Origin of the sequence: Rhodococcus jostii NBRC 16295, from assembly GCF_001894825.1 — a bacterium.
Taxonomy (GTDB): Bacteria; Actinomycetota; Actinomycetes; order Mycobacteriales; family Mycobacteriaceae; genus Rhodococcus_F; species Rhodococcus_F jostii.
The window spans coordinates 1-44,577 of the sequence record NZ_BCWY01000077.1; the positions used below are offsets into that span (position 1 = coordinate 1).

Consider the following 44,577-nt stretch of genomic DNA (forward strand, 5'->3'; position numbering starts at 1 on the left):
GGGCGGTGTGGACGGGGTGCGGGTCGGCAGCCCGTTGCGGGTCGCCGGCTGCTGTCCGTTGTCCTTCCGCGGTGCGGGGGCCGCGGGCGCCGGGATGGCGGTCCGGACCGGGGCCGCGGGGATCCTCCGCTGCGGTCCCGTGTCCTGACGGGCGGCCTGCGAGACGATCAGCGCATTCGGGATGTGGATGCTGACGGTCACACCCGGGTTCCGTGCGGTGTCGAACGTCGACCGGAGGCGCACGGTCAGACCGTGCCGCTTCGCGAGCCGGCTCACGACGAACAGACCCATGTGGCGCGCGGTCTCGGGACCGACCTCACCACCCGAAGCCAGGCGCTCGTTGACGGCGCGCATGTCGTCGGCCGGGATGCCGATGCCACGGTCCGCGATCTCGAGCAGCACTCCTCCGTCCACTGCGCGGGCGAAGCTGAACGTCACCACCGTGTCGGGCGGCGAGGCGCGCAGCGAGTTGTCGACGAGTTCAGCGAGCAGGTGTACGACGTCGGTGACGACGGTGCCGCTGAGCGCACCCTCGGGGGTCGCGCCCATCTGCACGCGCTGGTAGTCCTCGACCTCGGAGATCGCCGCACGCAGCACGTCGCCGAGCGGAATCGGCGCGGCCTGCGACCGGCGCACGCGGGTGCCGGCCAGAATCAGCAGGTTCTCACCGTTCCGCCGCATACGCGCAGCCAGGTGGTCGAGGCGGAACAGGCTCTCGAGACGCTTCGGGTCCTTCTCCTCGAACTCGAGGTTCTCGATCAGGCCGAGCTGCTGGTCGACGAGCGACTTGCTTCGCCGCGCGAGCGTTTCGAACATGTCGTTGATCTGCAGGCGGAGTTGCGCCTGCTCACCGGCGAGCTTGAGCGCCTGCCCGTGGATGTCGTCCACGGCGCGGGCGAGCTGGCCGATCTCCTCGGAGGAGTGCACGGCCACCGGCTCGAACGACAGTGCCCGCGGATCGTCACTGGCCTTGATCTGCTCGATGGCGTCCGGCAGGTCGCGGCGGGCGGCCTTCAGCGCGCCGTACCGCAGGCGACGGATCGGACCGATCAGCGAACGGGACACGAGGAGCGCGAGAACGAGCGCGGCGAGCAGCGTTCCGAGGACGATCGCCGTGTCACGCAACGCGGCGGACCGGGTCTCGGCCGCGCGGACCTGCACGGTGGACGCGATGTCGTTCGCCGCCTCGCTGGTCAGTTCCTGGTAGACGTCACGGCTCGCGATGAGCGAGGAACGCAGCTGCAGAATCGGCAGCACCCCGCCGCGCGACGCGTCCGCGAGGCCCCGGTCGATGAGCGCGTTGCGGTCGGCGATGTTGTTTCTCAGCGTCTCGAGACGCGAATCGCCCTTCGGGTAGTACCGGTCGAGGACGTCGAGGAGGCTCGACTCGGCGCCGGCGGCCGCGACGACGGCCGACGTGGGAATGTCGCCCGTGCGGGCCTTCTCCCTGCCGTCGGGCCCGGCGTAGACGTCCTTCACGATCACGAGGCCCATGGCCTGTTCGAACAGACGACGCTGCGCCTGCCACGCATTGGTCAGCTGGTAGCCCTTGTCGACGACCTCGCTGTCCTCGATGGGCCGCACGATGTCGTCCACTTCGCGGATGAAGTCCGCGGCGAACGCGCGCTGACGTTCCGCGAGCAGGTCGGTGGCGACGCCCGGGGAATCCATCAGGTTCAGGAGGGCGCGGCCGTCCGAGACGGTCTGGTTGATGGAACTCGCGACGGCGGGATCCAGCTCGGGGTTCCGGGCCTGTTCGGACACGTCGTTCATCAGGGATTCCGCGTCCTCGCGGTCCTGCTTGGTGAGGGTTCCCGAGGCGTAACCACTGGTCACGGTACCCATCGAGGCCTCGAGGGCCACGATGTCCGGGACGACGACGATCTGATCGGCCGCCTCGGTGAAGTGGACGGCGTTGCTCAGCTCGCCCTGCACACGGAGCCCGCCGAGCACCATGGCGACGGTGACGGGAACTGCGAGAACCGCGGTGACCTTCCACCGCAGGCCCCAACCCTCGATATCCCAGAACTTTGCCCGGGGCGGCGAATCGTCGCTCATCCCACGCTTCCTTTCCAACCAGTCATAGCTCGCCGATCTGTGCTCGTGACCACGCCCACGGCACGGCAGACGTACTGGCCGGGACGACACGCGTCGACAGAGGAAAGTGATCGATCAGTTGCGCTGCGAGCAGCGCTGCCCGACGCACCGTTTTCCGAATGTAACGAGTTCATCACATCCCCATGGGGAACGTTCTTACCACAGAAATTCCCCGATCCTTACTTTCGAGTAACATGCGCACCACTGATCCCATACGTCGCCGCCGGGGGGTCGATCAGCGGACCAGGCTACACAGAATCGCCGTTCACAGTCGAGGACGGATTCGTGCGCTCCCGGACCCGGACATCCGCCGAGGACGGCTGCAGCCACCGGAGTCTTCCGACCACCGGTGGCTGCACGAATCCGTAATCTCTTGTGCCCGATACCTAGACGTCCAGGAAGCGGACGTCCTTGGCGTTGCGGGTGATGAAGCTTCGCCGAGCCTCCACGTCCTCACCCATGAGGACGCTGAACAGCTCGTCGGCCGCGGCGGCGTCGTCGAGCGTCACCAGACGCAGGACGCGCACCGACGGATCCATCGTGGTCTCCCACAGTTCCTTGGCGTTCATCTCGCCGAGACCTTTGTAACGCTGGATGCCATCGTCCTTGTTGATCTTCTTGCCCGACTCGAGGCCGGCCTTGACCAGGGCGTCGCGCTCGCGATCGGAGTACGCGAAGTCCGGGTCGCTGCGCTGCCACTTCAGCTTGTACAGCGGCGGCTGCGCGAGGTAGACGTGCCCGTGCTCGACGAGCGGCCGCATGAACCGGAACAGCAGCGTGAGCAGCAGCGTTGCGATGTGCTGGCCGTCGACGTCGGCGTCGGCCATCAGCACGATCTTGTGGTACCGCAGCTTCGCGATGTCGAATTCGTCGTGGATGCCCGTGCCGAACGCCGTGATGATCGACTGCACTTCCGTGTTCTTGAGCACACGGTCGATGCGTGCCTTCTCGACGTTGATGATCTTTCCGCGCAGCGGCAGGATCGCCTGGTACATCGAGTCGCGGCCGGACTTGGCGGAGCCGCCTGCGGAGTCGCCCTCCACGATGTAGATCTCGGACTTGCTCGGGTCGTTGGACCGGCAGTCGGCGAGCTTGCCCGGCAGACCGCCGAGGTCCGTGGCGCTCTTGCGGCGCACCAGTTCGCGGGCCTTGCGGGCGGCGACGCGGGCCTGCGCCGACGACACCGCCTTGTTCACGATGGTCTTCGCGTCGGCCGGGTTCGCCTCGAACCAGTGCGACAGATGCTCATTGCTCGCCTTCTGGACGAACGACCGGACCTCGGTGTTGCCGAGCTTCGTCTTCGTCTGACCCTCGAACTGCGGTTCACCAACCTTCACCGAGAGGATCGCGGCGAGACCCTCACGGATGTCGTCACCGGTGAGCTTCGGGTCCTTCTCCTTGAGTAGTTTCTTGTCCAGCGCGTACTTGTTTACCGTCGCCGTCAGAGCGGAACGGAAGCCCTCTTCGTGGGTGCCGCCCTCGTGGGTGTTGATGGTGTTCGCGAACGTGTGGACCGACTCCGAGTAGCCGGAGTTCCACTGCATCGCGATCTCGAGTTCGTGGCCGGTTCCCTTCGCGGTGAAACCGACGACCGAGTTGTGGATCGGCTGCTTCGTGCGGTTGATGTGCCGCACGTAGTCCTCGAGGCCGCCCGGGTAGTGGTAGACGCGGGTCTTCACCTTGTGCACGGCCGGCGCCTCCGCCTCGGCGGACTCGTCCTCGGCGGTTTTCGGAGCGTCCGCGACCTGGCTGACGACCTCTTCGGTGACCTCGGCGTCGCTGACGCGTTCGTCGGTGAGGGTGATCGTGAGGCCCTTGTTGAGGAAGGCCATCTCCTGGAGGCGGCGCGCGACCGTCTCGAAGCTGTAGACCGTCGTCTCGAAGATGTTCGGATCGGCCCAGAAAGTGACCGTCGTTCCCGTTTCCTTGGTGGGCTCACCCTTGACGAGTTCACCCGGCTTGGAGTCGGTGTAGGTCTGGGTCCAGCGGAAGCCGTCGCGCTTGATGTCGACGTCCAGCCTTGTGGACAGCGCATTGACGACGGAAATGCCGACGCCGTGCAGACCGCCGGAGACTGCGTAGGAGTCGGAGTCGAACTTGCCGCCGGCGTGCAGCTGGGTGAGGACGACCTCGACGGTGGGGACACCGGAGGCGTGCATGCCGACGGGGATGCCTCGACCGTCGTCGACGACCCGGACGCCACCGTCTTCGAGAAGCGTGATCTCGACCTTACTGGCGTAGCCGGCCATGGCCTCGTCGACGGAGTTGTCGACGACTTCCCAGATCAGGTGGTGGAGGCCGCGTTCACCGGTGGAACCGATGTACATACCCGGTCGCTTACGAACGGCTTCGAGTCCCTCGAGGACGGTGATGGAAGAAGCGCCGTAGTCCTTGCTGGAGGTGCTTTTGTCTGACTTCTGGGCAGCCACGGGTGGGTAGCTCTCCTTCTCCGTCCAATGCCCGACGCAGGCGCCCACCGCCCTGGTCGGGCACGCGGGAGACGAGAATCGGGAATCTTGCCGCTAGTTACCTCGGCCATCTTACTGGTACGTCAGCGCCAGGAGCGGGCTATGACACCCCTGAGCGCCCCGTAGACGAATTTTCAGGGCGTCTCGGGAGTGAAAACCTAGGCTGAGGCGCTCTCGGACGGGCCGTCGGAGAGATCTGCCACCCGCCGGTCCTCGATGTCCAGCACGAACTCCGCCGCGAGTTGCGCGATGTCCTCGGCATGGGAAATCGGCGACCAGTGCCCGGCGTCGACCTCGCGACGCCGCAGGTCGGGCGCCCACTTCTCGGTGTCCTCGTACCCGACGGACCGCACCGCTTTGTCCTTCTTGTTCAGGATCAGCTGCACGGGGACGTCGGTGTAGCGCTCGCGTGGCCTCCGCAGACTCGTCCGGATGTTGGCACGGTACAGCTTGAGACCGTTGACCATGTCGTCCGCCAGCGTCGGCGCCGGGCGCACCAGCGACGGGTCGAGGCGGTCGAAGAACTTCAGGAACGCCGGCCAGTGCCGGGAGAACCACAGCCGGAGCGGCAGCGTCGCGAGGCCGGGGATCTGGAAGAGAACGGTGTACCCCGACGCCACGGCCTGGACGAGGGGCCCACCGAAGCTGCGGTCCGCGAAACGACGGCGCATCCACTTGCCGAGATGATCGAGGTTGGGCCCGGAGACCGAGGTGAACGACGCGATGCGTGTGCGGGCCCCCGGCTCGCAGACCGCCTCCCACGCCTCCACCGACCCCCAGTCGTGGGCGAGCACGTGCACCGGTTCACCCGGGCTCACGGCGTCGATCACCGCGAACAGGTCGCTCGCCAGCTCGGACAGTCGGTAATCCTCCACCCGCACCGGGACCGTGCTCCGGCCCGCGCCGCGACTGTCGTAGCTGACCACCCGGAACCGCTCCGTCAGGAACGGCACCACCCGGCTCCACAGGTCGTGGGTGTCGGGCCAGCCGTGCACCAGCACGATCGTCTCCCCGGCAGGGTTGCCTTCCTCGAATACGGCGAGATCGACGGAACCGTTGGTGATCCGCCGGGCGGTACCGGATGTGGATGGAGTCATGGGTGTCCTCTGGTCGTCGGTCGGGTTCGGGAATCGAGGGGAACTACAGGTCGAGCACGAGACGGCCGCTGTCGGCGCGGGACACGCAGATCAGCATCTCGTTCTCCTGCTCGGCGTCGGTGAGCCGCGTCTCGCGGTGATCCGGGGTGCCGGACAGCACCTTCACCCGGCAGGTACCGCAGAAACCCTGTTGGCACGAATACCCCACTCCGGGCATCGTCTTCCGGATCGCCGTCAGGGCGGATTCGTCAGCGGGCACGGTGAGCACCTCCCCCGTGCTCACGAGCTGCACCTCGAACTCGGTGCCGCCGAGAACCGGCGGCGCCCCGAATCGTTCGAAATGCAATGCGGTGGCTGGGCTTCCGGGGAATCCGCTGCGTACCGACTCGAGCATCGGCGTCGGACCGCAGCAGTAGACGGCGCCGCCCGCCACGGCACGCTCCAGCAACTCGTCGGCGGTCGGGAGTCCGAACTCGTCGTCGGGCCGGATGAAAACCCGTGACGCATCGAATGTTTCGATCTCGTCGAGGAACGGCATCAACTCCCGGGACCGGCCGGAGTACACGAACTGCCAGTCCATCCCGAGTTCGCGGGCTGCCCGGACCATCGCCAGAATCGGGGTGATGCCGATGCCGCCGGCGACGAAGAGGGCACTCCCCTCGCCCACGAACGGAAATCCGTTGCGGGGGCCGCGAACCGTCACCGGCGTTCCCGGCTCGAGGGCGTGCATCTCGAGGGATCCGCCGCCGCCGTCCGGGATGCGCCGCACGGCGACGCTGTAGCCCGTGCGATCGGACGGGTCGCCGCAGAGGGAGTACTGCCGTCGCAGCCCCGACGGCAGGTGGAAGTCGAGGTGCGAACCCGGCTGCCACGCAGGCAGTTCCGCTCCGTCCTCCGCCTCGAATCGCAGCTGCACGACGTTCTCGTCCAATGCGACGACGTCGCGTTGGGAGACAACCATTCTCATCGCTATGTCGGGGTTGTGCCCGGCGACGACGGGGTCGTAGTCGTACGCGGTGAGAACCCGGAGATACTTGGCGGCGACGGCCTCGGTGATGCGCATCGCACGATCCGGGCGCGGCCGCCCCTTGATGTCCGGGGGAGCGTCGTAGCGGGGCAGTCCCTGCCCGGTGAGCACCTCCCGCACCTGCGACAGATTCACCGCTCCGCCGCCTGGGCCGCCGGCGAGGACGCCAGGTACTTCACGGCCTGCGCCGTCGAGCCCTCGTTGCTCGGGTGGTATGAGCGCGTGAAATACGTGGACATCCGCTTCGCGAGCTCGCGGGCGGTCGGCAGGGTGCCGCGTTTTCCGGCCGCGAAGAAGTCGGTCAGATGCGGCTTGCGCCGATGCGCCGACCATTGGGCGAGCTCGGGATCGTTCCGCATGAGGAACCGGGTGCCGCGCACCCACAGCCACACGATGACCGGGGTCACGATCACCTGGGTGCGGATCCGCCGGGACTCGCGCTTGTCGAAGTACCGCATGACGTCGTAGGCGACGGACCGGTGTTCCACCTCCTCGGCGCCGTGCCAGCGCAGCAGGTCGAGCATCGTCGGATGCATCCCGGCCCGGTCGAGGCCGTCGGCGTTGAGTACCCAGTCGCCGAGGAACGCGGTGATGTGCTCGATCGCGGCGATGACCGCAAGCCGCTCGATCAGGTAGTTCTTCTCCCGCAGGCCGGTCAGCGGTCGCGGTCCGAGGATCTTGGAGAACGTCCATCCCATCTGCTCGGTGAAGGGCGTCGGGTCGAGACCCTTCTCCTTCAGATGCACCAGCACACCGGTATGGGCGTTGGAGTGCATCGCCTCCTGGCCGATGAAGCCGACGACGTCGTCGCGGAGCTGCTCGTCCTCGATCAGCGGCAGGGCCTCCTTGAACGTCTCGACGAACCACTCCTCGCCCGCGGGCAGGAGAAGGTGCAGGACGTTGAGGACGTGCGTGCTGAACGGGTCGCCCGGGATCCAGTGCATCGGCAGGTTCGACCAGTCGAACTCGACGTTCCTGGCCTGCAACAGGATGTGATCGGGCTCGGGGATCGCATTCCGGTTCCGGGGTGCAGTGGGGGCGGACATCTCATTACTCCTTCGTGCCGGCCGCTGCGCCACGACGAAGGCCTGTGGCACAGTTCACTCGAACAACTTGGAGTAACTGTAACACCGAGTAATAGACAAAACTAGGAACCGAACGACCGCTCCGGCTTACCCGTAGGTGTCCCGGGGGCCGCGCCCACGGATGTGCCGTTCCCCTTTTCGCCAGCTCGGAGCGGTCGGACCGGTGATCCGCAACGACTTCACCACGCCGTTACCGACCGCCGCGGCGATCTTCGCGAGAATCTGCGACTGCATCATCCGAAGCTGCGTCGCCCAGGCCGTCGACTCCGCTGAGACGCTCAGAATCCCGTCCCGCAGCCCGGTCGGTTCGGCGTGCGCGGCGATGTCCTCGCCGACCACCTGCACCCACCGACCCAGGACCGTGCCCTCCGACACCTTGGGAGACCAGCCCCGCTGTTTCGCGAGCGCGCTCGTCAGCGCGCCGAACGGCTGGGGATCACGGTCGTCGGGGCCGGGACCGGACCATCCCCGACGACGCCGGGCACGCAGCGCCCGGACGCCGGTGCCGGACCGGCGGCCCTGCCCGACGGACTTTCCGCTCGCCTTCGCGGCGGCGCGCGCCTCCTCGAGGGCACGACGGGCGAGGTCGATCCCCTTCACTTCGGGTTCGGGTGTGCCCGCGGGTGCGGTGGGTTCTGAATCATCCGTCACGGCGGTCCTCCGTCTCTTCCACGATGCGTGAGATCCGTCCTCGATCGGTGTCGTGGGCCTCCACACCGAATCGGACGGCGTCGAGTTCCTCCGGAACATCTTCCGGCACGGCCGCCGTGATCAGCACCTGTTCGGCGTCCAACGCGACCTTCGCGAGCGCCCGGCGGCGGCGACGGTCGAGTTCGGCGAACACGTCGTCCAGCATGAGAACCGGATCGCTGCCGTCCGAACGCAGCAGCGCGAATCCCGCCAACCGCAACGACAGCGCGAACGACCACGACTCCCCGTGACTCGCGAACCCCTTCGCCGGGGTGTCGCCGAGTTGCAGTTCGAGGTCGTCGCGATGCGGTCCGACGAGGCACACGCCCCGCTCGATCTCCTTGGACCGCATCACGGACAACTCGTGGAGGAACCGCTCCTCGAGGAACGCGATGTCGCCCGCCTCCGGAACCCGCGCCGGTTCGGTGAATTCCGGGGGCAGCGAGGAACCGAGACTCGAGCGGTAGCGGATGCTCGCCGGCCGCGACTCGGGTGCCAGCGACTGGTACGACTCCGCCAGGTGCGGGGCCAGATCGTGAACGAGGTCCAATCGTCCGGCGAGCAGCTGCGCCCCGTGCGCGGCGAGGTGACCGTCCCAGACTTCCAGTGTGGCAAGGGCACTCGCGCCGTCCTCGCTCGGTCGACCGCCGCCGCGCGAGGTCCGGCGCAACGCACCGCCCGCAGTCTTGAGCAGCGCCGACCGCTGCCGCAGCACCCGGTCGTAATCGGCGCGGACCGCCGCCATCCGCGGGATACGGGAGGTGAGGAGTTCGTCGAGGTAACGCCGGCGGTCACCGGGATCACCGCGGACGAGCGACAGATCCTCCGGCGCGAACAGCACCGTCTGCAGAATCCCCAGGATCTCCCGCGGCCGCCGGGTGGGCGACTGGTTGATCCGCGCACGGTTCGACTTGCCCTCGTTCAACTCGAGATCGACGGTCAGTTCCCGGCCGGTGTTGACGACGGTGGCCCCTGCGAACGCCTGACCGGTGCCCGACCTGATCAGCGGGGCGTCCGAACTCACCCGATGCGACGACAGGGTGGACAGGTAGCCGAGTGCCTCGAGCACGTTCGTCTTGCCGTGGCCGTTGGGTCCGACGAAGACGGTGCATCCCGGGCGCAGCTCGAGACCGAGCGCGTCCCAGGAACGAAAATCTCTGAGCGAGAGTGCGCGAACGAACACCTACGTTCCAGAACCGGCTTCTACCTCGCCGGCTGCCTTCTTCACGGCGTGACCACCGAACTGGTTGCGCAGCGCCGAGACGGCCTTCATCGCGGGGGAGTCGTCCTGCCGGGACGCGAACCGCGCGAACAGCGCGGCGGAGATCACCGGTGCGGGCACGGCGTGGTCGATCGCTTCCAGCACCGTCCAGCGGCCCTCACCGGAATCGTCTGTGTACCCGGAGATCTCGGCGAAATCGGGGTCTTCACCCAACGCCTTGACGAGCAGATCCAGCAGCCACGACCGGACCACCGTGCCCTTGGACCACGCGCGCAGCACGGCGTGCACGTCGGTGACGAGGTCCTCGGCCTCGAGCAGCTCGTAGCCCTCGGCGTACGCCTGCATCAGCCCGTACTCGATGCCGTTGTGGATCATCTTGGCGTAGTGGCCGGCGCCGATCGGGCCTGCGTGGGCGAATCCGTCCGCACGTTCACCCTCGGGCCGCAGAGCGTCGAAGATCGGCAGCGCCCGTTCGACGTCCGCGTCCGACCCACCGACCATCAGCCCGTAGCCGTTCTCGAGTCCCCAGACACCGCCGGACACACCGCAGTCGAGGTAGCCGATGCCGCGCGAACCCAGCAGTTCGCCGTGAATCTTGTCGTCGGTGTATCTCGAGTTGCCGCCGTCGATCACCAGGTCGCCGGTCTCGAGCACCGTGGACAGCTCGGTCACCGTGTCATGGGTGATCTTTCCCGCCGGAACCATCACCCACACGACCCGAGGGGACTCGAGTCGCTGCGCGAGTTCCGTCAGGGACGCCACATCCGTGACCTCCGGCCGAGGGTCGTAGCCGACCACCTCGTGCCCGTGCGCGCGCAACCGCTCGCGCATGTTGAATCCCATTTTTCCGAGCCCGACCAACCCGATCTGCATCGTGATCTCCGTCCACTCGTGAGATTTCTTTCGGCAGTACTGGTTTCGCTTCCGCGAATACTCAGCCCGGCAGGCGCACCGGCATCAGCAGGTACGTGTACGCGCTCTCCGGTGCCGCGAAGTTGCCGGAATCGTCGGGTTCGATCTCGTCCTCGGTGGCGGGACGCAGCACCGCGGGGCGGCTGGGAGTCGTGAAACCGAACAGCACCTGCTCGCTGTGCAGCGAAGACAGTCCGTCGATCAGGTAGCCGGGGTTGAAGGCGATGGTGAGCGGCTCACCCTGGAAGACCGCGTTCAAGCCTTCCTCAGCGCGGCCCGCGTCGTCGCCGCCGGCGGAGAGGAGAAGCCCCTCGGTGGAGAACTGCAGTCGGACCTGCGCGCCGCGCTCGGCGACGAGGGCCACACGCTTGATGGCCTCGACGAGGGGAGCGATCTCCACCGTGGCCAGCGCCGTGTGCTCGGACGGCAGCAGCTGCCGGAACTTCGGGAACTCGGCGTCCAGCAGGCGGGTGGTGGTGCGGCGGCCGTCGTTGACGATGCCGAGGAGGCCGTCGTTGCCCACCGCGGAACCCGAACCGAGAGCCAGCTCGACCGGCGAAGTGGCATCTCCTGCAAGCGTTTTCGCGGACTCGGAGAGCGTCTTCGCCGGGATGAGGACGGCAGCGGTGGTGTCGGGGTTCGCCGGCGACCACTCGAGTTCGCGCACTGCGAGACGGAACCGGTCGGTGGCCGCGAGGACGATAGCGTTGCGCTCGATCTCGACCCGGATACCGGTGAGCATCGGGAGAGTGTCGTCCTTGCCTGCCGCGACGGCCACCTGGCTGATCGCCTCGGAGAACACGTCGGCGGGAATCGAGCCGGTCTGCTGCGGCAACTGCGGAAGCTGGGGATAGTCCTCGACCGGCATCGTGGGCAGCGAGAACTTGGCGCTTCCGCAGGTGATCAGGACGCGGGTGCCTTCGAGAGTCACGTCGACCGGCTTGTTGGGGAGCGACTTCGTGATGTCGGCGAGCAGCTTGCCGGAGACCAGGACCTGACCGGCACTACCGACCTCGGCCGCGACCCTGACCTGGGCCGATACCTCGTAGTCGAATCCGGAAACCGTCAACCCTTGCTCGGTCGCGTCCAGGAGAACACCGCCGAGAACGGGGACGGGAGGCCGCGACGGCAGACTGCGAGCGACCCATGCCACTGAATCAGCGAATTCTTCCCGGGAGACACGAAACTTCAGGCTTCCAAGCTCCATCGCCGGGTTGTTCCTCTCGGTAGGCACGGTTGAACGCCACGGTCGAGCCGTGACCACAGCACTGCAGTCTTTCACAGAGCGGCGATGCATAACCGTATGCCCTCGAGGACGAACTTGAAAGCGGAACGGTCCCGTCCTCGAGTCTCCGACGGAGGCCTGTGAACCGACGCGATCCCCAACCCTGTTTTCAAAGAGTTTTCTATAAGAATTAATGAGAAGTACTATTAGGTCCTGTGGAATCTGTGGACGAAGGGCTGTAGACCCTGGTCGGTCCGCCTCGCCGTATGGGGAATTCTCGAGGACAAACTCGAGGACCAATCCGGCACCCATGTGGACTACTCGAGGTTGTTCAAAGTTCTACACGTTCTGTCCACAGGGATTCCACCTCATCCCCACACTTATCCACAGGTGTGCATGCTTTATCCCAGGTCCTGGCGTCGGCGTGTTGCACCGGTGTGTCGCGTTGGCGGCCGTTCGTCCGAGCCTCGAGTAGACCCTCGAGCAGTACCTCGAGGACCCGCTCGAGCGCACCCTCGAGGACCGGCTCGAGGAGCCCCTCGAGTTACTCGCGGGACGGTGGCTCCCCCGAAACGACCTGTGCCCCCGGTAGGCGAGCTACCAGGGGCACAGGAGGGGCAGGGGTCGGTGGCTACCTCTTGGAACGCTGCTTGATCCGGGCGGTGAGCTCCTGGACCTGGTCGTAGACCTTCCGCCGTTCCGTCATCTCTTTGCGAATCTTCTTGTCCGCGTACATGACGGTCGTGTGGTCTCGGCCGAACGTCTGCCCGATCTTCGGCAGGGACAGATCGGTGAGCTCCCGGCACAGGTACATGGAAATCTGCCGGGCGGACGCCAGCGGGCGCGCCTTGCCGGGGCCGCACAGGTCGTCGATGGACATGTTGAAGTACTCCGCGGTGACCGCCATGATGGTCGCGGCATTGATCTCGAGACTCGACGAGTCCGGCATCAGGTCACGCAACACCACCTCGGCGAGGGTGAGGTCCAGCGGTTGCCTGTTCAGGGAGGCGAACGCCGTCACACGAATGAGCGCACCCTCGAGTTCCCGGATGTTGCGTTCGATCCGAGAGGCGATCAACTCGAGGACGTCGTCGGGCACCTCGAGCCGGTCCATTCGGGCCTTCTTGCTGAGGATCGCGATGCGGGTCTCGAGTTCGGGAGGCTGAACGTCGGTGATCAGGCCCCATTCGAACCTGGTCCGCAGGCGTTCCTCGAGTGTCGCCAGTTGCTTCGGCGGCCGGTCGGACGACACGACGATCTGCTTGTTCGCATTGTGCAGGGTGTTGAAGGTGTGGAAGAACTCCTCCTGGATACCTTCCTTGCCCTCGATGAACTGGATGTCGTCCACCAGCAGCACGTCGGTCTCGCGGTAGCGGCGCTTGAACGCCACCTTGCGGTCGTCCCGGAGGCTGTTGATGAAGTCGTTGGTGAATTCCTCGGTGGAGACGTATTTCACTCGCATGCCGGGGAACAGCCGCTGGGCGTAGTGGCCGGCGGCGTGCAGGAGGTGCGTCTTGCCGAGCCCCGACGCTCCCCAAATGAACAGGGGGTTGTATGCGCGCGCCGGTGCTTCGGCGATGGCGACGGCAGCGGCGTGGGCGAACCGATTGGACGAGCCGATCACGAACGTGTCGAACGTGTACTTCGCGTTGAGGCTGTTACCACCCGTCGCCGACGGTGCCGGGCCTGCGGGCGGCTTCGTGAAGTAGGACGGCCAGGATTCGTGGACGCTGGCCAGGGCCTCGCGGTCGTCGTCGACCTCCTCGAAGTCCGTCGTGTCGGAGTACGGCTGATCTTCGGAGCTGAAACGGCGCCGGCGGAACGAACCCGAACTGGTGACGGAAGGCTCGAGGTGGCGAGGGGTGTGGATCGGTTCCGGCTCGGGGCGGTGCTCCCGGCTCGGAGACTCGGACTCGGGTTCGTCGTCGACCGGGGCCGCGATGCGCACACCGAGGCCTTCCACCTGCTCACCGAGATGACGGCCGAGCGCATGGAGGATCGGCTCACGGAGATCCCGCTCGATCGCCTCCTGGGCGAACGGCGACGGAACGGACAGGAGCGCGAAGCCCTGTGCGAGTGTCAGCGGTTTGACGAGCGCCAACCACGCCTTCTGTCCCCTCGTCAACGGCGGCAGATCGCCGCCGGGCGAATCGGATGTGAGGTCTGCGACGACGTCGATCCAGATCCGTGCGAGCGCATTCGGATCGTCGTTCACGTGGTTCCTCCCCAGTGTGTTTCGCGGACTCGGCGCCGGCGGTGCCGAGTCGAGATGTCGGTGCCGTCGTCGAGGTGGAATTGGGAGCTTCCCCGACCTGAGGATGGACCCCGTACGGACCTACGAATATGCCATCTGAACTGTGTTTCCACACAATTATCCACAGATGTGGACAAAGCGCAGACGTCTCCCGTCGAGACGCCTGCGCGTGGTGGGAAGTCCAGATTGGGCGCGCTGACCTGCGCTTATGCATGCGAAACCTGGATGAGTGGGTTCAAGGACCCGGGAGATGAAGGGCGTCAACAACCCTCGTGGCGATCCGAAGCGGCACACCATCTGTGCCCTGTGGATGAATTGTGGTGAATGTGCAGATGAGAACGGTGAAGTCGAGAGCTGGGCACTCGATCAGGGTTCATCGGCGAGACCATGCATAGACGCTAGCAACAGTGTCGGCAACCTCACAGCGGTTTGGCACATTGGAAGTTGGGGTGCAAGCATTTGTCGATCCTCGGCGTGTCGGTCAACCGATTCGCGGGGGAATCGCAGGTGAGCGAGTTTGACCTGACCGTGAGTGGTAAGTACTCTCGAACAGTCACCCTGCGGTGAGGTGGCGGTTTCGTGCTGGCTCGAGTCCAGTGTCGAAGTCGTTCCATCCCCACCCTGTGGATGAACACCTGAGTTTTCGCCAATGTTAGATCCATGACGCCGGGAGGCGTCGATGAACTTCGAGGAGTGTTGACCGTGGCCAAGGGCAAGCGGACGTTCCAGCCGAACAACCGACGCCGCGCGCGCGTTCACGGCTTCCGTCTTCGTATGCGGACCCGTGCGGGTCGTGCAATCGTTTCGGCGCGTCGCCGTAAGGGCCGCGAATCCCTCACCGCCTGATCCCGACACTGGGTTCGGGAGCTCGGGGTGTTGCCTGAGCCGCACCGATTGCGTCGTCATTCAGATTTTTCATTGACTGTGCGACGTGGTCGGCGGATGGGAAGACGCGACCTGGTTGTGCACGCATTCGACCGTGTACAGGCAGATGAGCTGGTGAGTAGCGGCGGTCCGCGTTTCGGACTGGTTGTGAGTAAGGCTGTCGGGCCGGCGGTGATTCGACATCGAGTCGCACGCCGGCTTCGTCATATCTGCATCGACCTCGTGGACGTTGTTCCACAGGGAACCGATGTGGTGATTCGGGCTCTTCCGGGAGCTGCGACTGCAAGTAGCCGGGACCTGGACAAGCAACTTCGTGCAGGTCTCCTTCGATTGGATCTTCTTGCGCCCGTGAGTAACTCCACATGAAAAGCGCACTCCACGAGTCGCGCGCCGACACGGCTGAGGGCACCTCCTCGGCCGCATCCGCGTGGAAGTCGGTCCGCGCGTTGCCGGCGCGCACCCTCATATTCTTCATCGAGCTCTACCGGACGTATGTGTCGCCCCTGAGGTTGCCGACCTGCCGGTTCATGCCGACCTGTAGCGAGTACGCGGTGGAAGCCCTGCGTACCCACGGGGCGATCAAAGGCCTTGTATTGACGGTGGTCCGGTTGGCGAAGTGCGCCCCCTGGCACCCTGGTGGGTGGGACCCGGTCCCTGCCCGTCACGACCGTCATGCGGGTAGCCGCCATTGCTGTCCGGCGAACGTGGACGAACAGAGGAGTACATAGAGCCGTGCTCGACTTCATTTACTATCCGGTGTCGGGGATCCTGTGGGTCTGGCACAAGGTCTTCGGTGCCATTCCCTTCCTGGGTCCGGACAGCGGCATCACGTGGGCGCTCTCCGTGGTGTTCCTCGTGTTCACGCTGCGTGCCGTGCTGTACAAGCCGTTCGTCAAGCAGGTTCGGACGACCCGCCAGATGCAGGAACTCCAGCCGCAGATCAAGGCCCTGCAGAAGAAGTACTCGGGTGACCGTCAGCGTCAGGCCACCGAGATGCAGAAGCTCCAGAAGGAGCACGGGTTCAACCCGATCATGGGTTGCCTCCCGGTTCTCGCGCAGGCGCCGGTCTTCATCGGCCTGTTTCACGTGCTTCGCTCGTTCAACCGCACCGGCACCGGTATCGGTCAGCTCGGCATGTCGGTCGAGGCCAACGCGAACACGCCGAACTACTTCTTCAGCGTCGAGGACGTGCAGTCCTTCCTGAGTGCCCGACTGTTCGGTGCTCCCATCTCGGCCTGGATCACCATGCCGAAGGCGCAGCTCGACGCGTTCGCTGCGTACGGTCCCATTCCCACGGTCCTGAACATTGCCGTCGTGGCGGTGCCGCTGATGGTCATCGCCAGCATCGCGACACACTTCAACTCGCGCGCTTCCGTGGCTCGCCAGAGCCCCGAGGCCGCCGCGAACCCGCAGTCGGCGATCATGAACAAGCTCGCGCTGTGGGTCTTCCCGCTCGGTGTGCTCGTCGGTGGCCCGTTCCTCCCCATCGCGATCCTCCTGTACTGGGTGAGTAACAACATCTGGACCTACGGGCAGCAGCACATCGTCTTCCGTCGTATCGACGCTGAAGAGGAAGAGAAGAAGCAGGCTGCCATCGCACGCCGGGCGGACAACGCTCCGAAGCCCGGTGCACGTCCCGATCTCACCAAGAAAAAGAAGAAGTCCGCGACCGCGACGGACGGTTCTTCCTCGGAGGGTGAACCGGAGATCGTCGAGGGAGTTGTCGAAGACAGCGCCTCCGATCAGGTGAGCGGTGACGGTTCGACGTCGGGTACCTCGAAGCCGAAGCCCGGTGCGCGCCCCCAGTCCAACCGCGGAAAGTCCCCCAAGCGCAAGCGGCGCTGATTCAGAAAAGAGAACGAGCATGGCTACTGAGCCTGACATCGCAGTGGACGGAGATGAGACAGACGTGACTGCAACGACGCAGAACCCGGACACCGAGGTGGATTCCGATTCTGACGACTACCTGATCGAGGAAGGGGAAATCGCCGGCGACTACCTGGAGCAGCTGCTCGACGTACTCGACTTCGACGGCGATATCGACCTGGACGTCGAGGGCGATCGCGCCATTGTCAGCATCGACGGTGGAGACGACCTCGCCAAGTTGGTCGGGCGCAAGGGTGAGGTGCTGGACGCACTTCAGGAGCTGACCCGCCTCGCGGTGCAGCAGGCAACGGGTGAGCGCAGTCGTCTGATGCTCGACATCGCCGGATGGCGTGCCGGACGTCGAGCGGAACTGACCGAGCTCGGTTCCTCTGCGGCACGTCGTGTGCTCGAGAGCGGTGAGCGCGAAGAGCTGGCTCCGATGACGCCGTTCGAGCGCAAGATCGTCCACGACGCAGTCGCGAAGGTCGACGGCGTGTCGAGCGAGAGTGAAGGCGCCGAGCCGTCACGTCGCGTGGTCGTCATCAAGGACTGATCCACGCACGATTCACCAAGGCGGGGCTCCCGGATTCATCTCCGGGAGCCCCGCCTTCTTTTGTCACCGTGATCGCGTCTCGTCACTTTGGCATCGTTTCGTTTCACGTGAAACACAGACCCCTCCCCTCCCCCACCGAGAGGTGGGGTGCCGCCGGGTGCCTCAATGTGTCATGCGGTTCGGTGGCTTCGGAAGTAACTTGTTCGAAGAGCTGGTGGTCGGGGTTGAGGCCAGTCGCGCTGGATTGCGGAGTCGCCTCGGGGTGTCCTCCCCGGCTCGCCTCCCGGCGGCCTTTGTCGGCGGTCGTAACCTGCCAGACGTGGTCGGCCAGCCGTCACTCGAGGCAGCCTTCGCTTCGCACGGTGTCTTGCCTTCAGCGACTTTCGACTTGTAGTAGAGGTTTCGCGGCTGCGCCGACGCAGTCGCAGCGGAGAGATCGGTGGGTGCGTCACCAGCGAGCAGCGCCCGCAGTAGCGCGTGCAATTGGTTGACCGCTCTGCTTCTGATTCGCAGCCTGCCGACACCGCAGCGCGCGGTACAGTCTTTATCGACGCTGCCGTGAGGAGATCCCGGCGACGCACGGCGGGAAGTCGACATTGACGACGCCAGCCGTCGAGCGCGATTTCGCGTCGACCGCCGTAAGTGTTCGCGAGGTCCTGAGACATACCCTTTCATGAACCGGTCGGGCGATGAGTTTCGACGGTCAACGAAGTCGACCCCTCCCCTCCCCCACCGAGGACGTACCGCCGAAGAAATCAGGCTCTGGTGGTGCCGCGCACCGTCTCGGGTGTCGCAGCCTGCCGGTCAGCGTGCGGCTCATTCGATCGGCGTCGCCGCCGCTTCGATTCATAAAGAGCGTTCGCCGTGACAGTCCACCGTTTTCGCGTCGGTCACTTTGAATCGAGTCTTGCGCCGCCCGACGCTCAGATCCGACACCACACCGGTTTCACGTGCCGTCGACACCGTCCGCGAAGAAGGTATCCCAGGACTTCAGCGGAGGATCGTCCGGGTACTTCACTTCTTGCGCTGAGACTGATCCAGTAGTCGTCGAGTCGGACGACTCGGTGCGCGGGCCGCACGTTCGGCGGGCGGTAGAACTTCGGGTGATTCTGTCACCGCCCTCGTGGCTGGACCGGGCTACGTACCGGTAGAACGTGGCGCGTGAGTTCGACCGTGTTCCGGCTATCCGGCGATGATCGCAGAAGTGGGCCGAAGTGTTCACGATGCCCTGAGACACGATGAGTTTCGACAGTCGCCGAGGTCCACACCAATGAGCGCACAGAACGGGTACGTCGATTGGATGGAGTGGATGATGAGCGCAGACGACGGAGAGATCCGAACCTTGATCGAACGGTGGGCTGAGGCTGTGCACCGCGGCGACATGGCGGGGGTCCTCGCGGACCACTCCGACGACATCGTGATGTTCGACGTGCCCCCGCCGTACGAGGGCGCTCGCGGAATCGATGCGTACCGCGAGACATGGCCGCCGTTCTTCGAGTGGCAGTCGAAGGGGGCACGGTTCGAGATCGTGTCGTTGGATATCACCGCCGGCGAAGATATCGCCTTCGCCCATGCACTCCTCCGGTGCGGAATAGAGAAGGAACTCGCCGACAATCCCGACAACCGGCTTCGGCTCACGGTGGGGTTGCGGAAGGAAGAAGGTCGTTGGCTCGTCGCCCACGAGCATCACTCATTTCCGGACAGCAGTGTCTGACACTCGAACCGCCGCTGATGCGGACTTAATAGGTGACGTGTTTTCGCCTTTTCGTGCGAATTTAGGTTGTAGTTTCACCCACCCAACTACACCCGGGAGTTTCGTCACTGTGATGATAAAGAATCGCAGGTCTTTCCGACTGGATCAACTGACTGGTTACCGTCGGGTGTAGGCGGGGTGCCCGAGTCCACGTGGCAAGCATCTGACCGAATGCCGCCTCTCGTCTCGTCGTCTGGAAAATAGCGGGTAATGCCGGAAGGGGCACGCTAGCTGTTCCACGTGAAACATGCGTGGGTGCGGCTGGGTCGGCCACCGCACTAGTAGATGTCTCTCGGCATGATCGGCCCATCGAGGCAACGGAACTTAGCCCCCATCCCGGAGTGACGGTTACACTCCGCCCGCAGAGATGGCGCTACAAACTGTGCGTGTGCGGAGACGTCCTGTTCCACGTGAAACATCGGCGGCAACGTTTCCCATCCTTCGCGGATGCTCCGGGTGCCGTCGGCAGCCCGCTCTGGGAATGCGAACGTCGGGTGTCCTCTATCGGTCACCGACAGCGGATGGTCAATCGCAACCCCTCCCCTCCCCCACCGGGTAGGGGTGCGGCTCGACACTGCTCCGGCGTTGCGCGTTCCAGTTGACGGACATAGTCGGGAGGGAGGGCGGATAATAGAGAAGCTGTGTTTGTTGATTTCGCGTTATTCGCGGGAGGATGTTTCACGTGGAACCGAATGGTGGAGAGCCGGCCGAATGGGACGAACAAGCGGCGGCACGCCAGGTGTTCGGTGAACGATTCGATATTGCTGAGCGCTACTACAAGTCGTTGGCGACCGATGGTGTCGAGCGGGGGTTGATCGGTCCGCGGGAGGTCCCGCGACTGTGGGAGAGGCATCTCCTCAACTGTGCCGTCGTCGGTGAATTGATTGCCGAAGGTGAGTCGGTAGTCGACGTGGGAAGCGGTGCCGGGTTGCCGGGCATCCCCCTCGCGATCGCGCGCCCCGATCTCCGCATCACCTTGGTCGAGCCGCTACTGCGACGCTCGGTGTATCTGGCCGAGTTCGTCGAGTCCAATGGATTGGATGTGCTTGTGGTGCGGGGGCGCGCCGAGGAGTCGGGTGTCGTGAAGGAAGCGGGTGGCGCCGACGTCGTCACATCCCGTGCGGTGGCCCCTCTGGAGAAGTTGGCGAAGTGGTCGCTGCCGCTCATCCATGAGCATGGGAGAATGCTCGCATTGAAAGGTTCGAGCGCCGCCGAAGAGATTTCCCGTGATCGCGCTTCCCTGACTCGGTTGGGTGCTGGCAAGCTGGATATCGTGGAATGCGGAGTGGGTCTGCTTCCTGTCCCCACCGTTGTCGTTCGGGCAGAGCGGATGCCGAAACGCCGTCAGCGTCGATGACGATGTGGACGGTGGACAGGGAGTGAGTATGTCGAGTAACGAGCGATACCCAATCGAAGGAGTAGTCAATGTCGGGTGGGCCTGAATCCGCCGTTTCACGTGAAACAGTTTCACGTGAAACCGACCATCAATCCGACCAGGCGACGAGCTCCGAGAACGGAGACGACGGATTCACGGCCCCCTACAACGGAATCTCCGCCGCGGAGACTCCGATCGGCGCTGCCGCGCACCGCGCGAGTCAGGTGCTGCACCCCCACTCGGTGTCCCTGCCGAAGCCGCCCGAACGGCGCATCCTCACCATCGCTAACCAGAAGGGCGGCGTGGGCAAGACGACCAGCGCGGTCAACCTCGCATCCGCCCTTGCGGTGCAGGGACTCACGGTTCTGGTGATCGACCTCGACCCGCAGGGCAACGCCAGCACTGCGTTGGGCGTCGCCCACCACTCCGGCGTGCCCTCCAGCTACGAACTGCTTCTCGGCGAGGTGACCGCCGCGGAGGCGATCCAGAAGAGCCCCCATAACGACCGACTCTTCTGCATTCCGGCCACCATCGACCTTGCCGGCGCCGAGATCGAATTGGTCTCCATGGTCGCCCGTGAAGGACGCCTCAAGGGCGCATTGTCGGAGAAGGCTCTGGGCGAGGTGGATGCCGACTTTATCCTCATCGACTGCCCGCCCTCCCTTGGACTGCTCACGGTGAACGCGATGGTCGCCGCCAAGGAAGTGCTGATTCCGATCCAGTGCGAGTACTACGCCCTCGAAGGGGTGGGACAGCTGCTGCGGAATATCGAGTTGGTGCAGGCGCACCTCAACCCCGAACTCCACGTGTCGACGGTCCTGCTCACGATGTACGACGGGCGCACCAAGTTGGCCGACCAGGTGGCCGAAGAGGTCCGGAACCACTTCGGTGACGCCGTCCTCCGTGCGGTGATTCCCCGCAGCGTCAAGGTGTCCGAAGCTCCGGGGTACGGGATGACCGTGCTCGACTACGACCCCGGATCGCGGGGCGCTATGAGTTACCTCGACGCGGGACGTGAACTCGCAGCACGCACCGCACAGATCACGAAGCAGGAGCAGCGATGAGTCAGACGCGTAAGGGTGGACTTGGCCGTGGACTGGCTGCGCTCATTCCTACCGGCCCGACGGCGGGACCGGGGCTGGGTAACGCCGCCGCCGACGTCGTCATCGGGGCGGACCGACGCAACGTTCTGACCGCTCCGGCACCGAACTCGTCGGATCCTGCGACCGACGAAGATGCCGCGCCCGCATCCACGGGAAACACGTCCACCGAGAAGAAGGGAAACAAGAACGGCGCCACCGCGACGTCCGGTAACGGAGCCGAACCCCTCCCCTCCCCCACCGGAGCGGTGTACCGGGAGATCGCTCCCGACCTGATCGAGCGGAACCCCAAGCAGCCGCGTCAGGTGTTCGACGAAGACGCTCTCGCCGAGCTGGTTCACTCGATCCGCGAGTTCGGTCTGATGCAGCCGATCGTGGTGCGCCCGATCGACGACGGCAAGTTCCAGCTCGTCATGGGCGAGCGTCGGTGGCGTGCCGGCCAGGAAGCCGAACTCGAGACGATCCCGGCGATCGTGCGCGAGACCGGCGACGACGCAATGCTCCGCGACGCGCTCCTGGAGAACATTCACCGCGTTCAGCTGAACCCGCTCGAAGAGGCGGCGGCATACCAGCAGCTGCTCGAAGAGTTCGAGGTGACTCACGAGGAACTGGCCGCGAAGATCGGCCGCTCGCGTCCCGTCGTCACCAATATGATCCGACTGCTCAAGTTGCCGATTCCCGTGCAACGCCGGGTCGCGGCGGGCGTCCTGTCTGCCGGGCACGATCGAACTCCAGGGCTGCGGCGGCTACGCGCAGGCCCGTGCATACACCGTCCTCGAAATTCCGGGCAACCACTACGTCAAGGCCACCCTCTACGGGCAGCCGTTCAGCATCGGCTGATTGCGCGCACCGACACCATTCACGACTTCTCGCATAAGCGACATTCACCCTAGAGGGGAACAATGAACAGCAAGACCCTGCGCCACGGCGCCAAGGCCGCCGGAGTGGTCGCCGCGGCCACCGTCGCGATCGGCCTCTTCTCTACCGGTGCGGCCAACGCCGACACCTTCGTTCCGTTGCAGGACGGCACCGTCACCCAGACGCTGCTCGACGGCACCGTGGTGACCGTGCGCCAGACCGGTAACACCGCGAACATCAGCCCGTCGATGGGTTCGACCCCGCTGCACCGCAACGTGTGGGCCTCGGGCTCGATCGACGTCTCCATCGACGGTGGCACCGCGGAGGGTGGCAACATCGACGCCGGGTACATCGTGGCCTGCCAACTCGACTTCGGCGGCGAAGCCAGCGGTGGCGCCGCGGCCAGTGCTGGCTGGGACGCGATCCAGGCCGGTACCGTCGGTAACCCGATCAGCACGGGCGACACGGCGGTCGGTGGCGGAATCTCCATCGCTCCCGGCCAGGCTGTCAGCGTCCCGATCCTCGACGTCGAGTACACGGACAGCTACGGCGCCGAGGCGCACACCAGTGACTTCGATTTCGAAGGCAACAGCGGTGGATTCACGTACTCGGACGAGACCTTCGGTGTCTCCGGTTGCGCCGGCTACGCGCAGGCCCGTTCCTACGCGACTGTTTCCGTCTCGACCGACTCGGTCGACGGCACCGTCACCCTGTGGGGCCAGCCGTTCAGCGTCGGGTGACCGGCTGGGCACGAAAGGGGCTGTCGAAAGTCCGTGCGAAAGCTATCCATTGCTTGCATGCGATCCATCTACGTGAACGTTGCTGTCAAAGAATATCTTTCATGGAACCATCGGCCTCGAGGCGCCGGAACCCAGTGGTCGACGACTCGCCACGCACCGAACCGCCATCGGCAGCAGTCCACTAGCCCACCTGTGCAGGCCGCTGATGTTCGAGACCCTGCAATGTTAGAATCTCCTCGACGACTGCGACGTCGACCACCGGACGAAGGCGGTGATCCTCTCGATGAGGGTTTCTCGGGCAGAGAACCGATTCGGCGCGCGCTACGCCCGTCATTCCCCTCGCATCGCCGCACTCGTGGCGTGCGTCGCCCTCGTGATCGTGAGCTGCTCGACCACATCCGAACCGACCACATCCGAGCAGGCAACCGGAATCGACACCACACCAACGCAGTCCGCATTGAATTCCCTCGATCCAGATGCATTCCAGGACGCCGTGGAGGGCGCCGCCGAAGAGTTACTCGTCCCCGGGGCGGTGGTCCTCGTGCAGACTCCGCAGGGCAGCTACACGGCGGCGGTGGGCACCACACAGTTGGACACGCAGTCGCCGCCGGACGCCGACACGCATTACCGGATCGCCTCTAATACCAAGACCATGACAGCGGCCCTGACCGTGCTGCTCGCCCAGGACGGTAAACTCCGGTTCGACGATCCGGTATCCGATTACGTACCAGATGTGCCCAACGGCAACAACATCACCATCTCCCAGCTATTGAAGATGCGCAGCGGACTCTACAACTACACAAACGCTCCCGAGCTTTCGGAGACCATGGATTCCGACCCCGCGAAGGCCTGGACTCCGCAAGAAGTACTGGATATCGCGTTCCGGCATCCACCGGAGTTCCCACCCGGCACGTCCTACGAGTACAGCAACACCAACTACGCGCTGCTGGGTCTGGTAGCCGAGAAGGTCGGTGGCCGTCCCCTGGCCGACCAATTCCAGGAACGGCTGCTCGGCCCACTCGGTGTGCAGCAGACTGCCCTTCCCGCCGCCGACGACACCTCCATCCCGGACCCCTACTCGCACGGCTACATGTACGGAGGGTCGGCCTTCGCCATGGTCGACCAACCGTATCCCGCCGATATGCAGTCCGCCGCTCGTGCGGGAACACTGCAACCCCTCGACTACACCAACCAGAACTCCTCCTACGCCACGGCGGCCGGCGGGGCCATCTCGACGGCAGACGACATGGCCACCTGGATGCAAGCACTGGTGTCGGGCAAGGTCTTGAATCCCGACTACCAGCAGCAGTGGCTCCAGAGCCTGCAAGCCGAGGACCCGAGTGCACCCGACGGCCAGCAGTACGGGTACGGCATCAGCTATCAGCGTTTCGGCCCGAACGCTTCGATGTACTACCACGGCGGTGAACTGCCGGGCTTCAACTCGTTCATGGGCCATGACATCGAAAACGACGTGACGCTCGTGGTCTGGACGAACTTGACCCTGTCGCCTGAGGGCAAGACGACGGCGAACGCCTTGCTGCCAACAGTTCTCGACCAGATCTACGCCGGGCTGTCGCTCCAGCCGGCGGCGCCGACCACCACGAGGTAGCGCCCCTCGCTGTCAGTCGACGAGGTCGAGGGCGGCGCGGACGATGCTGTCGGTGTCGATGCCGTGGTAGCGGTAGACGTCGTCGAGGGAACCGACCTGCCCGAACCTGCTGACGCCGAGTGCCGCGCCGGGGACGTGGTTGATCCCGGTCAGGAACGCGAGGGTGTGCGGGTGCCCGTCGAGGACGGTGACCATCGGTGCCGCGCGGTCGGCGGGAAACACCTGGTCCAGGATCCACGACGGCCCGTCCGCGAGCCCGCGGCGCGCCTGCACCGCCTCGAACAACAGACCCGGGCTGGTGACACACACGACGTCGGCGGCAATGCCCTGCTCCGCCAACCGGTCAGCGGCGGTGAGGGTTTCGGTGATCATCGCACCCATCCCCACCAACGTCAGCGCGGCCTTCTCCGCGTGCCGGAGGGTGTACGCCCCGGCGACCACCTGCCGGCGGCGACGCTCCCGCGCCGCCGGATCCGACGGCACCGCGGCGAGGGTCTGATCGACCGGGCGCGTCGACAGCCGCAGGTACGACGAGGAGCCGTCCGGGCGGCCCAAACGGGAGATGCTGTCGAGCAGCGTCCACTCCACATCGATCGCGAACGCCGGTTCGTAGCTGACGCAGCCGGGCTGTTCGAGGCCGATCGACGGGGTCTTGATCGACTGATGCGCCCCACCCTCCGCGGCCAGGGTCACCCCGGACGGGGTCCCCACCAGGATCGACTGACCACCCGCATAGATGCCGTACGACCACGGCTCGAGGGCACGCTCGACGAACGGGTCGTACATCACCCCAATCGGGAACAAGGGTTGTCCCCACCGGCTCCACGTCGCGCCGAGCTCACCCATCAACCCGACCAGATTCGTCTCCGCGATGCCCAGTTCCATGTGCTGCCCGGTCGGCTTCTCCCGCCAGTGCATGATCGTCTCGGCGTCGTCGTCGAACCAGTTGCGGCGCTCGTTCGGCGACCACACCCCCACCTTGTTGAGCCACCCCGCCAGGTTCGTCGTCGAGGACACGTCGGGGCTGACCGTCACCACCCGCTTCGCCGCCTCCGGCGCCTCACGGGACAGATCCAGCAGCACCCGGCCCAGTGCCGCCTGCGTCGTCGACGTCCCGGACGGGGTGCGCCCGATGTCCGCGGGCACCGCCGGCGGGGTGGCCGGGTCGACCGGGTCACGCTGAAGCCGCTGGGCGACCGCGGCGCACACGCCACCGGCGATGCTGTCGGGGCCGAACCGGGCCCACGGGTCCGCCGGATCCATGCCCAATTCGGCGGCGAGCTGTTCGTACTGCTCCACCGTCAGCAGCGACGAGTGATTCTGCGGATGCCCCTGGGTGGGCAGGCCGCGGCCCTTGATGGTGTAGGCGATGATCACCGTGGGGCGGGTGTCGTCGATCTGCGCGTAGGCGGCGCGGAGGGCGTCGAGGTCGTGACCGCCGAGGTTGCGGATCGCGCGCAGCAGGGTGTCGTCGTCGAGGTCGGCGATCAACGATGCGATCGCGGTGGCGTCGGGTCCGTCGCCGGGCAGCCGGTCCCGGACCTGCGCGGCGTCGCAGCGCAGCAGCCGCTGGTATTCGGGGTTGGGCATGTCCAGGATCCGGGTGCGCAGCGCCGGCCCGCCCGGTCGGGTGAACAGCGACTCGAGCAGGGTCCCGAATTTCACGGTGAGCACCTGCCAGCCGGCGGCGGAGAACATCGCCTCGAGCCGGCCGGCGGCGATGTTCGGGACCACCCGGTCCAGGGATTGCCGGTTCAGGTCGACGATCCACACGATCTCACCGAGTTCGGCGACGGAGGTGTCGAGGATCGCCTCCCACACCGCGCCCTCGTCCAGTTCGGCATCGCCGACGAGGGAGTACTGCCGGCCCGTCCCCGCCGACCCGATCTGGGTGTTCACGTAGCGGCGGGCGATGGCACCCCAGATCGGGGCCGTCGCGCCGATGCCGACCGAGCCGGTCGAATAGTCCACCGGATCAGGGTCTTTCGACCGCGACGGGTAGGACTGCAGCCCGCCGAATTCGCGCAGCGTCGTCAGATACTTCTCGTCCAGTTCCCCGAGCAGGTAGTTGATGCCGTGCAGCACCGGAGAGGCGTGCGGCTTCACCGACACCCGATCCCCCGGCCGCAGCTGCTCGAACCACAGCGACGTCATGATGGTCGCGATCGACGCGCACGACGCCTGATGACCACCGACCTTGAGGCCCGTAGGGTTGGGGCGAACCCGGTTGGCGTGGTGGATCATTGCGGTCGACAGCCACAACACACGCTGCTCGACCTCCACCAGCGCTTCCGGAGTGGTTGAGCGAGCAGAGAGCTGTGTAGTGCGGGAGTCTGTCATCGTTTCCGTCCTTGCCTGTGAGTTCCTGGCACCGACTCGATCCTCCCCGGCCCAGGTCGTGGGCGGGGTGGATCGGCGGTGACGGGCAGGCGGACCTTCTGGAACCGGACCTACCGCGGGGTGGCGTCACACCACCCGTCTGTTGCGAGTTCTTGTGCAGATCTCTCACAACAGTCGACCATCGGCTTACACTTCGAGCAATACCGACCGCAGAATTTCAGCATTCTGCGAACCACCGCGCCCCTCACCCCCGCTGGAGGTTGGCACAATGCCCAGCAGTACCACCGTCGACTCCCTTGATGCCAAGATCCTCGGCGCGCTCACTGAGGATCCACGCGCGACCGTGATCGCGCTCGCCGACAAGACGGGACTGTCCCGCAACACCGTGCAGGCCCGCCTGGGCAAACTGGAACGTCAGGGTGTGCTGCACTCCTTCGAACGCCGCATCGACCCCGGCGCGCTGGGGTATCCGCTGACCGCGTTCATCCTGACCAGCGTCACCCAGCGCAAACTCGCCCCGGTCGCCGACGCGCTCGACGGCATCCCGGAAGTGGTCGAGGTGCACGGACTCAGCGGCGCCACAGACCTTCTCATCCATGTCGTCGCCCGCGACGCCGACGACCTCTACCGGATCGCCGGCCGCATCCTCGACATCGACGGGGTCGAGCAGACCACCACCTCACTGGTCATGCGCAAGTTGGTCGACTACCGCCTCACCCCGCTCCTGGAACAACTCGTCGACGGCGCCTGAACGTGGCGGTCAGGCACCGACGTAGGTCGCGAGGTGCTCGGCGGTGAGGGTGGAGCGGGCATCGACCAGTTCCGCCGGACTGCCCTCGAAGACGATCCGGCCGCCGTCGTGGCCGGCGCCGGGGCCGAGGTCGATGATCCAGTCGGCGTGCGCCATGACCGCCTGATGATGCTCGATGACGATGACCGACTTACCGGAGTCGACGAGCCTGTCGAGCAGTCCGAGCAGCTGCTCGACGTCGGCGAGGTGCAGTCCGGTGGTCGGCTCGTCGAGGACGTAGACGTCGCCCTTGTCGGCCATGGCGGTGGCCAGCTTGAGCCGCTGCCGTTCGCCGCCGGACAGCGTGGTGAGTGGCTGTCCGAGGCTGAGGTAGCCGATTCCGACGTCGGCGAGCCGCTGCAGAATCTTGTGGGCCGCCGGGATCCGCGCCTCCCCGTCGCCGAAGAACTCCTCGGCCTCCGTCACCGACATCGCGAGCACCTCGGCGATGTTCCGGCCGCCGAGCGTGTACTCCAGCACCGATGCCTGGAACCGCCTGCCCTCGCACTCCTCGCAGGGGGTTTCGACGGTGGCCATGACGCCCAGGTCGGTGTAGATCACGCCGGCGCCGTTGCAGGTGGGGCAGGCACCTTCGGAGTTGGAGCTGAAGAGCGCCGGCTTCACGCCGTTGGCCTTCGCGAATGCCTTGCGGATCGGGTCGAGCAGTCCAGTATACGTGGCCGGGTTGCTCCGCCGCGACCCGCGGATCGCGGTCTGGTCGATCGACACCACGCCGTCGCGCCCCGACACCGAGCCGGTGATCAGTGAGCTCTTGCCGGAGCCGGCGACGCCCGTGACCACGCAGAGCACCCCGAGGGGGATGTCGACGTCCACGCCCTGGAGGTTGTGCGACGTCGCGCCGCGGATCTCCATTTCCCCGGAGGAGGAACGGACCGATTCCTTCAGTGTGGCCCGGTCGTCGAAATGGCGCCCGGTGATGGTGTCGCTGGCGCGCAGCCCGTCGACGGTGCCCTCGAAGCAGACGGTGCCGCCCGCGGTACCGGCGCCGGGGCCGAGGTCGACGATGTGATCGGCGATCGCGATCGTCTCCGGTTTGTGCTCCACGACGAGCACGGTGTTGCCCTTGTCCCGCAGCCGCAGCAACAGTTTGTTCATCCGCTCGATGTCATGTGGGTGTAGCCCGATGGTGGGCTCGTCGAACACGTAGGTGACGTCGGTGAGCGAGGAACCGAGGTGCCGAATCATCTTGGTGCGCTGAGATTCACCGCCCGACAGCGTCCCGGCGGGCCGGTCCAGGCTCAGGTACCCCAGCCCGATCTCCACGAACGAGTCCAGGGTGTCGCTCAACGACTCCAGCAGAGGCGCCGCCGACGGTTCCTTCAGACCGCGCACCCACACGGCGAGGTCGCTGATCTGCATCGCGCAGGCGTCGGCGATGTTGATGCCCTTGATCTTCGATGATCGAGCGCCCTCGTTGAGCCGGGTGCCGTCGCAGTCGGGGCAGGTGGTGAACGTGATCGCCCGCTCCACGAACGCGCGGATGTGCGGCTGCATCGCGTCGACGTCCTTGGACAGGAACGACTTCTGTATCTGCGGGATCAGCCCGGTGTACGTCAGGTTGATGCCCTCGACCTTGATCTTGGTCGGCTCTCGGTAGAGCAGGTCGTTGAGCTCTCGCTTGGTGTACTTGCGGATCGGCTTGTCCGGGTCGAAGTAGCCGCAGCCGCGGTAGATGCGCCCGTACCAGCCGTCCATGCTGTAGCCGGGGATCGTGAGTGCGCTCTCGTTGAGTGACTTGCTGTCGTCGTACAGCGCGGTGAGGTCGAAGTCGGTGACCGAGCCCCGGCCCTCGCAGCGCGGACACATGCCGCCGGTGATGCTGAAACTGCGCCGCTCCTTCGTCTGACGGCCACCGCGCTCGACGGTGACCGCGCCCGCGCCGGAGATCGAGGCGACGTTGAAGGAGAACGCCTGGGGCGATCCGATGTGCGGCTTTCCGAGCCTGCTGAAGAGGATGCGCAGCATCGCGCTGGCGTCGGTGGCGGTGCCGACCGTGGAGCGCGGGTCGGCGCCCATCCGCTGCTGGTCCACGATGATCGCGGTGGTCAGCCCGTCGAGTACGTCGACGTCGGGCCGGGCCAGCGTCGGCATGAAGCCCTGCACGAAGGCGCTGTAGGTTTCGTTGATCATCCGCTGCGACTCCGCGGCGATCGTGCTGAACACCAGCGAGCTCTTGCCTGAGCCGGAGACGCCGGTGAACACCGTCAGCCTGCGTTTCGGGAGCTCGACGCTGATGTTCTCGAGGTTGTTCACCCGCGCACCCCGCACGCGGATCAGATCGTGGCTGTCGGCGGCGTGCAGCTCGGTCGACTGCGTGTCCGTCCTCGTGGCCGTGCTCATCCTGTCTCCCTCTGTGTGCGCGGACCGCATTCGCGGTCTCCGTGGGTGTCGCGTGGATCGATCTAACAGCGTCGAGCAGTACGTTCGGTTCTACGTCGCCGGCACGGTCGCGGCAACGGTCCGTTGCCTAACTCAGCGCAGCTCCTGGATGCGGATCAGGTTGCCGGCGTGATCGCGGACGGCGCAGTCGCGAACCCCGTACGGCTGCTCGGTGGGCTCCTGGACGACGTCGGCGTCGCCGGCCTGCAACCGCTCGAACGCACTGTCCAGGTCTTTGGTGGCGAGGAGAATGCCGCCGTAGGTGCCCTTGGCCATCATCTCGACGATGGTCCGGCGCTCCTCCTCGGTGAGGCCGGGATCGACGGCCGGCGGGTGCAGCACGATGGAGACGTCGGGCTGGCCGACGGGGCCGACGGTGATCCAGTGCATCCCGTTGTAGCCGACGTCGTTGCGGACCTCGAAGCCGAGGGTGTCGCGATAGAAGGCCAGGGACTCTTCCGGATCGTTGTGCGGAAGGAAGCTCGAGTGAATGGTGATGTCCATGAACGCCACGTTAGTTGCGGCCCGCGACCTGTGCTTCTCGATTCCTGATCGGTCTTGTCACCTGTTTCGCGACGCACGACGGCATCCCCGCGGTCGCCCGCGCCGCATCGCGCCGATAGGTGCTGGGCGGCACACCGACCAACTCGGTGAAACGCGTGCTGAAGGTGCCCAGTGATGCGCAGCCGACCTCGAAACAGACCTCGGTAACGCTGAGGTCGCCGCGCCGCAGCAGCGCCATCGCGCGCTCGATGCGCCGCGTCATCAGATAGGCGTACGGCGACTCGCCGTACGCGAGCCGGAACTGGCGACTCAGGTGCCCGGCCGACATGTGCGCGTCGCGGGCGAGCGCCTCCACATCCAGCGGCTGCGCGTACTCACGGTCGATCCGGTCGCGAACGCGGCGCAGCCGCGCGAGGTCGCGCAGGTACTGCGGCTCGGCAGGTCTGCTGGTCACACACGCGATCGTGCCACGTCGCGCCGGAGTTGCCCAGCGTCGTCGGCGATCGGCCCCACTACTCTGACGAAGAGAGCTCGACGCACCGATACAGGGGGACGACTTGACCAGCACACCAGACCGCGTCCGCACGGCATTCCCGGACATCAGCTCGCGTGCGTGGGAGCATCCCGCGGACCGCGCCGCGCTCGTCACCCTGCGCACGCTGAAGGGTTTCGACACCGTCTTTCGCACCATCTCCGGTTTGCTGCAGGAGCGTCAGCACCGGCTGATGTACCTGGCCACGTCGGTCCGGGTCGACGAGCGGCAATTCACCGATCTCCACGACCTCCGCAGCGACTGCGTCCGGATTCTGGGCGCCGACGAAACACCCGAACTGTTCGTGCTGCAGACCCCCGCCGTGAACGCCTTCACCATCGGCATGGACCGGCCGTTCATCGTCGTCACCACCGGGCTGCTCGACGTGATGAACTACGAGGAGCAGCGGTTCATCATCGGCCACGAACTCGGTCACGCGCTGTCCGGGCACGCGGTGTATCGCACGATCCTCATGCACCTGATGCGGCTTGCCGGGACCATCGGCTGGATCCCCATCGGTGGGTGGGCGCTGCGCGCGATCATCGCTGCTCTCCTGGAGTGGCAACGCAAATCGGAATTGTCCGGTGACCGGGCCGGATTGCTGTGTGGGCAGGACGTCCACACAGCGCTGCGGGTGCAGCTGAAACTGGCCGGCGGTTCACGGGTCAGCGAGATCGACACCGACGCCTTCCTGGCCCAGGCCGCCGAGTACGACGCCAGCGGCGACCTGCGCGACGGAGTGCTCAAGCTCCTCAACATCGAACTGCTCACCCACCCCTTCTCCGTACTGCGCGCCGCCGAGCTGAAGAAGTGGGTGGACAGCGGCGCCTACGCCGCGATCCTGCGCGGCGAGTATCCGCGCCGCGGTGAGGACGACGACGCCAAGATCAGCGAGGAGTTCCGCAAGGCCGCGAAGTCGTACAAACAGAACTTCGACGCATCGAACGACCCGCTGATCCGCATGCTCCGCGAGATCGGCAGCGGACTGGGCACCACCGTCGACGCCGTCGGCAACGGGGTCGGCGACGTCGCTGCCGACATCAAGGAGCGCTTCACGCACTGGCGCAGGAATTCCGACGGCACGAAGGATTCGGACGGCTAGTCGGCCATCGCCTCGGCCAGCTCCTCGACCTCCTGAATGACCGGTTCGGGCACCCGCACGGGGCCGGGGGTGTAGGTGACCGACCGCAGTCGGCCGGTGAATCGGAAGGTCCCGCGTCGTTCCCGCAGATCCCACACGACGGGTCCGCGGGCGTCGACGCCCACCGAGATACCGGTCCACGGCGCCATGCCGACCAGCTGGAACTGGTCGTCGAGGGTGGCGACGTCGGTGGTGACCCCGGCCGAGTCGGTGAGCGCGACGGTGAAGTTCCATCGGACGGATTCGGTGGCCTCCGCCCGCACCTGCACGCCGACCACATCCGCACCGAGGGGCGCGGAGGTGTGCGCGACACGGCCGTAGCTGTTGACCGCGAACACGATCCGGCCGTCCTCGACGTAGAGCACGTACCCGCCGTGCGGGTCACCGTGCGCGACGAGCACCCCTTCGTCGCCCGCGGCGATCGCGTGGGTGACGACGTCGATGGTGAAGTCGCGGTACTGGATCAGCACACTGGACCGATAGCGCTCCAGCGTCGGCGTGCCCGCGAGGATCTTCGCCGGCTCCGCGAGGCGACGCTCGTCGGGTCGCCGCTGCACGGCCTTGCGGTCGTTGAGGATCGGGAACACGGTGTTGTGCCATGCCGCCCGATCCCACGCCTCGGCGAGTTCGCGCACCTTCTCGGGGAAGAGATCCGCGACGTCCGTCGTCTCGGCCGGGTCGGCTTCGACATCGAACAGCTGCCACTGCGGATCGTCGACCCGGGTCGGATCAGTGTGCAGCGACAGCAGTTTCCAGCCGTCCCGGTAGAACCCGCGGTGACCACCGAACTCGGCGTACTGCTCCGTGTGGGGTGTGGGCTGCGCGGCGTCGCGCAGGACGTCGGCGATGCTGACACCGTCACGCTCCTGAGCGGGAAGTCCGTTCCGGTGGCTCGGAGTCACGAGCCCGGCGAGATCGAGCAGGGTCGGGGTGATGTCGGTGACGTACGAGTAGTGCTTGCGCAGTCCGGTATCACCGTCGGCCCGCCGGAGTCCGGCCGGCCAGGACAGCAGGAACGGCACCCGCACACCACCGGCGAACGTCTGACCCTTGTAGAACCGGAACGGGGTATTCGACGCCTGCCCCCAGCCGCGCGGGTAGTGGACGCCGATCTTCTCCGAGCCGATCAGTTCCTCGTCGTGCGGAACGTCGCGCACCCAGTCCGACGGGACCGGCCCGTGCACGAATTGGCTGAAGTACGAGCGTGTTCCCGCTGCGCCACCCTCTGCCGTGCCACCGTTGTCGGACGTGAACACGATGATCGTGTTGTCGGTCTCGCCGAGTTCGTCGAGGGTGTCGAGTACCCGGCCCACGCTCTGGTCGATGCTGTCGACCATTGCCGCGTAGACCTCCTGGTACCGGGCGAACCGCAACTGCTCCTCTTCGGTGAGCTCGTCCCACGGCGGCGCGTCGAAACCGGGTTCGGTGTTGCGTTCGGCCATCTGGGTGCCGGGCGGGAAGAACCCTGCCTCGAGCTGTGCGTCGAAGCGGCTGCGTCGCACTGCGTCCCAGCCCTCGGTGTAGCGGCCACGGTACTTGGCCAGGTCTTCGGGCTTGGCCTGGTGTGGTCCGTGCATCGCGATGTGCGAGAAGTACAGGAAGAACGGCTTGTCGGCATCGTGGGCGCGCAGGCTCTTGATGCGGGCGACGGCCTTGTCCGTGATGTCGTCGGTGACGTAGTAATCCGACGGATACTCCTCGACGTCGACCACAGAGTTGTCGGAGATCAACTCGTTCGGGTAGTAGAACGAATTCATCCCTTCGAGCGAGCCGTAGTAGCTGTCGAATCCGCGCTGCAGGGGCCAGGAGTCGCGGGTGCGGCCCGGCGCGAGGTTGGTGTCGCGCGCGAGATGCCACTTGCCGATCGCGTGGGTGGCATACCCGTTCGCGCGCAGAATCTCCGCGAGGCTGAGCGCGTCGTCGGCGAGTTCCATCCGCAGTCCAGGGAAGCCTGGATCGAAGTTGGCCACGCTGCCGTAGCCGGCGCGGTGCGGGTTCAGACCGGTGAGCAGCGCCGCGCGAGCCGGTGAGCACACCGAGGTGGTGTGATAATTCGACAGTCGGTAACCGCTGTCGGCGAGCCGGTTCAGGTTGGGGGTCTCGATCTCGGAGCCGAACGGTCCGATGTCCGAGTAGCCCATGTCGTCGATGAGGATGACCACGATGTTCGGCGCGCCCGCCGGGGCCTTCGTCTCCGGCGTCCACCACGGCGTCGACTCTGCGCTCGTCCGCCCGACATGTCCGCCGAATCCGTCGTACCCTCGCGCGCCCGGAGGGAGCTGCTGCTCGCCGTCGATACCGCCGGTTCCGTTACTTCCCACTTCGGGCACGCGCGCAAATCCCTTCACTCACGGGGAGGGTTTCCCCATGTATTGGGGGAAATAGTACGGTCGCCCGCGAGACCTTCGAGTGGTTTGAATCACGTGGATTTCAAAGCATGTTCGGCAGGGACGGTTGTGACCTGCGTCGCGCCGAGGAGGCCTCGGAACGTGATCTGCGCTATGAAAGCGGCGACTTTTACACGTGCGTAAGAAATCCAGGACAAGCTTTGCGAAGGCTTGTCCACCGACGGTCGTCGGTGTCGGCAGGCGTAAGAAAATGTGCTCCTGCCCACGTGTGACCGTCCAGAAAGCTGTACCACTGTGCTCCAGCTCATCTCGATACTCGACTTTCTCCGGAGGGTCGGCTCCACCGCACTGCCGTCCGTGCGCGCGTCATTGCTTCGCTTCGCGGGGTACCTGGTGCCGATTGCGCAGACGGCGGTCACCGCGGGGGCGGCGTGGTGGGTGTCGGTCGAGGTGGCCGGTCACGAGCAACCGCTGCTGGCCCCGTTGGCGGCGGTGGTGTGCCTGAGCGTCGCGCGGGGTGCCCGCAGCCGCCGGGCCGGCGAACTGATCGCCGGTGTCACCATCGGAACGATCGTGTCGGACGTCGTCGTGCGGTACATCGGAAACGGTCCGTGGCAGATCTGCCTCGTGGTGGCGGTGGCCATGTCTCTGGCGGTGCTCCTCGACGGTGGTTCGGTCATCGTCCTGCAGTCGGGTTCGTCGGCGGCACTGGTTGCGGCGATGGCATCCGCGACCGCCGCTCACCCGTTCGACCGCGTCGTGGACGCGTTGATCGGGGGTGCGCTCAGCCTGGTCGCGCTGTCCGTGCTGCCCACCGACCCCGTGCGCCGGACGCGCCGCTGCGCCGCCGCCGTGCTGGACAGTGTCGGCGCCGCTCTCCGGCAGTCGTCGAAGGGGCTCGCGGCGGGCGACATCTCTGCACTGGAGGACGCTCTCGCACTGGCCCGTTCGACGCAGTCGACCATCGACAGCATGCGCGTCGAGCTCCGCTCCGGATCCGAGGTGGCACGAATCTCGCCGATCCACTGGCGGGGACGCCGCCGCATCGGCCGGCTGGCATCGATCGCCGACCCGATCGACAACGCCGCACGCAACACCCGGGTCCTCGTGCGGCGGGCGCTCATCGCCACGTACGACGGCGAGCGAATCGACCCGCAGTTGGCGGACGCCGTCTCCGAACTCGCGAACATCGCCGACCGCATGCGGCTGATGATTCTCGCGACTCCCGCGAAGAAACCCAACGAAATCCAGATCGGCGACGAACTCGAACGATTCGCGCGCGCCCTGCCGCAACAGGCCGTCTCGGCGGGCTTCTCCTCGGCAGTCGTCTCCGCGCAAGTCCGGTCGATCGTCATCGACTTCTTCGAAGTGTGCGGCATCCCGCGCGCCGTGTGCCGGCCCATGCTGCCGCGTCCCGCCCGGTACGCGGATGCCGCGTAGAGGCAGCATAAGTCCACCCCTCGGCGAGGTCGGTCGAACCGAGACCGGCGAGGGAAATCAATCGCATCGTCGAGTCCTCTTCTTCGAGTGACGGAACTGCCCCGCACGACCTTGCCGGCAGAGCGACCGATCGGGTTGGTTCGGCGGCGATGGCCCTACAGCGCCGAACGAGTCGCGTGCGTACAGGTAGGAATGCGGGTATTTGTACGCGTGTGATGCGCATCTCATTCACGCAGGCTGTCCTGTGTGAGTACCGGTCCAGGGCGATCGCACAGAATCGCGGGCCAGCGTCGCGCAGCTGACCTTGCTGAACCGGACTCCGCCTCCGCGGCACCTCGACGCACCCCGGCAGCGAAAAGGACTACAAGACAATGAGTTATTCCCTAGGCACAGATACCGGCGGCACGTTCACCGATACGGTCCTGATCGACGATGCGGGCGCGGTCACGATCGGCAAGCGCCCGTCGACGCCCCCCGAGTTCGTGGACGGGGTGATCGACAGCGTCGGCGACGCCACCGCGAAGGTCGACAAGCAGGGCCGCTTGCTGGCCGACATCGATGCGTTCCTCTACGGCACCACGATCGTCGTCAATGCCATCGCCACCCGGAAGGCAGGCGAAGCAGGCATTCTCACAACTCAGGGATTCGCACGCACGCTGTCCATCGCCCGAGCCACCAGCCGTACCAACGGTTTCTCAGCTGAAGGCCTCCGGCACTACGCCAAACGCCGCAAGCCCGATCTACTCGTGCCCAGTAGTCGCAAGTTCATCGGTGAGGTCCGGGAACGGATCGACTGGAAGGGGCACGTTCTGGCCCCGCTGGACGAGAACTCCGTCCGCTCCGAGATTGCCCGGCTGCTCGACCTCGGCATGGAATCGCTGGCGGTATGTCTGCTGTGGTCATTTCGCAACGACGTCCACGAGCGCCGAATCCGCGACATCGCCCATGAGATGGCGCCCGGCGTGCCGGTGACCTTGTCCAGCGAAATCGCCCCGAAGCTGGGGGAATACCAGCGGATGACCACCACGGCCTACAACGCCGCGATGGCGCCGGTGGCGACCGCGCACTTGACGGACCTGAACGATCGCCTCGTGGACTCGGGACTCGAGGATGGTCAGTTGCTGGTGATGCAGGGCAACGGCGGCCTCGACCGAGCTGCGCAAGCCACGAACCGGCCGGTGAACCTGATCGGATCGGGACCCGCAGGAGGAGTACTCGGAGCGAAGATCCTGTCCGCGGCGATGGGTCTCCCCAACGTCATCTGCACGGATGTGGGCGGGACGACGTTCGACCTCGGCCTGCTCGTGGACCACACGCCCGTGTTGACCCCCACCGCCGTCGTCCACCAGCACGAGCTGTATCTGCCTGTGGTCGATGTGGTTTCGATCGGTGCAGGCGGTGGCAGCATCGCCCGGGTCGACCCGGTGACCGGCCTGCTCAGCGTCGGACCCGACAGCGCGGGCGCGCGGCCGGGCCCGGTCTGTTACGGCAACGGCGGCACCGAACCGACTGTCACCGACGCCGACGCGGTCCTCGGGTTCATCGACCCCGACTACTTCCTCGGAGGCAGCATCCGGCTGGATGTCGAGGCTGCACGGCTGGCGATCAAGGAGAACATCGCCGATCCGCTGGGAATGGGTGCCGAGGAGGCCGCCGCTGCGATCGTCGAGATCGCCGACAATCACATGGCCGATCTCGTTCGGCAGATGACCGTGGAGCGCGGACATGATCCGCGCGAGTTCAGCGTTTTCCTCTACGGCGGTGGCGGGCCATTGCACGGCACCTCGTACGCAGCGAAGCTCGGCGCACGGTCGATGGTGGTGCCCGGCGGCGAACTTGCCTCGGTCTTCTCCGCCTGGGGGATCGCCAACGCCGACATTCACCACACCCATGAGCAGTCCAGCCCGCAACGGGCACCCTTCGATCCTGTCGTCACGGCCGCGGTGTTCGCCGAACTCGAACAGCAGGCCGACGACCAACTTTCGCTGGATGGGGTGGCCGAGGCCGACCGCGTGTTCGAGCGTTTCGGTGAGCTGCGCTATGTGATGCAGACCAATGAGGTGGTGGTGCCGATCCCGCCGGGTCCGATCAGCGACGTAACCGTCGCGCAGATCGTCGACGAGTTCGAAGCGAGGTACGAGCAGCTGTTCGGCAAGGGAAGCGGGTTCAGCGCCGCGGGGATCGAGTGGATCAACTTCCGCGTGCAGGCCTACGGCCGGCGACGCAAAGCAGCCCTGCACAAGCAGACAGTTCACGAGGACCATCGTCCGGAACCGGCCGGGGCAAGACCGATCTACTGGTACGAGGAGCAGGGAACCGTCACCACCCCGATCTATCGCGCCGACGGGCTACGCGCCGGTTCGCAGATCGAGGGCCCCGCCGTCGTCGAACTACCCACCACCACATGCGCTGTCCATCCGCACCAACGGCTCGTCGTCGACGAGTACGGCAACTACCTCATCTCCAATTCCTGAGCGACGAGGAAAACCCATGACCACGACCATCCCCGGCGCGGACAAATTCCAGTCCACCGCCAAACTCGCCACCGACCTCACGATCGACGCCAGCCTGCGCTTGTACACCCCGTCGGACGACACCCCGGTCGACCCGGTCACCTACGCGGTGATCTCGCACAAGCTCACACAGATCAACGACGAGGCCGCGACAACTATACGCAAGGTTTCCGGATCGCCTGTCGCCAACGAAGCCGCCGACTTCAATACCGTCTTGGGTGACCCCCGCGGAGACCTGTTCGCCCTGGGCTCCTACATCAGCATGCACGGCACCGTGGTGCAGCGGCTGATCCAATGGACCCTGGAACACCGCAGTAAGAATCCCGGCATCCGGGAGGGCGACGCGTTTCTCGTCAACGATCCGTGGGTAGGCGCAGCACATCAGAGTGACACCGCCATCCTTCGCCCGATCTTCGTCGACGGGAAACTGTTCGCCTGGGTCGGCGCGACGCTGCACTTCCTCGACCTCGGTGGGCGCTACCCGTCCAGCCTGATCCCGGACGCAGAGGATGTGTTCAGCGAGAGCCTCCCGATCCCGCCGGTGAAGATCGTCGAGAACGGCGAAATCCGGGAAGACATCGAAGATATGTTCCTGCGACGGAGCCGGCTGCCGTTGTCGGCCGCGCTCGACCTGCGATCACTATTGGCGGCGACCACCGTTGCCGAACAACGGATCCACGACGTCGTCGCCGCCTACGGAGGCGACACGGTAGCGCTTGTGATCCAGCAGATTCTCGACTCCACCGAGGCGCGATTCAGGCACCGTCTCCAGGAGTTACCGAACGGGACGTGGCGGCATATGGTGCTGTGGGACAGTGCCGGCGTCGGTGACCGGTCGGTCTACCAAATCCCGGTCACCATGCACAAGCAAGACGATAGTCTGGTCTTCGACTTGCGCGAGGTCGCCGAGCAGAGTGGTGCGGTCAACAGCACCCGCACTCTCACCGAGGCGTGCATCATGAGCGCGGTCCTGCCGCTGCTGTGTCCCGACCTGCCGTGGGCGCCCGGCGCGATCCTGCGCGCCGTCGAGTTCCGGTTCACGCAAGGAACCATCCTCGCCGCGGAGTTCCCGGCATCAGTGGGCGGTGGTACCACGCAAGCTGCCTGGAGCGCCGTCAATGCGGCCACGGCATTGATCTCCAAGATGCTGGCGGCCTGCCCGCAGTACAAAGCGAATCTCCTCGCCGTCTCCACGCCGGCATGGATCTTTCAGCTGATCGGCGGTTTGAACAAGGACGGCAGCCCGACGCTCGCACTGTCGCTCGACCAGGCGGCGGGCGGTATCGGAGCGCGTGCCTGGGCCGATGGCGACGACGTCGCGGGAATGATGCTCAGCCCTTCGTGCGAGATCGCGAACGTGGAAACACAGGAGTGGCACGAGCCGCTGCTGTGGCTGTATCGCGACGAGTTGCCCGACAGTGGCGGGCCGGGCCGATTCCGCGGCGGCAACGGCGGCCGTTCCGCGATCATGGCGTACGACACCGCCGCACCGCTGTTCAACATGTGCTACACATCCGGCGTCGCCGTACCCTCAGGCGCAGGCCTGTGTGGTGGCTGGCCATCCAAGACGGGGTACTACAAACTCGCGCGCGACACCGACATCTGGCAGCGGTACGCGTCGTCCGACATCCCTCGCAGCGAGCACGACATCAGCGATGACCTCGAATGGCCACCGTCGCAGGGCGGAATGCTGCACATCGGACTCGACGACGTGCTCGCGATCGGATGGTTCGGCGGCGGCGGCTTCGGCGACCCCCTCGAACGAGACCTCGGTGCGGTGGACAGCGACCTGCAGGAGGGCGCGATCACCGAGCAGCACGCACGGGATGTGTACGGCGCCGTCCTCACCGGCGGCGTCGTGGATGTCGACGCGACCGAGGCGCGGCGTGCCGAATTGCGCGGTGCAAGGCTCGGATTCGGGCCGAAGCCTGCCCCCGCCCCACCACGGCTGCAGGCCGGACACCGCTGGCTGGACGAGAACATCGCCCTCGACCCGGTCGGCGCCAGCGACTGCGCCCGGTGTGGACACCACCTCGGCGGCCCCGAGGAAAATTACAAGTTGGGATGTCATGCCGTCGAGACGCCCCTGGGCGACACCGACCGGGTCTGGATTTCTCCCTCGAATTACATCGACGCCACCGACATCGTGTTCCGCCAGTACGTCTGCCCTGGCTGTGCAACTTTGCTGGAGACCGAACTCACTCTCGCCGGCGCTGCGCCGATCCACGACAAGGAGTTGGCACCATGCTGACGCGGGGTGCGGTACTGCGGGAGGTTCCGGGCAACTACGAGGTGGTCGAGCTGGAGCTGGACGATCCCCGACCGGGAGAGATCCAGGTGAAGATGGTGGCGAGCGGTTTGTGTCACTCCGACGACCACTTCGCAACCGGCGATCAGCAGGCCCCGATCCTGCCTTTCGCGGGTGGGCACGAGGGTGCCGGCATCGTGGCAGCCGTCGGTCCCCAGACCACAGGGTTCGCAGAGGGCGACCACGTCGTCTTCTCCTTCTTGCCGGTCTGCGGCCGATGCTGGTTCTGTTCGCACGACATGCAGAACCTGTGCGATCTCGGAGCATCCATCGGCACGGGCGCCCGTTTCGACGACTCGACGTCGTTCCGGCTTTCCCTGGACGGCCGGCCGGTCGGGCAGATGGCGGGCCTGTCGACCTTCTGCGAGTACACGACCGTGGCGACGAAGTCCGCGATCAAGATCGATCCGTCGATCCCACTGGAGGTCGCGTGTCTCACCGGTTGCAGCGTCGGTACGGGTTGGGGTGCGGCGGTGAACTCGGCTCAGGTGCGGCCCGGGCAGATCGTCATTGTGATGGGCGTCGGCGGAATAGGGATCAACGCGGTGCAGGGCGCCGCTCACGCCGGAGCCGACGTGGTGATTGCCGTCGATCCGGTCCAGTTCAAGCGCGAGTCGGCGCTGAAACTGGGTGCCACCCATGCTGTGTCGGACATCGGGGAAGCCACCGAGCTCGCACGCTCGATGTCGAACGGACAGGGCGCCGACGCGTCGATCGTCACCGTCGGTGTGGTCACGGGCAAGCACGTAGGTGAAGGCCTGGCGGCCATCCGCAAGGGTGGGACCTGCGTCCTGACCGGTCTGGGGGACACCTTCGTGCGCGACGGAGACATCAACCTCCACGAGCTCACGCTGTACCAGAAGCGTATGCAAGGTTCCCTTTTCGGCGCCAGCGCACCCATCGCTGACATTCCGGCGCAGCTGGAGATGTACCGCAGGGGGACGCTTGCGCTGGACGAGTTGATCACCACCCGTTACACCCTGGACGACATCGCGAGGGGCTACGACGACCTGCGGGCCGGCCATAACCTTCGCGGTGTGATCATCCACGCCCCCTGATCACAAGCGAAGTTGCGCGTCAGGTGTACACAACCGGGAAGCCGGCGATCGTCATCATTGACGATCGCCGGCGAACCGTGAGAAGAATTGCAGACGCTCCGCGCGGGCGCTCGACATGAAGGAGACGAGCATCATGACCACCGCTCAGGACTGCCATTTCATCGGCGGCGAATTACGACCGTCGAAATCATCCGGCCGGATCGCTGTCGTCAACCCGGCAACGGAGGAGGAGTTCGCCTCAATCGCCAATGGGAGCGGCGAAGACATCGACGGTGCCGTCGACGCTGCCGTCGAGGCGGCAACCGACTGGGCGCGCATCGCCCCGGCTGATCGGGCGAACCACCTGCGTCGACTGGCAGATGCGTTCGAGAACCGGATCGAGGAAATCTCGACGGTGGTGACCCGGCAGAACGGCACACCCATCAGCGTGTCGCGGGCGATGCAAAGCCAGGTTCCGGTCTACTACCGGTACTTCGCCTCGCTGGCCGACGAGTTGGTGGTGGAGGAGCGCTTGCAGACATCCTTCGGGGATGCATTGGTACAAAAAGAGCCGGTCGGCGTTGTCGGTGCGATAACGCCGTGGAACGGCCCCCAACCACTCCTTGCCTGGAAGGTCGGTCCCGCGCTTGCCGCCGGCTGCACGGCGGTGGTGAAACCCTCGCCGGAGACCTCTCTCGATGCGTTCCTCTTCGCCGAGTTACTCTCGGACGCAGGAATTCCCGACGGAGTCGTGAACGTTGTCACCGGTGGGCGGGAGACCGGTGCGGCGCTCGTCGGTCATCCACGTGTCCGCAAGATCGCCTTCACCGGATCGACCGCCGCGGGAAAGGCAATCGCGGCGGCGTGCGCCGCCGACCTGAAACGCGTGACGCTCGAACTGGGCGGGAAGTCGGCCGCGATCCTGCTGGACGACGTGAACCTCGATGCGTTCACCCCGTTCGTCGCGTCGGCGTGCGCACCGAACACGGGTCAGACATGCCGTGCGCTCACCCGGGTACTGGCTCCTCGTTCGCGATACGACGAAGTCGTCGACATGGTGGGCTCCACGCTGAGCCGAATCCCGCTCGGCGACCCGACCGACCCCAGTGTGTCCTTCGGGCCGCTGGTCAGCGAACGGCAGCGGCAGATCGTCGAATCCTATATCTCACTCGGCCGGCAGGAAGGCGCCAAAGTAGTGGTCGGCGGCGGCCGGCCGGCCGGGTTCCCCCGCGGTTTCTACGTCGAGCCGACCGTGTTCAGGAACGTAACGAACGACATGCGCATCGCCCGCGAGGAGGTGTTCGGCCCAGTGATCGTGGTGATCCCCTACGACGGCGAGGATGACGCCATCGATATCGCCAACGACTCGGAGTTCGGGCTCGGCGGAGGCGTGTTCTCCCCCGACACGCAGCATGCGACCGATGTCGCGCGGCGGATCGTCACCGGGACCGTCGGGGTCAACACGGCCTCGTTCCCGGTGGAGGCACCGTTCGGTGGGGTGAAGCAAAGCGGTGTGGGCCGCGAGCTCGGGCCGGGGAGCCTCGATGCCTATCTCGAGCTGAAGACGATTTTTCGAAGCGCCTGAGACAGCCGCTCACACCGCCTCGGCCACCGCAAAGTCGGTCCACAGACCACGCCGATCGAGTTCCGCGATCATGTGATCGGCTCCGTCCAGGATGTGGGTTTCCATGAGCGTCTTGGCCAACCTGCCGGCGCGCTTGCGCAGAGCGGAAAGCAGGCGCGCCTCCTGTGTGGTCGAGAGTTGGGCGTCGTAGAGGTTCGGCAGGTTCGCAGTGACCGAACCCAGGAGCCGGACAAGCCGAGGAGAGCCGGCGGCGGCGTTGACCCTGCGATGGAAGGCGTGCCCGAGTGCGGCGACATCGCCGGCGTCACCGTGGGCGATCGCCTTCTGGTGGTCTTGGAGAATGGTCACGAGCTCGTCGAGGTCGGTAGGGGCGATGATCTCGGCGGCTCGCGAGGCGAGTTCACCGGCCAGCAGCGCATGTGCCCAGAAGAGGTCGCGCACATCCTGTCTGGTGAATGGAGCAACGACATAGCCCCGGCGAGGGACCGTCTTTACCAAACCCTCACCGCAGAGTTTCAGAAGTCCCTCGCGGACGGGTGTAGTGCTTACTCCGACAGCCTCCGCGATCCGTTCGATGCGTACGAACTCTCCTGGTCGCACCTTCCCGGCAAGGATCATCTTCCGTACATAGGAGGCCACTTCGTCGGGCAGTTGCTGGAGCGCGGAGGCTGTGTGATCGAGCATCGTCGGTGGCATCTTTCCGGTGTCGGATGGGCCTGATCAGTGGGCAGCCCGGCTCAGACTGCGTGCGTAGGCGAGGATCTCGTGGGCGGTTTTGATGTGGGCGTAGTCGACGTGCATGTCTTCGTACCGCACAGCGGCC

Annotated in this window: 33 protein-coding genes and 2 pseudogenes; 19 read left to right on the forward strand and 16 right to left on the reverse strand. The window is 65.8% G+C overall.

Features of this window, described 5'->3' with window-relative positions; genetic code table 11:
- From RJ1_RS34120 to dnaA, 10 genes are all read right to left on the reverse strand, one after another.
- On the reverse strand, nucleotides 1-2,058 hold a 2,058-nt coding region (locus RJ1_RS34120; RefSeq protein ID WP_073366877.1), incomplete at its 3' end, for a sensor histidine kinase.
- A gap of 425 nt (nucleotides 2,059-2,483) precedes the next feature.
- Nucleotides 2,484-4,526: a DNA topoisomerase (ATP-hydrolyzing) subunit B gene (gyrB, locus tag RJ1_RS34125; RefSeq protein WP_073366878.1), complete on the reverse strand. Its 2,043-nt coding sequence runs from the start codon at nucleotides 4,524-4,526 to the stop codon at nucleotides 2,484-2,486.
- 197 nt (nucleotides 4,527-4,723) lie between these two features.
- Nucleotides 4,724-5,662 carry an alpha/beta fold hydrolase gene (locus RJ1_RS34130; protein WP_073366879.1) on the reverse strand — a complete coding sequence of 313 codons (939 nt, stop codon included), beginning with the start codon at nucleotides 5,660-5,662 and terminating at the stop codon, nucleotides 4,724-4,726.
- 43 nt (nucleotides 5,663-5,705) lie between these two features.
- Nucleotides 5,706-6,824 carry a PDR/VanB family oxidoreductase gene (locus RJ1_RS34135; protein WP_073366880.1) on the reverse strand — a complete coding sequence of 373 codons (1,119 nt, stop codon included), beginning with the start codon at nucleotides 6,822-6,824 and terminating at the stop codon, nucleotides 5,706-5,708.
- Complete coding sequence (locus tag RJ1_RS34140) at nucleotides 6,821-7,735, reverse strand: metal-dependent hydrolase (RefSeq protein ID WP_073366881.1); 915 nt, start codon at nucleotides 7,733-7,735, stop codon at nucleotides 6,821-6,823. Before RJ1_RS34140 ends, RJ1_RS34135 begins: the two co-directional genes overlap by 4 nt.
- A 126-nt stretch (nucleotides 7,736-7,861) precedes the next feature.
- Nucleotides 7,862-8,425 (reverse strand): DUF721 family protein, encoded by a 564-nt coding sequence (locus tag RJ1_RS34145; protein ID WP_073366882.1) that lies wholly within the window; start codon nucleotides 8,423-8,425, stop codon nucleotides 7,862-7,864.
- Nucleotides 8,415-9,647, reverse strand: coding sequence for a DNA replication/repair protein RecF (recF, locus tag RJ1_RS34150; RefSeq protein WP_073366883.1), 1,233 nt, complete (start codon nucleotides 9,645-9,647; stop codon nucleotides 8,415-8,417). The genes RJ1_RS34145 and recF overlap by 11 nt, the downstream gene beginning before the upstream one ends.
- Nucleotides 9,648-10,565 carry a phosphogluconate dehydrogenase (NAD(+)-dependent, decarboxylating) gene (gene gnd, locus RJ1_RS34155; RefSeq protein ID WP_305793901.1) on the reverse strand — a complete coding sequence of 306 codons (918 nt, stop codon included), beginning with the start codon at nucleotides 10,563-10,565 and terminating at the stop codon, nucleotides 9,648-9,650.
- Nucleotides 10,566-10,620: 55 nt separating this feature from the next.
- Entirely contained in the window at nucleotides 10,621-11,805 is a 1,185-nt protein-coding gene (gene dnaN / locus RJ1_RS34160) for a DNA polymerase III subunit beta (protein ID WP_005249107.1), read from the reverse strand.
- Between the two features lie 649 nt (nucleotides 11,806-12,454).
- Entirely contained in the window at nucleotides 12,455-14,038 is a 1,584-nt protein-coding gene (gene dnaA / locus RJ1_RS34165) for a chromosomal replication initiator protein DnaA (protein WP_073366884.1), read from the reverse strand.
- Nucleotides 14,039-14,779: 741 nt separating this feature from the next.
- Between dnaA and rpmH the strand changes: the two genes are divergently transcribed.
- From rpmH to RJ1_RS34225, 12 genes and pseudogenes are all read left to right on the forward strand, one after another.
- On the forward strand, nucleotides 14,780-14,923 hold the full coding sequence (gene rpmH / locus RJ1_RS34170; protein ID WP_005263481.1) for a 50S ribosomal protein L34: 144 nt from the start codon (nucleotides 14,780-14,782) through the stop codon (nucleotides 14,921-14,923).
- Nucleotides 14,924-14,950: 27 nt separating this feature from the next.
- Nucleotides 14,951-15,328 carry a ribonuclease P protein component gene (gene rnpA, locus RJ1_RS34175; RefSeq protein WP_073366885.1) on the forward strand — a complete coding sequence of 126 codons (378 nt, stop codon included), beginning with the start codon at nucleotides 14,951-14,953 and terminating at the stop codon, nucleotides 15,326-15,328.
- Nucleotides 15,325-15,690, forward strand: coding sequence for a membrane protein insertion efficiency factor YidD (yidD, locus tag RJ1_RS34180; RefSeq protein ID WP_073366886.1), 366 nt, complete (start codon nucleotides 15,325-15,327; stop codon nucleotides 15,688-15,690). The genes rnpA and yidD overlap by 4 nt, the downstream gene beginning before the upstream one ends.
- Before the next feature lie 4 nt (nucleotides 15,691-15,694).
- Nucleotides 15,695-16,807 (forward strand): membrane protein insertase YidC, encoded by a 1,113-nt coding sequence (gene yidC / locus RJ1_RS34185; protein WP_073366887.1) that lies wholly within the window; start codon nucleotides 15,695-15,697, stop codon nucleotides 16,805-16,807.
- A gap of 19 nt (nucleotides 16,808-16,826) precedes the next feature.
- A complete protein-coding gene (locus RJ1_RS34190) occupies nucleotides 16,827-17,381 on the forward strand; it encodes a Jag family protein (RefSeq protein ID WP_073366888.1) in 555 nt (184 codons plus the stop codon).
- A gap of 1,312 nt (nucleotides 17,382-18,693) precedes the next feature.
- The gene (locus tag RJ1_RS34195) at nucleotides 18,694-19,095 is read left to right on the forward strand and encodes a nuclear transport factor 2 family protein (protein WP_378379210.1); all 402 of its coding nucleotides are present in this window, start codon (nucleotides 18,694-18,696) and stop codon (nucleotides 19,093-19,095) included.
- Between the two features lie 712 nt (nucleotides 19,096-19,807).
- Nucleotides 19,808-20,491 carry a 16S rRNA (guanine(527)-N(7))-methyltransferase RsmG gene (gene rsmG / locus RJ1_RS34200; RefSeq protein WP_073366889.1) on the forward strand — a complete coding sequence of 228 codons (684 nt, stop codon included), beginning with the start codon at nucleotides 19,808-19,810 and terminating at the stop codon, nucleotides 20,489-20,491.
- Between the two features lie 68 nt (nucleotides 20,492-20,559).
- Nucleotides 20,560-21,573, forward strand: coding sequence for a ParA family protein (locus RJ1_RS34205; protein WP_073366890.1), 1,014 nt, complete (start codon nucleotides 20,560-20,562; stop codon nucleotides 21,571-21,573).
- Nucleotides 21,570-22,367 (forward strand): annotated as a pseudogene (locus RJ1_RS34210) (ParB/RepB/Spo0J family partition protein); the annotation flags it as partial. The gene RJ1_RS34205 and the pseudogene RJ1_RS34210, both read left to right, overlap by 4 nt.
- Nucleotides 22,333-22,449 (forward strand): annotated as a pseudogene (locus RJ1_RS46305) (MspA family porin); the annotation flags it as partial. The pseudogenes RJ1_RS34210 and RJ1_RS46305, both read left to right, overlap by 35 nt.
- Nucleotides 22,450-22,511: 62 nt before the next feature.
- Complete coding sequence (locus RJ1_RS34220; RefSeq protein WP_073366891.1) at nucleotides 22,512-23,207, forward strand: MspA family porin; 696 nt, start codon at nucleotides 22,512-22,514, stop codon at nucleotides 23,205-23,207.
- A 283-nt stretch (nucleotides 23,208-23,490) separates the two neighbouring features.
- Entirely contained in the window at nucleotides 23,491-24,816 is a 1,326-nt protein-coding gene (locus RJ1_RS34225; RefSeq protein ID WP_073366903.1) for a serine hydrolase domain-containing protein, read from the forward strand.
- 12 nt (nucleotides 24,817-24,828) lie between these two features.
- Here RJ1_RS34225 and RJ1_RS34230 read toward each other — a convergent pair whose 3' ends face one another.
- Nucleotides 24,829-27,156 (reverse strand): thiamine pyrophosphate-binding protein, encoded by a 2,328-nt coding sequence (locus RJ1_RS34230; RefSeq protein WP_073366892.1) that lies wholly within the window; start codon nucleotides 27,154-27,156, stop codon nucleotides 24,829-24,831.
- A 268-nt stretch (nucleotides 27,157-27,424) separates the two neighbouring features.
- On the opposite strand from RJ1_RS34230, the gene RJ1_RS34240 reads away from it, so the two are divergent.
- A complete protein-coding gene (locus RJ1_RS34240; RefSeq protein ID WP_073366894.1) occupies nucleotides 27,425-27,907 on the forward strand; it encodes an Lrp/AsnC family transcriptional regulator in 483 nt (160 codons plus the stop codon).
- A gap of 9 nt (nucleotides 27,908-27,916) precedes the next feature.
- On the opposite strand, the gene RJ1_RS34245 is transcribed toward RJ1_RS34240, so the two are convergent.
- The 3 genes from RJ1_RS34245 to RJ1_RS34255 form a co-directional block, all read right to left on the reverse strand.
- Complete coding sequence (locus RJ1_RS34245; RefSeq protein ID WP_073366904.1) at nucleotides 27,917-30,307, reverse strand: ATP-binding cassette domain-containing protein; 2,391 nt, start codon at nucleotides 30,305-30,307, stop codon at nucleotides 27,917-27,919.
- Nucleotides 30,308-30,439: 132 nt separating this feature from the next.
- On the reverse strand, nucleotides 30,440-30,850 hold the full coding sequence (locus RJ1_RS34250) for a VOC family protein (RefSeq protein ID WP_073366905.1): 411 nt from the start codon (nucleotides 30,848-30,850) through the stop codon (nucleotides 30,440-30,442).
- A 10-nt stretch (nucleotides 30,851-30,860) separates the two neighbouring features.
- Nucleotides 30,861-31,304 (reverse strand): helix-turn-helix transcriptional regulator, encoded by a 444-nt coding sequence (locus tag RJ1_RS34255; RefSeq protein WP_143048912.1) that lies wholly within the window; start codon nucleotides 31,302-31,304, stop codon nucleotides 30,861-30,863.
- 103 nt (nucleotides 31,305-31,407) lie between these two features.
- Between RJ1_RS34255 and RJ1_RS34260 the strand changes: the two genes are divergently transcribed.
- Nucleotides 31,408-32,484: a M48 family metallopeptidase gene (locus RJ1_RS34260; RefSeq protein WP_073366895.1), complete on the forward strand. Its 1,077-nt coding sequence runs from the start codon at nucleotides 31,408-31,410 to the stop codon at nucleotides 32,482-32,484.
- Here RJ1_RS34260 and RJ1_RS34265 read toward each other — a convergent pair.
- The gene (locus tag RJ1_RS34265; protein WP_378379211.1) at nucleotides 32,481-34,844 is read right to left on the reverse strand and encodes an arylsulfatase; all 2,364 of its coding nucleotides are present in this window, start codon (nucleotides 34,842-34,844) and stop codon (nucleotides 32,481-32,483) included. The two genes, RJ1_RS34260 and RJ1_RS34265, sit on opposite strands and share 4 nt — an antisense overlap.
- A gap of 321 nt (nucleotides 34,845-35,165) precedes the next feature.
- On the opposite strand from RJ1_RS34265, the gene RJ1_RS34270 reads away from it, so the two are divergent.
- The 5 genes from RJ1_RS34270 (at nucleotide 35,166) to RJ1_RS34290 (ending at nucleotide 43,754) form a co-directional block, all read left to right on the forward strand.
- On the forward strand, nucleotides 35,166-36,311 hold the full coding sequence (locus RJ1_RS34270; protein WP_073366897.1) for an FUSC family protein: 1,146 nt from the start codon (nucleotides 35,166-35,168) through the stop codon (nucleotides 36,309-36,311).
- A gap of 371 nt (nucleotides 36,312-36,682) precedes the next feature.
- Nucleotides 36,683-38,785, forward strand: coding sequence for a hydantoinase/oxoprolinase family protein (locus RJ1_RS34275; protein ID WP_073366898.1), 2,103 nt, complete (start codon nucleotides 36,683-36,685; stop codon nucleotides 38,783-38,785).
- 16 nt (nucleotides 38,786-38,801) lie between these two features.
- Nucleotides 38,802-41,075 (forward strand): hydantoinase B/oxoprolinase family protein, encoded by a 2,274-nt coding sequence (locus tag RJ1_RS34280; RefSeq protein WP_073366899.1) that lies wholly within the window; start codon nucleotides 38,802-38,804, stop codon nucleotides 41,073-41,075.
- Nucleotides 41,069-42,190: an NDMA-dependent alcohol dehydrogenase gene (locus RJ1_RS34285; RefSeq protein ID WP_073366900.1), complete on the forward strand. Its 1,122-nt coding sequence runs from the start codon at nucleotides 41,069-41,071 to the stop codon at nucleotides 42,188-42,190. The genes RJ1_RS34280 and RJ1_RS34285 overlap by 7 nt, the downstream gene beginning before the upstream one ends.
- Nucleotides 42,191-42,323: 133 nt before the next feature.
- Nucleotides 42,324-43,754: an aldehyde dehydrogenase gene (locus RJ1_RS34290; protein WP_073366907.1), complete on the forward strand. Its 1,431-nt coding sequence runs from the start codon at nucleotides 42,324-42,326 to the stop codon at nucleotides 43,752-43,754.
- A 9-nt stretch (nucleotides 43,755-43,763) separates the two neighbouring features.
- Here RJ1_RS34290 and RJ1_RS34295 read toward each other — a convergent pair whose 3' ends face one another.
- Nucleotides 43,764-44,438, reverse strand: coding sequence for a GntR family transcriptional regulator (locus tag RJ1_RS34295; protein ID WP_073366901.1), 675 nt, complete (start codon nucleotides 44,436-44,438; stop codon nucleotides 43,764-43,766).
- Nucleotides 44,439-44,577: the final 139 nt, after the last annotated feature.

Excerpts from the sequence above, each read along its gene's own strand:
- RJ1_RS34285 (WP_073366900.1), top strand. The coding sequence starts at position 41,069 with ATGCTGACGCGGGGTGCGGTACTGCGGGAGGTTCCGGGCAACTACGAG.
- RJ1_RS34220 (WP_073366891.1), top strand. The coding sequence starts at position 22,512 with ATGAACAGCAAGACCCTGCGCCACGGCGCCAAGGCCGCCGGAGTGGTC.
- yidD (WP_073366886.1), top strand. The coding sequence starts at position 15,325 with ATGAAAAGCGCACTCCACGAGTCGCGCGCCGACACGGCTGAGGGCACC.
- RJ1_RS34190 (WP_073366888.1), top strand. The coding sequence starts at position 16,827 with ATGGCTACTGAGCCTGACATCGCAGTGGACGGAGATGAGACAGACGTG.
- RJ1_RS34195 (WP_378379210.1), top strand. The coding sequence starts at position 18,694 with ATGAGCGCAGACGACGGAGAGATCCGAACCTTGATCGAACGGTGGGCT.
- RJ1_RS34275 (WP_073366898.1), top strand. The coding sequence starts at position 36,683 with ATGAGTTATTCCCTAGGCACAGATACCGGCGGCACGTTCACCGATACG.
- dnaN (WP_005249107.1), bottom strand. The coding sequence starts at position 11,805 with ATGGAGCTTGGAAGCCTGAAGTTTCGTGTCTCCCGGGAAGAATTCGCT.
- RJ1_RS34130 (WP_073366879.1), bottom strand. The coding sequence starts at position 5,662 with ATGACTCCATCCACATCCGGTACCGCCCGGCGGATCACCAACGGTTCC.
- RJ1_RS34205 (WP_073366890.1), top strand. The coding sequence starts at position 20,560 with ATGTCGGGTGGGCCTGAATCCGCCGTTTCACGTGAAACAGTTTCACGT.
- RJ1_RS34295 (WP_073366901.1), bottom strand. The coding sequence starts at position 44,438 with ATGCTCGATCACACAGCCTCCGCGCTCCAGCAACTGCCCGACGAAGTG.
- rsmG (WP_073366889.1), top strand. The coding sequence starts at position 19,808 with ATGTTTCACGTGGAACCGAATGGTGGAGAGCCGGCCGAATGGGACGAA.
- RJ1_RS34240 (WP_073366894.1), top strand. The coding sequence starts at position 27,425 with ATGCCCAGCAGTACCACCGTCGACTCCCTTGATGCCAAGATCCTCGGC.
- RJ1_RS34225 (WP_073366903.1), top strand. The coding sequence starts at position 23,491 with ATGAGGGTTTCTCGGGCAGAGAACCGATTCGGCGCGCGCTACGCCCGT.
- RJ1_RS34245 (WP_073366904.1), bottom strand. The coding sequence starts at position 30,307 with ATGAGCACGGCCACGAGGACGGACACGCAGTCGACCGAGCTGCACGCC.
- RJ1_RS34230 (WP_073366892.1), bottom strand. The coding sequence starts at position 27,156 with ATGACAGACTCCCGCACTACACAGCTCTCTGCTCGCTCAACCACTCCG.
- RJ1_RS34140 (WP_073366881.1), bottom strand. The coding sequence starts at position 7,735 with ATGTCCGCCCCCACTGCACCCCGGAACCGGAATGCGATCCCCGAGCCC.
- RJ1_RS34250 (WP_073366905.1), bottom strand. The coding sequence starts at position 30,850 with ATGGACATCACCATTCACTCGAGCTTCCTTCCGCACAACGATCCGGAA.
- RJ1_RS34290 (WP_073366907.1), top strand. The coding sequence starts at position 42,324 with ATGACCACCGCTCAGGACTGCCATTTCATCGGCGGCGAATTACGACCG.
- RJ1_RS34280 (WP_073366899.1), top strand. The coding sequence starts at position 38,802 with ATGACCACGACCATCCCCGGCGCGGACAAATTCCAGTCCACCGCCAAA.